Below are 48,363 nucleotides of genomic sequence, written 5' to 3'. Positions count from 1 at the left end.
CCTTTTGTACATGCATGGAAAATTAATGTCCCTACTCCTGCACAGAAAATAGCAACCGCTGGATTAAATCCTGTTAATATTGGTACTAAAACTGTAGCTCCAAACATAGCTAATAAATGTTGTAATGATAACATTGTTTTTTTCATAAAAAAACCTCCCTATTTTTAGTTTGGGAGAAATAATTCTCCCTTTTTCAGTATCTCCGTACTGAATTAAAAGGTGTTAACCTTATATAATTTTATGCTTTTACTCGTTTATAGTTACTGAATCTTGTTCATCAGTTTCATTTAACATAACTGAAATTACCTCATGTTTTGATGTTGGAACATTTTTACCTACATAATCTGCTCTTACAGGTAACTCTCTATGTCCTCTATCAACTAACACAGCTAATTGTATAGACTTAGGTCTTCCTATATCCATAATTGCATCTAAAGCTGCTCTTACTGTCCTTCCTGTGTATAAAACATCATCAACTAATATTACAACCTTATCATTTATATCAAAGTTTATATTAGATCCATTTATAACTGGATCTGTATCTACTTTTTTTAAATCATCTCTGTATAGAGTTATATCAATTTCACCAGTATTTACGCATACATCTTCTATACTCTGTATTTTCTTTGCTATTCTATTTGCTATAGGAACTCCTCTTGTTTTTATTCCTACTAAAACAACATCTTCTACACCTTTATTTTTCTCTATAATTTCATGGCTTACTCTAGTTATAGCTCTTCCCATAGCTTTTTCATCCATTAATTGCGCCTTTTCTTTCATTAAAATCCTCCTTTTTCATAAGGTTAAATTCAAAAAAGCTTCTTACCCTTAGGCAAGAAGCTATACTTATCAAATATAAAGAATCTTATATTTTCTATAAGTTCTCATTCTCTCGCCTTTTGATCTCTCTGGACCAATTAAAGGTAACATTCATTTTTTATAATTATATACTAATAAAGTACTTTTAACAACCATTTTTATTTCATTTTAGATATTAAGTCACTGAAATATTTTGGAAGTTCTGAATTGAACTCAACATATTCATTAGTTGTAGGATGTACAAAACCTAACTTTCTAGCATGTAAAGTTTGTCCTTTTAAGCCAAACTTATTATTTTTCGGACCATATAGATAATCTCCTAATAAGGGATGATTTAAAGATAATGCATGAACCCTTATTTGATGTGTTCTTCCAGTCTCTAAAGTTGCCTTAACATGAGTAAAGTTTTCATATCTATTTATGACTTCAAAGTGAGTAATTGCATTTTTCCCATCTTTAACTATGCCCATCTTCAATCTATCTTTAGGATTTCTTCCAATAGGTTTATCAACAGTTATTTTATCTTCTTTCATAACTCCATGGCATATAAATTCATATTCTCTAGTTATTGAATGATCTTTTAGCTGTTCTGCTAGCGAATTATGAGCTTTATTATTTTTTGCAATCATTAAAAGACCAGATGTATCTTTATCTATTCTGTGTACTATACCAGGTCTTATTACTCCGTTTATAGAAGATAACTTTTCTCTACAATGATATAAAATTGCATTTACTAATGTATTATCATAGTTTCCAGGAGCTGGGTGAACAACCATATCTTGAGGTTTATTAACTATTAATAAGTCACCATCTTCATAAACAATGTCAATTGGTATATCTTGCGGAGTCACTTCAAGAAGTTTTGGTGCTGGTATCTCAATAATTATATGGTCATCTTCTTTTACCAAGTATTTTGCTTTTTCAATTTTATTATTAACCTTAACTTTTTTATCCTTTATAATCTTTTGTATATAACTCCTAGACATTTCACCTAACTGTCCAGATAAATACACATCCAGCCTATCGCCTTCTTCTTCATCTATAACTAAAAATTGTCTTATTTCTTCCATAATTTCACCTACTTGTCATTTTCAAAAAATATTATGTATATGCATAATAATATAGTTCCTATAACTACAAATACATCTGCTACATTAAATACATAGTTCCAAACTATTCTAAAATCAAAATAATCTACTACAAACCCTAATCTTACTCTATCTATAAGGTTCCCTATAGCTCCTGCTATTATAAGAATTATAGCGCTTTTACCAAGTAAATTTAGTTGCTTTTTGTATAAATAATATAATCCAAATATGCATGCAGCCAAAGCAACCACTACAAAAATAATTTGGTTATTTTGAAACATTCCAAAAGCTGCCCCTCTATTTTCTACATATGTTAAATGAAATATATCTTTAATTATAGGTATACTCCCTATATTAACTAAATACTTTACAGCCAAAAATTTAGATATTTGATCTAATCCTATTAATCCTAATATAATAAGTATATATATCAAAAAAATATCCTCCTCAATTGTTTTAATCTATATATATTATATATATTAACATATATATGGGCAATACATGTTAATATCAAAAAAAGATAGCAATTGCTATCTCTCTTTGATTTATTCTTTAACAAGGTCTGATATAGTTACAAATTCATATCCTTGTTTTTGTAACTCTGGAATTATACATTCTAAAGCTTTTATAGTCTGTGATTTATCATTCCTTATACTGTTGTAGTCATGAAGTAAAACTATACTACCATTTTTTGCATTTTTTTCTATTGTGCTTATAATATTTCCAACTCCTGGGTTGCTCCAATCTCTTGCATCAAAATCAGACCACAGCACAACTTTCATATCTTTTGATTTCATTAAGTTAAATAAATTTTCATTTATTGCTCTATATGGAGGTCTAAACCAAGTGGGTTCTTTTCCTGTAACTTTTTTTATAATTTCTTGAGTTTTTATAATTTCACTATTAAGCTTTTCAGGTGAATTGTTGCATACATTTATATGCGTAAATGTATGATTCCCAATTTCATGCCCCTCATCAAATGCTCTTTTTACAATTTCAGGATTCCATCCAACTTTTTGACCTACTACAAAAAATGTGGCTTTTGCATTATTTTTTTTAAGTATGTCTAGTATTTGTGGTGTAAAATCTTCATCAGGACCATCATCAAAGGTTAAAGCTATAACTTTTTTCTGATCACTACCTCTTTTAATTATTATATCTTCATATTTTTTTGATATATTATTTTTATTATTAAAAACTTCACTTTCATTTAACTTTGGCATATTAAATATACCTAGTGCTAAAATCAAAAAAAATATAGGTATAATTAACTTTTTCATATTACCGCCTCTTTTCTAGTAGTCATCTCTCATATCTCTATTCATATCAACTAAGTCTTTAACTTCTCGTGTAAATAAATTAGGTCCACTAAAATTATCTTTTATACTAACACTCTCTATATTGTTTACTGGTCTTTCTTCTTTTTTAGCGCAATCTACACATAATCTAGTTTCTGGAATAAAATCTAAGCGATCTTCCTCTATACCTTTTTTGCAGCTTTCACAAATTCCATAAGATCCATTTTTTATTTTATATAAGGCATTATCAATTTCATTTAGCTTAAATTTTTCATGATTAGTTAAACTATTTTGCATCTCTTGCATATATACTTCACTCCCTATATCCGCAAGATGATTATCATAACTTGAAAGTTCTCCTGACGTATACTTTTCACTTGTATGTTCAGTAGTGTTTCCAAATACAGTGTTATCTTCCATTTCTGATACTAACGTTATTATATTATTTTTTTCTTCTAGTAACATCTTTTCATATTTTTTATTATTCATAATAATCCTCTACCTTCCTCTAAAATTATCTACCATATCTAAAAATCTAGCTATATATTCTCCTATAATAGGTAAGTTAACCCATTTAGATATAACATATAAAACTAAACCTGTAAGAAAACTGAATCCAATAGCTTGCCCAAATCCTTTCCCAATTCCTGCTATAAAATTAATTGCAAACATTCTTCTTCTACTATCTGTTAAAATCATATAATCCATAATTCTGCTTCTTTCAAACATGTATAACAGACTGTCTATTCTATTATTTGCAATTTCAAGTGCCTTTAATAATGCTCCAGATTCATCATTTCCATGAATCCTCTTATCAATCTCTTTCATTCTTATTGTTTCAACTTTTTCTATATATATATTTTTTTCATTTTTTCTATTTCCTAACCTATATCGCTTCAAAACTTAACACGTCCTCTTCACATAGAAAAACTTTTTACAATTTTATTATTCCAACTTTTATATTTTAAATACAAAAACTTGCTTTCCTAATTGCATCTAATAAATTTATTCATTACATAAAAAAAAGCCCTAATAAATAGGGCTTTTAATCTTAATTTTATAAAAATTTCTTTTCTATCAATCCAACTTTTTTATAAACTTTTCTTAGTGTTTTTCTAGCTTGATATTCTGCTTTTTGAGCACCTTTAGCATATATATCTTCTAAATAATCCTTGTTTGCTAGTAAATATTCATATTGATCTTTTATAGGTTTTAAAGTTTCTACTATGACTTCAGCAACGTCATTTTTAAAATCTCCATATCCTTTACCTTCGTACATAGCAAGCAAATCTTCTATAGATTTATTGTCAAGCTTTGAGTATATATCCAACAGATTTTTTATACCTGGTTGTTCGTCAGTATATCTAACTACTCCAACTGAATCTGTTACACTTCTTTTTATTTTTCTTCTTATTGCATCAGCATCATCAACTAATAATATATATCCATTTTCATTTTCATCTGATTTACTCATTTTTTTAGTTGGTTCTTGTAAGCTCATCACTCTGGCTCCAGCTTTTGGTATATATGGTTCTGGAACTTTAAATGTAGGGCTATATCTGTTGTTGAATCTATTTGCTAAATCTCTAGCTAACTCTAAATGTTGTTTTTGATCTTCTCCAACTGGCACTAAATCTGTTTGATATAGTAATATATCTGCCGCCATTAAAACTGGATAAGTAAACAATCCTGCATTTAAATTAGCTTCGCTTTTTTGAGATTTATCTTTAAACTGAGTCATTCTACTTAACTCGCCCATATATGTCATTGTGTTTAAAATCCACATTAGCTCTGTATGACAACTAACATGTGACTGTATGAATATAGTATTTTTTTCTGGGTCTAAACCACTTGCCATGTATTGAGCTAATAACTGCATTGTATTTGCTCTTAAATTTTTAGCTTCTTGTGGAACTGTTATTGCATGTAAATCTACTACACTATAATAGCAATTATAATCTTCTTGCAATTCTTTCCAGTTTTTTATAGCTCCAAGATAATTTCCTAATGTTAATTTACCTGATGGTTGAGCCCCACTAAATATTATTTTCTTTTCACTCATATTTAATGCCTCCTATAAATTTTTTAACATTCTAAGTACTATATCTTTTGAGTTGTGAGCTGCTTGACCTACAAACTCTTCATATGTTACATCTGCACTTCCGTCTGCTTTATCTGACATAGCTCTTATAACTACAAATGGAGTATGATTCACATAGCATACATGTGCTATAGCAGCTCCTTCCATTTCTCCACAGTATCCGTTAAATTCTTTTACTAGTTCATCTTTTAATTCCTTGCTACTTATAAATATATCTCCACTTAAAACTCTACCTTTTAAAACTTTATGAGTTTTAACTTCTGCCTTTGATGATTCATAAGCTGCATTTATTAATTTTTCATCTGCTTTGAATACTGAATTATCCATTCTAGGTATTATACCTTTTTTATCACCAAATACAGTAGTATCAAAGTCATGTTGTATCGCATCTGTAGATATAACTATATCATATACATCTAGCTCTTCATTTAATGCTCCTGCTACACCTGTATTAACAACTGCATTTACATTAAATTCACTTATTAATATTTGAGCACATAATGCAGCATTTACTTTACCTATTCCACATCTAACTAAAACAATATCTTTATTTTCTAATTTTCCTACATAAAATTTTAAACTAGCTTTTTCTATAGTTTCTTTTATGTCCATTATATCTCTTAATATATCTACTTCCTCATCCATTGCACCTATTATTCCTATTTTGTTCATTTCTAAATTCCTCCTATATGTTATTAATCTTTATTTTTTGTATAATAAAAAAATCCGTCCTAAATAAATAGGACGGATATATTTTCCGCGGTACCACCTAAATTATATACATTTTTATATGCATATCACTTAATAATTTCTGCTATAACGTGCAGTCACGATATCAGCTACTCTTTAAATTTCACCTAATTCCTCAAAGGTCCATTCATTAAATTTATTTATATTGAGTTCTCAGCTACCTCAATTCTCTGTATTAAATAAGAAATTTAATTACTAATCCTCTTCACTGGATTTTCATATTATATTTTTATATTTATTTTATATGATATGTTTTAATCTTAAAAAAGTCAACCATTTAAACTACATATTTTTTTCTACCACCTAATTCCCACAAAAAAGAAGCTGTCTCAAAATAGTTATCAAATGGTAAATATATAAGTTTTAGCGACCTTTAAAGCTTCTTTTCAGCTTTGGAAGCAAAACTTATATATTTATCCTATTCATACTACTATTCGAGTACAGCTTCTGCATTTTAAACTATTTTCTTGTAACTTTTATACCTGTCATGTGGTCATTTAAGTTATGTTTTTCTATACTTTCATCATCAACTCTATTTATGTTTAAAGCTAAAGTTTCTGATTTTATATATTCAGAGTATTCATTTATAGCATTTGCTATTTCATCATCTGAACAATAATCAATATCTATATTATCTAAAACATCAAAGTCATTAGATTTTCTTAATTGTTGAACTTTAGATATAAATTCTCTAGCATATCCTTCGTTTATTAAAGTCTCATTTAAAGTTGTATCTAATATTACAAATAGGTTGTTTTCCATAGTAACATTAAACCCTTCTTTAGCTGATATATTTATTAATACATGATCTTTATTAAACTTAAATTCTTCTCCATCTATATCTACGCTTATAGACTCACCAGCTTCTAATTTAGGTACAACTTCACTTGCATCAAGTTTATTTAATGCCCCAGCAAAGAATTTCATCTTAGCTCCAAGCACAGGTCCTAAAACTTTAAAGTTTGGTTTTAATGTAAAGTTCATATATTCTCCTAAATCTTTAGCAAATATAACTTCTTTAACATTAAGTTCTTCTTTTATTAAGTCAACAACATCACTTATAGTACCTTCATATTTTCCATCTACTAATACTTTTTGTATAGGTTGACGAACTTTTATTCTAGTAGCTTCTCTTGATGCTCTTCCTAATGTAACTAAGTTTTTAACTAAATCCATTTTTTCTTCTAGATTATTATCTATTAAATCTAAATTAGCTTTCGGATAAGTAGCTAAGTGAACTGAAGTTTCATTAGTTAAGTTTCTATATATTTCTTCTGCTATAAATGGTGTAAATGGAGCTATTAACTTGCAAAGCTCTGTTAATATCTCATAAGTTGTATTATAAACTGATTTTTTATCTTCTGTTAATTCAGTTGCCCAGAATCTTCTTCTTGAACGTCTTATATACCAGTTAGATAAATCTTCATTTATAAATTCTTGAACCATTCTAACAGTTTTATTTAATTCAAATATCTCTAAGTTTTCTTCTACTTCTTTCTTTAAGTTGTTAAATTTAGATAATATCCATCTGTCTAATTCTGGTCTATCTTTATATTCAACGAAGAACTCGGATGGATTTATATTATCTGTATTTGCATATAATGTGAAGAAGTTATATACATTTTTCATAGTTCCTAAGAATTTACTTTGAACTTCTTTTAATCCATCTACATCAAATCTTGTTGGAGTCCATGGTGGAGATACATATAATAAATACCATCTTAATGCATCTGCTCCATATTGATCAAATAATTCAAAAGGATTTACTGTGTTTCCTCTTGATTTACTCATTTTCTTACCTTCTTTATCAAGTACTAAATCATTAACTAAAACTCTCTTATATGGAGCTTTACCTGTAACAAAAGTAGATATAGCAAGTAATGAGTAGAACCATCCTCTAGTTTGATCTATACCTTCACATATAAAATCTGCTGGGAATAATTCATCAAAGTTTTCTTTATTTTCAAATGGGTAGTGATGTTGTGCAAATGGCATAGAACCACTATCAAACCAACAGTCTATAACATCTGTTACTCTAGTCATAGTTCCTCCACACTTATCACACTTAAAGTGTATATCATCTACATATGGTCTGTGTAATTCTATAGTTTTTGGATCTATATCTTCTATAGCTTTATTAGCAAGCTCTTCTCTTGATCCTACAGACTCTTTATGACCACATTCACACTTCCATACGTTTAATGGTGTTCCCCAATATCTACTTCTAGATATTGCCCAGTCATTTAAGTTTTCTAACCAGTTACCAAATCTTCCTTCTCCTACGAAACCTGGATACCATTCAACAGTTTTGTTATTTGCTATTAATTGGTCTTTTAGCTTAGTCATTTCTATATACCAACTTGGTTTTGCATAGTATAAAAGTGGAGTTTGGCATCTCCAGCAGTGAGGATAGTTATGAGCTACCTTTTCTTTGCTGAATAATTTATTTTCTCCGTGTAACCATTTTATAATTTCAACGTCTACACCATCTTCCATTACAAATTTGCCTTCCCATGGAGTAGTTGTAAACTTACCTGCTTCTGAAACTGGTTGTAATACTGGTAAATCGTATTTTCTTCCTAAGTTGTAGTCATCTTCACCAAATGCTGGTGCTGTATGAACTATTCCTGTACCATCTTCTGTTGTTACATAGTCACCTAAAGTAACAAAGAATGCTTTTTTATCTGCTTCAACAAATGGCATTAATTGTTCATATTCAACGTACTCTAAATCTTTACCTTTTAATTCTTCTATAACTTCATAATCTTCTCCTAAAACTTTATTAGCTAAAGCTTTAGCAACGTAATATATTTCATCATTTTGCTTAACTTTTATATAGTCTATTTCAGCACCTACTGTCAAAGCAACGTTTGATGGTAATGTCCAAGGAGTTGTTGTCCATGCTAAGAAATATTCATCAGCATCTCTTCTTTTAAATTTAGCTATTACTGTATTATTTTTTATTTCTTTATATCCTTGTGCAACCTCATGTGACGCAAGCCCTGTTCCACATCTTGGGCAGTATGGAAGTATCTTATGCCCTTCATATACGTATCCTTCTTTATTAAACTTATCTAATATCCACCATACAGACTCGATATAATTATTATCTAAAGTTATATATGGATTATCTAAGTCTATTTCATAAGCCATTCTTTCAGTCATATCTCTCCATTGTTTTTCAAATGTGAAAACAGACTCTCTACACTTTTTATTGAATTTATCTAATCCATAAGCTTCTATTTGTTGCTTATCAGATAAACCTAATTCTTTTTCTACTTGTATTTCTACAGGTAATCCATGTGTATCCCATCCAGCTTTTCTTTTTACTTGATATCCATTCATAGTTTTATATCTACAAACAGAGTCTTTTAAAGTTCTAGCTATAACATGGTGTATTCCTGGGTTTCCATTTGCAGTTGGAGGCCCTTCATAGAATACAAAACTAGGATCATCTTTTCCTTTTTCTAAAGTTTTTTCTAACATATTTATGTCATTCCAATAATCAGATACTTTAGCTTCAGCTTCTTTTACAGAAGAATCTACTAACGACTTAAATTTAGCCATTAAAATCCACCTTCCTTTGATTTTATTTTTCACATAAAAAAACCCGCCCCTGGAAAGGGACGAGTTATTACTCGCGTTACCACCCTAATTTTACAAATGTATATAATTATCCTACATTTGTAACACTCTTTCAATATAACGGTATTTAACCGGCTCAGCTTAATAGATTTAATCGTTCAGCCTGCAGCTTAGGAGTGATCTTCATTTTTATAAATTTATTGGTTCTCAGCTTCTCCAACTCTCTGTAAAATTATCTAAAAACTACTCTCTCCATCATAGCATTTATTATAATATTAGTTTATATGTATGAAATTTTATAATAAATTGTTCAAATAGTCAATATATTTTTACTCTAAAGCATCTGATAATTCTTTTTGAAGCTCAGCTATTCTTTGAACTCCATTTTCATCTATGTCTGAGAAAATATCATCAACACTTCTAATTTCGTCTTCTAATAATGATTTAAATTTATTTCTAAATATCTTGAACTCTTTAACTATAGAGTCATATTCTTTTCTTATTTCAATAACTCTATTATTAGACTGTCCTATTATTTGTCTTGATCTAAGTTCAGCCTCTTCAACTATTATCTTAGCTTTTTTATTTGCAGCACTACATGTATCCTCAGCTGCAGTTTGAGCAGTTATAAGTGTTGCCTTTAACGTTTCTTCTATGTTTTCAAACTTACTTACTTGTTCTTGGTACATTCTTATTTTGTCTTTTAATTCCAGGTTTTCTCTATATACGTTTTCGAAGTCTTCTTTTACTAAATCTAAAAATTCATCTACTTCATCTTCTCTATATCCACGTATACCTTTTTTAAATTCTTTATTTTCAATATCCACTGGAGTTAGCATGTATTCCCCTCCCTATATTATTAATTTTGCTTTTAATTTCATTTTTCCTTTTTTACTTATATCTCCTATATCGGCTATTATGACTCTACCTTTACCTCTTACTGATATAAGAGCATCCCGTTCTATTGTTTTTGATGTAGATATTATTTTTTCATAATCAACAAAAACTTTTTCTGTATTTATAAGCTTCAAACTTTCTTGTCTAGAAATATTGTATATCCCACTTATCAAGCAATCCAATCTTTGTGATGATACAGTTAATGATATTTCTTTGTATTTAGGTTTGGAATATGCTATATCATCTTCGAGAATTTCCTTTACCTTAACACTATTTCTAGCAACTTTTTCTAAATTCATAATAATAAAATCTGAGATATCTTTACTTACGATAACCTGACAAAAGTTATCATGTATATTTATATCCCCTATTTTTTCTCTTTTTATACCTAGACCCAGTAAAGAACCTAAATAATCTTTATGCTTTATCTCTTTAAATTTAAAATTGCCCTCTATTTGTAACACTTTTATAGGTGATTGTACATCTTCATATTCCATATAATAAGGAAATATTGTAATAACTCTTCTTTCAGCTTCTTCAAAGCCTCCATCAACCCTATATTTTATATCGTCGAAACTATTTAATATTGATATAGAATTTTTTATTTCATAAGGATTTAGAAAATCAGTATACTTAATATCGTAGCTTTTGATACAAGAATATGCTTTATCTATTACCTTAAACATCTTATTTTTTAAATCTATATCTTTAATATGATTTGTTAATGATACCTTGTCCATAATTTAACCTACTTCTAATATTTTAAAATATATTTATTATTAACATTCTTAAAAATTGAAGTACAAATAGCGCAATTATTGGAGAAAAATCTATTGGACCTTCAATATATCTAAACATAAAGTTTCTTATAGGCCCTTCTATAGGCTCTGTTAGCATACCTATAATATCATAGATTTTTGACTGTGTAGCTCCTGGAATCCATGACATTAATGCTCTTATTACAATTGCAAATTGAACTATGTCTGTTAAAACTAATAAAGAGTATTCTATCATTTCAATTCTTACTCCTTTTTATTTATTTATTTTGCCATGGGAAAAAAGCTTTACTTTCTAACTCTTTCTTCATGTTAGCATCTATATCTACATTATTAGGTGCTAATATAAATATTGCCTTAGATACTTTTTGTATACTTCCATCTAAAACATATACAGCTCCATTCATAAAATCAAATATAGATTTACGAGTAACTGCATCATCTAAATTTTCTAAATTAACTATTACAGCTCTTCTTTGTTTTAATTGATCAGCTATAGATGTAACCTCTTCATATTTCTTTGGTTCTACTATGACAACTTTCATTTGTCCTGCTGTATGTATATTTACTATTTTATTGCTTTTAGGTTGAGCTATAGATCCAACTCCATTACTTAAATCTTCTGATATCTCTACTTCTTCCTCAATCTCTTCTATCTCTTCATCCATGAACTCGTCTTCTACTTCATCTGTCATCCAATCTTTTATCTTACCTATGAAACCATTTCCCATTATTAACATCCTCCATTATATATATTCATTATTTTTTATTATAGTTTCTTTGTCCAAATATAGAAGTTCCAACTCTAACAAATGTTGCTCCTTCTTCAATAGCTATCTCAAAGTCATTGCTCATCCCCATAGATAGAGCTTCCATAGACACATTATTTATATTTTCATGTTCTATTTTGTTAGCTAAATCTTTTAATCCCCTAAATACGGATTTTATTAAATTTTTATCATCTGTATTTGGAGCCATTGTCATAAGCCCCTTAACTCTTATATTTGGATAATTATTTGATATATTTTTTATAAAATCAATAGCATCTTCTTCAAGTATGCCGTGTTTACTTTCTTCCTTAGATATATTGACTTGTATTAAACAATTTATTTGTCTATCTATGCTTTGAGCTCGTTTTTGAATCTCATCACATAATGATAATCTATCTATAGAATGTATCATATATACTTTATCAATTATATATTTTACTTTATTGGTTTGCAAACTTCCAATAAGGTGCCATTTTACTCTATCACCTATTACTTCATATTTTCTAGCTAATTCTTGTGGCTTATTTTCGCCTACGTCAGTTACTCCACATTCTATAGCTTCATTAACTGCATCTATATCTACAGTCTTTGTTACAGCTATTAATTTAACTTCATCATTACTTCTATCGGAAGTTTTACAAGAATCATTAATTCTTTTTTCTATATTAATTAAATTAGATTTTATAGAGTTCATTTTATCACCTGCTTTTACTAATTTTTTTACCTCTTGGGTTTAATATCACTTCATCATAAATACTAATACTTTTTACTCCATTTATATGATTTTTGTAATAGTCAATAACTATATATTCTTCACTCTCATAAAAAGTTCCTTGTAATTCTACAAATTTCTCTTCTCCTGTTTCAGAAATTACGTAGACACCTTTTTTACCATCTACTTCTACAAATGCATCTTTAGGAACCTTTAAGCCTTCTGTTGACTTATATATTATATCAAATTCTTTTACTCTTGTATCGCAAATTTCCATATTTTGTTCGCTTATAGCTAATATAGCAATGTAGTCATTTCCATCCTTATATATATCATATACATTTGCATTTATTTTTTCAACGTCACTAGATAGAATTATTTTTTGTCCTACATTTAATTTTTTTATTTCTTTTTCATTACAGCTTATAGCTACATATTGCTTTAGATTGTTTACTATCCTTGCAACAGGTTCACCTTTTTTTACTTCTCCATCTTTCTTTATGTCTACATATTCTTCTTTTGTACTTTCTATATCTTCTTTTTTCACTTCTCCAATATTTTCTAAGTTAAATTTTTTCTCATTGTTATCAAACTTATATGAGATAATACCTGAGTTTTTTGCCTTAAATAATTGTGAGTTATCTGCAATTAGATTTGAAACTTTTTCTGCTTCATTTTCTTTATCTTGTAATGTCTTACTATTTAAATCACTCCCTATTATTTCATTTTTATCTTTTAGAAGTTTAGATATTTTGTTTAAATCACTATCTATGTTTATATCTCCATCTAATAAATTGTTTTGTAAATTTAAACTCAGTTTTTTTATACCCTCATTTATGTTTTTTATATCCGATTTTACTATCTTTGTATTTCCTGATTCTATATCTGATATATCTTGTTTTAAATCTTTTAGCGTACTTACCGTTTTTTCATCTACATTACCATTGTAGATGTATGCTACTTCATCACCTTTTTTTATTTTATTACCTTCTTTAATACAGTATTTTACTTTTCCATCCATACTACTTTCCAATAAATATTCATCTCTAATTACTAGTCCCTTTTTCTTGAAACTTTCTCGAACAACTTGATTTTCTAAAACCAAAGTATCTGCATTTTTTTTAATTATACCACTAAGTATATTTGATAATACGTATATACATATAAATATCAAAATCAACTTTGTATAATTAAATTTTAATTTTCTCAATACATATCCCCCTAAAAATAAATATAATACTATATTTATTTCTTCAATATAAATACAACTCCTCTTACTTTTTAAAAAAACTTAAAAGGTACATACCTTGGTATGCACCTTTTTTTATTTATAAAATAATAGTTATTATATTTGAACAACCATCATTTATTATTTTTTGTAAAGTTTTTTGTATCTTAACTCTTACATCATCTGGCATCATATACAATTTACTTTGTAATTGATCTTTTACTAAGTCATGTAATGATTTTCCAAACATATTGTATTCCCATATTTCATTTGGATTTTCTTCGAAACCTTTTAGTAAACTTTCTAGCATCTCTTTACCTTGTTGCTCTGTTCCTACTCCAGGAGAAATTTCTGTAGATATGTCAGCTTTGATCATATGAATAGATCCAGCTTTTGCTCTTAATCTAACTCCATATTGTTTACCTTGCTTAACTATCTCAGGAACATCTAAAGTAAGTTCATCGATAGTAGGTGCTACTAACCCATAACCTTTCTCTCTTACATCAGTTAACGCTTGTTCTACCTTTTCATATTCTGTGTTAACTTTAGATAATCTAGTTACTAGGTTTAATAGTTCATATTCACCATCTATTTTAAATCCACTCTTCTCTTCTAAAACATTATAGAATAAGTCCTTTTTAGTTCCTAAATTTATGCTTACTACACCTTCTCCTAATTCTACATTGTCAACTTGAGTTTCATCTAAGAAATCTAAACTTTCAAATCCATCTATTATAGAATTCACATCTCTTATAACTCCAACCTCATTTATACTGTCTTTTATAGCACATATTATGTTATTTTTTATCCAATGATTTTTTTCTAATCCTTCTATCCATTTAGGGAAGTTTATATTTATTTCATTTATAGGGAAATCATATAATACATTTTCCATAACTTCTTCCACATCCTCTTCATCCATAGCCAAAACATTTAATGGTATTACAGGCTTATCATATTTTTCTTCTAATTCTCTTTTTAATTCTAGAGTTGACTCAGCATATGGATCTAATGTGTTTAACACTATTACAAATGGTTTTTTAAGTTCTTTTAACTCATTTATTACTCTTTCTTCAGGTATAGAATATGATTTTCTATCTATTTCAGTAATACTTCCATCTGTAGTCATAACTATTCCTATTGTAGAATGGTCTCTTATAACTTTTTTTGTTCCTATTTCTGCTGCTTTTTCAAAAGTCATAGCTTCATTAGACCATGGTGTAGATACTAGTCTTTGTTTACCATCCTCTTCATGACCTAAAACTCCATCAACTATGTACCCAACGCAATCAACCATTCTAACTTTCATTGAAACATTTTCTCTAATCTTTATTTCTACACCATCAGCTGGAACAAATTTTGGTTCAACAGTCATAATTGTTTTTCCTGAACCACTTTGAGGTATTTCATCTTGTGTTCTTTCTCTTTTAAATTCATTTTCTATATTAGGTAAAACTAATAATTCCATGAATTTTCTTATAAATGTAGATTTACCTGTTCTAACAGGTCCAACTACACCTACATATATATCCCCTTGAGTTCTTCTTGCTATGTCCTCATATATATTATTCATCTATAACCCTCCTGCATACAAATTCTTAATAAAGTATATTTTAATCTGCAGGTTAATATTACAAAAATTAAAAAAAAACTAGATTTAATAATCTAGTTTTCTTTTACTACCTCTTCAACTTCATGCGTTTTATTTCTCATCATTAGCTCATCTACAACTTCATCTGGGTTCGACCCATTGTGAAGAACTGAGTAAATAGCATTAGTTATAGGCATTTCTATATTTAATTTTTTTGATACATCATAAGCAACTTCTGTTGCTGTAATTCCTTCTACTACCATTTTAACTTCTTTCAAAGTTTCTTCTAAGGTTCTTCCTTGTCCTATAAGTATTCCAGCTCTTCTATTTCTACTATGCATACTCGTACATGTAACAATTAAATCTCCTATTCCTGACAACCCAGAAAAAGTAGGTGATTTAGCTCCCATAGCAATCCCTAATCTGCTTATTTCACGTATTCCACGTGTCATAAGAGCTGCCTTGGCATTGTCTCCATATCCTAATCCGTCACATATACCTGCTCCAAATGCGATGATATTTTTCAATGCTCCACCTAATTCAACTCCGACAACATCAGGGTTTGTATATACTCTAAATTTAGGGCTCATGAACGTATCTTGGACTTTTTCAGCAGTGCTTAAATTTTCAGATGCTACAACTACAGTTGTAGGTATATCTCTTGAAACTTCCTCTGCATGTGATGGTCCAGAAAGAACAACATATTCACATTCTGGTATTTCTTGTTCGCATACTTCAGAGAGTCTTAACCCAGTCCCTTTCTCTAAACCTTTTGCAACATCAATTAATATCTGATTACTTTTTACAAACGGCTTAATTTGCTTACAAATACTTCTTATAGCTTGAGAAGGTACAGCTAAAACTATCATTGAGCTACCTGTTACTGATTCTTCTATATTTGTTGTAACTTTAATATTTGTTGGTATGTTTACACCTGGAAGATAATCTCTATTTTCTCTATTTTCATTAATTAAATTGCATTGGTCTTCATTTAAAGTCCACATAGAGACATCATAGCCCTTTTTAGCTACTACTAATGCTAATGCTGTCCCCCAACTTCCAGCTCCTAATACACAAATTTTTTCCATACAAACACCACCTAAATATACTTAAAGTATTATTTTTTTTCTCCTATTTTTCTTTCTGTTCCATTTAATAATCGTTTAATATTTGCTCTATGTTTAAATATTACTGATGCTGATAAAAACAAAGTAACTGCTAATCCTTTATAATTTCCTATAAAAAACATTATTATAGGAGATGTACATATACCAAGTACTGATCCTAAAGAAACATATTTTGTCACGTATACAATTAGTATAAAAAATGCGAAACAACTTAAAGCTATCACAGGGTTTACAGCTATCATAGCGCCTAAAGAAGTAGCCACTCCTTTTCCACCCCTAAACCCTAGATATATAGGCCAGTTATGACCTATTACAACAAATACAACTGCTATGTAAGATGCTGTAGCTACATCTGTATGAGCTATAGTGGCTATTACCTTTGCTATCAATACAGCTATTACACCTTTTAACAAATCTCCTACAAATGTCAGTATTCCAGCTTTTTTCCCTAATGTCCTAAGAACATTTGTAGATCCTGCATTTCCTGAACCTTGGGTTCTTATATCCACACCCATCATTCTTTTTGCTATTATATATGATGTCGATATACTTCCTATAAAGTACGATACTAAAATAATAATTAGGTAATTAATCATTTCTTCCCCCCTAATACCTATTTTCTTTTTTCTCTATAGTCAAACCATACAGGTGTACCTTCAAATCCAAAGTTTTCTCTTATCTTATTTTCAAGATATCTTTGATATGAGAAGTGAGTAAGTTGCTTATCATTTATAAATAATGTAAATTTAGGTGGTTGTGTTCCAGTTTGAGCTCCATAATATATCTTAAGTCTCTTCCCTTTATCTGAAGGAGGTTGGTTAAGAAGTACAGCTTCACCTATTACATCATTTAATGTTGATGTTGGAACTCTCTTAGCATGTTCTTCAGCTATATAAGTTACTGTTTCTAATATTTTGTTCATTCTTTGGTTTGTTTTCGCAGATACGAATACTATAGGTGCATACGCCATGAACGGGAATTTTTCTCTTATAGTTTTTGTATATATACTCATAGTTTTATCATTTTTTTCTATTAAGTCCCATTTATTTATTACAAATAAACAAGCCTTACCTTCATCATGTGCAATACCTGCTACTTTTGTATCTTGCTCTGTTACACCTTGTTCTGCATCTATTACAATAAGAACTACATCCGCTCTATCTACTGCACTCATAGCTCTTATTACACTGTATTTTTCTACATTTTCATATATCTTACTTTTTCTTCTAAGTCCTGCTGTATCTATTAAAAGGAATTTATTATCTCCTTTTTCTAAATAAGTATCTATAGCATCTCTAGTTGTTCCAGCTATAGGGCTTACTATAACTCTTTCCTCACCTAACATATTATTTAATATAGAAGATTTTCCTGCATTAGGTTTACCTGTTATAGCAACTCTTATTATATCTTCGTCATACTCTGTATCTAATCCTTCTGGGAAGTTAGCTACAACTTCATCAAGTAGGTCTCCAAGTCCCATACTATTTGCACTAGATATTGCAAATGGAACCCCTAATCCTAACTCATAAAAATCATATACATTGTCAAATTGAGTTTGACTATCTATTTTGTTTACTACTAATATTACAGGTGTCTTAGTTTTTCTAAGTATTTGTGCTACTTCTTTATCTGCTGCTGTAAGACCTGCTTTCCCATCAACAACAAACATTATAACGTGAGCCATATCCATAGCAAGCATAGCTTGATTTCTCATTTGAGATAATATTATATCATCACTATTTGGCTCTATCCCTCCAGTATCTACAAGTGTAAAATATTTGTTTAACCATTCTACCTCTGTAAATATTCTATCTCTTGTTACTCCTGGAGTATCTTCAACTATTGATATTCTTTTTCCTGCTAACTTATTAAATAAAGTTGATTTACCAACATTAGGTCTTCCAACTACTGCAACTACCGGTCTATTATCGTTCATAATAACCTCCCTCTCTATTTCAAAATCTTATCAACAAAGTCTTTACCTTCATTTAAGCAAGGTACAACTTCAATATTCATAGTATTTTGTAATTCTTCTAGTGTAATATTATCTAAAAATATTTCTTCATCTGCTTTTAACATACTTCTTGGTATATATAAAGTTTGTCCTAAGTCCTTGTCCTTTAACTGATTTATTATATCTGTAGCTGTTATAAGCCCCGATACAGTTATAGTTTCTCCGAAGAAGTTATTTACTATCTTGTAAACCTCTATCTCTACTCCTGGGCATTTATTCATTATGCAACTTGCCATATTTTTTATAAATTCATATGCAGAGTGTCCCGTAGCTATAGAAATTTTCTTTTTAGAATTTATCTTTTCATCCGAAATAGTTTGTAGATAGTCATGAATTTCTCTTTCTAACTTGCTTATCATACCTACTCCATTTTCGAATTGTATAAAGCCTTCATAATCGTCATAATCTAATAATTTTTTATTTGCCATTATATAAAACTCATCTGATAGGAATATAAATCTTGTTCCTAGTTCACCTAGATATTTTTCTTGTAATTTATGAACTAACTCTATAGTTTCTCTAGCAGTTTGTTCATTAAATATTTCTAAGTTTGGTAGATGGTCTCTGTGTTTAGTTATTCCTACTGGCACTGCTGCTGCACTATTTACATACGGATATAGTTTCGTTAAATCAGATACAGTTCTTTCTAATTCTTCTTTGTCATTGTAACCTGGACATAAAACAATCTGGCAATTCATTTGTATCTGAGCATCAGCTAATCTTTGCATTATTTCGTAAAGCCTTCCAGCAAACTTATTTTTAATCATTTTTTGTCTAAGTTCTGGATTTGTAGTGTGAACAGATATATTAATAGGACTTATTCTATATCTAATTATATTATCTATATCTTCTTCACTCATATTTGTTAAAGTTACAAAATTTCCTTGTAAAAATGATAATCTTGAATCATCATCTTTAAAATAAAGTGTTTCTCTCATACCTTTTGGTAATTGATCTATAAAGCAAAATACACATTTATTTCTACAACTTTTAGCTTTATCTATTATAGGATTTGTAAATTCAATTCCTAAATCTTCATCATAATCTTTTTCTATTTCATACACATATATTTCATTGTTTTTCTTTTTTATTTCTACTTCTAAGTACTCATCACTTAGCAAGAATCTATATTCTATTATATCATGTATCAGTTGATCATTTATAGAAATTAACAAGTCTCCAACTTCTATTCCTAGTTCCCAAGCGATGCTATCTTTGTATACTTTACTGATTATATTATTTGTATTTTTTACATTGACTTCCATAAATTTCACCACTTTTCTTTTATAAGTACATCACATTATATTACCACGTTTTCTTTAAAATAGTCAATAAAAAGGTACCTTTAAAGGTACCTTTAATGCTTCACTACGATTAGAGTTCCATGATATACATCATGAACCATACCTCCCATAGTTTTAGATATTATTAAGCCTCTTTCTTGAAGCTCTTTTTCATCTTCTGCATAAAAAACAGGAATATTAGCCGATTTCATTTCTTTATTTGTAGTAATTATAGCTAGTGTTACGTCAGTTATCCCTACATTCATGTTCTACACTCCTTTTTGTTGTTTTATATTAAACCTTTTAAGTGCCCAATTATTTCCTCTAGAGCTCTCAATTATAGGTGTACTTTTAACTGCTGCTATAAGCTGGTTTATATCTTTCTCAATAGGTATATATGGCATTACTAAACTTTCATTTTTAGGATTCCTTCTCAAAAGTGGAACAAAGTCAGGTTCATCCGGAGTTCTCATTATTCCTAGTCTTGAGTATGCTATATTAGCTATTGTCTGTCTTTGACCTGGACTTAATATTATACCACTATTTATGTAATTTCCATCTTTAGGTATGATTTCTACTGCTAGTCCATAATCTAAATACCTTTGTCTTGAAGATTCTAATCCTATATTGGATATTACAACATCATTTACTTTTAATAGTGGTCCGTCAAATGATATTTTAGCCGGAATAACCTCAGCTATAGCTCCTATACTTTCTCTTACAAATAGTTTTTTAAATATCAGCGCTAATGCAAGCCCTGCTGCTGCCCCTAAGAAGATACTTCCTCCTTCTCCTACATAAAGCTCCGTCTTAGATAAATGATACACAGCTGACGTCGTTAAAGCTGTAAGAATGCAAGTATAACTTCTAACTTCATATGTTAAAGCAATTTCTTCAATAAACCCAGCTCCACGTTTTACTAATAGAGCATCTTCCATATCTGTCAAAGACTTTCTCTTACTATGTCTAACTTGTCTAAATTGGCTAGCTGCAAGTGATAAAAATGTAATTGATGTATATGATTTTTGTATTAAAGCAGGGACTAACATCGCTCCTAAAGCTGACCCTATAATAGCTAAAACAAGTTGTGATACTAACATATTTGGTTCTGTTGGATATTGTTTTCGGTCTGTTTTTAATGTTATGACCCTTGAAATAATCCCAATGACTATACCAATTATAAATATACTTTTCATTTACTCACCCCTTAATTTTGCTTGTTCTTATTTTTCTTTCTATATGCATTGTTATTTCCTTTTGAACTATCCAATATAGGTGCACTTTTTATAGCTTCTACTGTTAAATCAACATCTCTAACTAGTGGAATATATCCAAAGTTAACAGAATTATCTTTGGGGTTTGTTCTTGCTATAGGTATAAATTCTGGCTCATCAACATCTCTGTCTATTCCCATATGTAAATATACGTTATGTAGCATAGCTTGTTGTTGAGCTGGGTCTCCTATTATACCAGCAGATACCATATCTTTTGGCATAACTTTAAGTCCTATACCCTTTTCTAAATATCTTTGCTTTGATGTTTCTAGTCCTATATTGGTTAAAACTACCCCTCCTACTTTTAATAATGCTCCATCAAATTCTATCGGTACAACTTCTACATCTACAATATCCTCTAAACTTTTATTTGCTAGTATTTTTTTAAATATATATCCAACTATACCTGTTGACACAATTGACGCTATAGTACAAATAATAAAGTTAACTTTAAAGGTATTAAAAGTTATTATAAATGCTATAGATGCCGCTAATGATGAAAAAATACTAAGATAGTTTCTAACCTCATAATTTTTGGATACGTCATGAATATAAGTAATCCCTTTTCTAATCAACTCACTATCATCTATATTTGATAATGTTATTTCCTCTTCACTCGCTACTTCTTGAAATTGTTGTATACCTACTGCTAAAAAAGTAAGTGCTGCAAATTCTTTATCTAATAAAGCTGGGAATGCTACAGCTCCCAATGCAGATGCAATAAATGATAAAATAAGTTGTTCTATATAATCTTGAGGTTGAGTTGGTTGTTGTTTATTAACTATTCTTAAAACTATTAGTCTTGATAAAACACCTAAAACTAAAGCTACCCCAAATGCACGTCTAAATAATGTAGCATCATCCATATGTTATCCTCCTTTTATTTTCACTATATTTATTGTGTGCAAAAACAAAAAAAAATTTCCTTAATTAAGGAAATTTTTTTTTGGTATTGTAACTGTAAATTCAGTTCCTATATTTAATTCACTTTTTACACTTATAGTTCCATTTAAAGATTTAACTATATGTTTTACTATAGCAAGCCCTAACCCGGTACCACCTACATCTCTACTTCTAGCCTTATCAACTCTATAGAATCGCTCAAACACCCTGTCTTTATCTTCTTTAGATATTCCAATTCCATTGTCTGAAACTTTTATAAATACCTCTTCATTACTTTCATATACACTAGTCTCTACAAAACCTCCATCAGGAGTATATTTTATAGCATTGTCTATTAAATTTAAAAATATTTGTTTAATATAATCTCTGTTAGAGTTTATAAAAATCTTCTCATCATCAAATTTATATTTCAATTCAATATTTTTTATCTTGGCAGAGTTAATCGTTAACTCATAAACTTCTTTAAATACATTTAGTACCTCTACATTTTCAGATGTTATAGTATCTTTATTTTCTATAAATGAAAGTAATAATATATCGTCTATAAGTCTTTTTAGTCTATCCGATTCTGTTTCGATTATTCCTAAGAATCTATCTCTCATATTTTTATCTATATTTTCATTTATTCTTAATGTTTCTACAAATCCACTTATAGATGTAAGAGGTGTCTTTAACTCATGAGTTACATTAGCAACAAAGTCACTTCTCATATTTTCTAACTTAACTCTTTCAGTTATGTTTTCTATGTTTATTATAGAACCAATGATAACATTATTACTGCTTTGAAGGTATATAGGGTCTAGTTTTATATTATATACTATATCTTCATCATTGGTAATTTCTTTCATTTCAGTTTTCTTTGATCCTATAAATTTAGAAATTTCATTTAATATTTTATAGTCTTTTATAACGTGATGTATATTCTTACCTTCTATAGTTTCAATTCCATCACTTTTTATTATTTTTTTTGCTTCTTCATTTATCAATAAAACATTTCCATTTATATCAATAGCTAAAATACCATGCGATATACTTTTTACAATAGATTTTAATTGTAAATTTTTGTATTGAACTTCTTGAATCGTAATATCTATTGTATCTATCATATCATTAAAATTATCAACTAGTTGCCCTAATTCACCTTTTGCTGATATGTTTATTTTTGCATGGAATTCTTTGTTACTTATTTTTTTTGAAACAGCTATAAATTCTTGTAAGTAATTTCTTAGATTTATAGCATATCTTATTGAAATTATAGAAACTATAATTGATACTAAAACAATTAAAAAGTATATGCTTATATTATCCATGTTAAAACGCCCCTTAATCTATTTTATATCCTATTCCTCTAATAGTTTCTATATATTTTTCTTCTTCACTAGTTCCTTCTATTTTTTTTCTTAAATATCTTATATGAACATCTACAGTTCTAGTTTCTCCATAGTATTCATATCCCCATATTTTATCTAATAAGTAGTTTCTAGATAAAACCTTTCCTTTGTTTTCTAGTAAAAGTCTTAAAAGTTCAAATTCTTTAAGTGTTAAATCTATCTTTTCAGTGCCTTTAATTACCTCATGCTTTTGTAAATTTACTTTTAAATTTCCTATACTTAACACCGTTTTATCACTATTGTCATTATTAACATTATATCTTCTTAAAACAGAGTTACTTCTAGCTAATAACTCTTTTACACTAAATGGCTTTGTTATATAATCGTCAGCACCTGAATCTAAGCCTTCTACCTTGTCGTTTTCAATATTTTTAGCTGTTAGCATTATTACAGGTATATTTTTTAAATCTTTATCACTTCTAATCTTCTTTAAAAGGTCTATTCCACTTATATTTGGAAGCATCCAATCCAATAATATTAAGTCTGGCATTATTTCTTTTGCTTTTATAAATCCATCAAATCCATCGTAAGAGTAATGAACCTCATAATCCATAGTCTCTAAGTTAAATTTTAAAAGCTCTACAATATGCTTTTCATCATCTATAACTAACACTTTAGTTTTCATCTTAAGTTAGCCCCTCTCTACTTTACTTCAAGTATCATACCTAGCCTTTTTGTTGTTTGATTATGTTTTCTATATGAATGAAACTTATCACTATTACAACTAGTGCATATGTTTAAATTAACTATATTTTCTTTTTTCACACCATAACTTGTCAATATTAATTCATTTACTTTCCATAAATCTAGATAGTACTTGCTTTCTTTAATTATATAAAATTTTTCATCTCTATTTGTAATAATTGTGTTAAATTTTTCAATTAAATCTTTAGATACCTCATAACAACACGGTCCAATTGAAGGTCCTAATACACAAATTAAATCTTCAGGGTTTGTTCCATAAAGCTTTTCCATATTTTCAATAGATTTTTGAGTTATTTTTGAATATGTACCTCTCCATCCTGCATGGCAAAGTGCTACAGCTTCCTTCTTCGGATCTACAATAGCCACAGGAACACAGTCTGCAACAAAAACTAATAATGGAGTTTTCTTCAAATTTGTAACTAAAGCATCCCCTTCTTTTATTTTTCCTATATCTTCTTTTTTTATTATATTTACTATATCTGAGTGAATTTGTTTATTATTTGTTAAGTTCTCGAAATTCATATTTAGCTCTTTACAAAGATTTTCTTTATCAGACTTTGATGCCATATCAATATTTATATTAGAAAATGCTAAGTTAACAAAATCACACTTTTTATCAAATCCTTCAAATCTTATATAGTTTTTCATACTCAATCACCTTTTTTCTGTTAGTATATTTTTAAGCTCTTTAACAAATGTATTTATATCTTTAAATTGTCTATATACTGATGCAAATCTTACATACGCTACTTCATCTACATCTTTTAATTTATCCATTACCATCTCACCTATCTTTTTGCTTTCTATTTCTGATAGATAAGTCTTATTTATTTCATTTTCTATGTAATGTATTATTTCTTCAACTTGTTCTATTGAAACAGGCCTTTTTTCAGAAGACTTCAATATACCATTTTTTATTTTATTTCTATCAAAATATTCTCTACTATTATCTTTTTTTATAACCATAATAGGAGTTAATTCTATTTTTTCGTATGTAGTAAATCTCTTTTTACAAGATTCACACTCTCTTCGTCTTCTTATAGATTGACCATCTGTATGTCTTGAGTCTATTACCTTTGATTCTTTATAATTGCAGTAAGGACATAACAAAGCCTATCCCTCCTTTTTTCTTATGTCTTTTATATATTAAATTCATCTAAACTATGATCTTGACCTTGGTTTACTATAATTGTATCACATCCTATTTTTATTATATCATTCCAAAAAACAACTTGCCCATCATAATTTCTAGAAAAAAAGTTCATACCTCCATCACCTTCAATTGTGAATGATAAAATTTTTCCTTCATTAGTATCCATCTCTATATCTGTAATAAATCCCATTCTTTTACCATTTTTAACATTTATTACTTCTTTATCCATTATATCAGAAATTCTAATCATATTATAATCTACCTCCTCTTAAAAATAAATATGTACAAGAATAAAAAAAAATGACCATACTGGCCATTTTTAATTATTTTTTAATTCTATCATACTTATAAATTTTTCAACTAATTCTGGATCAAACTGACTTCCTGAACATTTTCTAAGCTCTTTTATAGCTTCTTCATGACCTTTTCTATTATTGTAAGGTCTATGAGATGTCATTGCATCAAAACTATCTGCTATAGATATTATTCTAGCCAAATATGGAATTTCATTTCCTTTTAAATTATCTGGATACCCTCTTCCATCATATCTTTCATGGTGATGTTTTATAGCTGGCAATAATTCTTCAAATGCTTTTACATGCTTTATTAAATCCACACCCAATTCTGGATGTTTCTTTAGCATATCATACTCTAAATCAGTTAGACTTCCTTTTTTATTTAATACTTCTTCTGGAATTTCAATTTTACCTATATCATGAAGATAAGCTGCTAGTTTTAAACGAAGCTTATCTTTTTCGTTAAGATTTAAATAGTTTGAAAACCAGCCTAGATATATAACTACTCTTTCTGTATGTCCATATGTATATCGGTCTTTTTTATTTATCATATTTATAAGTCTTTTTAATGAATTAGCTGTTTCTTCATCTATGTATATGTGATCTGAAATCTCTTCTAAAACACTATAATATACCTCTACCCTGTTTTTATTAAGTGATTTAGCCCTATAAAGAGCATCATCTGCAGTATTTATAAACTGATGCTTATTACTTGCCCTCAGCGGATATGATGAAACCCCTATAGATATCGTCATGTTTTTATTTGGTTGATTTTCTTGACCATAAAAATATGTATTTTCTATATTTGTTCTAATTCTCTCTCCAACTATTATAGCATCTTCTTCCACAGTATTTGGAAGAATTACAGCAAATTCTTCGCCTCCATATCTTGCTACAATATCATGTTCTCTTACACTTTCTTTTAAAATTTGACCTACATCTTTCAAAACAACATCCCCTGCCTGATGTCCATTTATATCGTTGTAATTTTTAAAATAATCAATATCCATAAACAGCATCGAGATTGATGTATTTTCACTATCAGCACACTCCATTAGCGTTTCTAATGATTCTTGAAAATATCTATGATTATATAAACCCGTAAGTTCATCTACATTAGCTAGATTTTGAAGTTCTTTACTATGCTCTTTTTCTATATTAACGTACATTCCTAGTATCCATGACGTTACAAAAAAAGCGCTTACTATAACTATATCAATTTGAAAATAATTTGTTATTAATTCTTTAGCTGGTTCTTGAAGATGAGCGCCAAATTGTATTGATAATACATCCACTCCGCAAACTAATATAGAACAAATTATAGAAACAATCATAGCATAGTTTCTTCCAAATTGTATTGCAGATATTATAATTATAAAAATATATAGAAATTTATAAGGACTTTCTTCTTTACCTGTTGACATTATTATAACTGTACATATTAACATTAATAAAATTGTTTCTATGTTATCTCTAGATTTTGCTGGATTATCTATAAATTTATATTGTCTCTTTGATAACCATATAAAGTAAACTATTAAAAGTATTATTATAGCAACTATGTATATGTAAAATAACATATAGTTATAACTTTCTATTCTTGTATAGGAACTTATCATAGCTACCATTCCTAAAAGCATGTATATAACTTTTATTATTGCTAATATTTCAAATACTTTTTTATTCCTTATATTTTCAAACTCATTCATTCTTTTCTCCTAAATTTCCTTTTTAATTAATAAACCATAAGGATATATCCTTATGGTTTATTTAAAATTACTCTTCTCTTAAAGATTTTGGCATTTCTGGTTCAAAGAATACCATAGTACACATTGTAGATGCAGAATTTCCTAAATTCATTGCAAAATCTGAGAATAAATTTGCTAAAAAGTTCATAGCTAATCCCCCTTAAATATTTTTTATTTAAGAAAACAATCTAATTTTAATATGATTGTTTCTCCTAGCTTAGTTATCGCTACTGTTTGTAATATAATCCCTAATTCTATACAATATACAAACATAGCTATGTCACAATTTGAAATTTTAGTTAATCTAACTATTAAAAGTAATATTATGATTACAATAAAAGCATTAAGTCTATTGAATAATTTTTTTCTAAGTTTGTTTCTAGTTTCTTCCTTCTTTAAAGGCTTATTTTTTGTTCCAACTGGAGCCTTTTTATAAAAAATATAATAACATGATACAACACTTAATACACTGAAAATATATATAAAATTGTACCCACAATATTTATTTAAAAAAACATAAATATATGTGAAAATTAATGTTGTTATAATACCTATTATCAAACATCTATTAGGAGAGGTTGCATGAACTCCACCTGAAAACTTTTTCAGGCTAGATGCAGCAATAGAAATTAATAAAACTTCTATCGTTTTTCCTATTATTATTCCTACTAAAATTGTAGCTATGTAAGCCAATATAGTGTGTACCCAAATAAATAATCCGTAATTCATAACTTGTATTTCTTCATTACTCTTATTTGCCTTTTCACCTATTTTGTTTGAAATATTATATGAAATTTTTTCTATAATAGCCATAAGTTTACCCCTATATGTTTTTGCTTATTTTTTTAGTTACTATATTTAATCCAATAATTAATAAAATAAATATTAGTAATGATGGAAGTGATAATATCGCGCTGTTAATACTCGTATTATTTGTCAATATTTGTGTAGGTATTTTTAATATTTTATCTGCAATCACCATATAAATACCTTCACTAATTGCTAAACATATGTATATCTTTGATACATTTATTATAGTTGGTATAATCTGTTGGTTTTCAAACCTATAAAAAATCATTCCTATCACAAACATACTTAAAACGGTATGTATTCCAAAGCTTATAGGTAACATTCTAATACATGTTAATATTACTAAGTAAAACAAAGAATTTCTAATAGTATTTTTTAAATTAATATTTAAGTTAAATAAAATGTATCCAGATAAAATTAAAAAAATACTTTCTGGAAAACTTCTAATTATTACATATGATAATGATGAATTTAACATTCAATTCTCCCTCTTCACTAATATTATCCACTACGAATTATACCATATTTTACATATTTTTACAATTAATATGGAATTCTGAGCACATCAAAAAAATATGCAAAAGTAATAGTACTTTTGCATATTTTTTATATATATTTTCTCATGTTTTTCAAAGCATTTTTCTCTATCCTAGAAACTTGAGCTTGAGAAATACCAATTTCATCAGCTACTTCAATCTGAGTTCTCCCTTTATAAAATCTTAAATCTAAAACCAATCTTTCTCTTCCATTTAATTTTTTTATAGCTTCTTTAAGAGCTATTTCTTGTAACCAATTTTCATCCGTATCTTTTTTATCTTGAACTTGGTCCATTACAAATATAGCATCTCCATTGTCCTGATATACCGGATCAAATAATGATATAGGATCTTGAATAGCATCTAAAGCCATTACTACATCTTCAACATCTAGTTCAAGCTCTTTAGCTATCTCCGAAACAGTTGGTTCCTTAGAATTAGACCTTACTAGTCTCTCTCTCACTTGAAGAGCCTTATATGCAATGTCTTTTAAGGACCTACTCACCCTTATAGGATTATTATCTCTTAGATACCTCCTTATCTCTCCTATAATCATAGGGACTGCATAAGTTGAAAATCTTACATTTTGACTTAAGTCAAAATTATCAATTGCCTTTATAAGTCCTATACAACCTATTTGAAATAAATCGTCAATATTTTCCCCTCTGTTATTAAACTTTTGAATTACACTCAATACCAATCTTAGATTTCCTCTTACAAATTCTTGTCTAGCTACTTCGTCTCCATTTTTAATTTTTATAAGGAGTTCTGTCATTTGATTATTTTTAAGAACTGGTAACTCAGAGGTATTTACTCCACAGATTTCAACTTTATTTATTTGCATTACAACTCAGTCCTCTCTTAAAAAGTATTTCTTATACAATTATTTACATCTAGTATATTTTTATACTGTTTAAGAGCAATTATTTATTCTCTAAACAAATTTTTTCATCTCTTTTTTTAGTCTAGATATTATCTTTTTCTCCAACCTAGATATGTACGATTGTGATATACCTAACATCGTAGCAACTTCCTTTTGAGTTCTTTCATTTCCTTTGCTAGCTAGACCAAATCTTAACTCCATAATTTGTTTTTCTCTATCTGAAAGTCTATCAAGAGCCATAACCAAAAGATCTTTATCTATCTCCTCTTCTATTAACTTATATATTTCATCATTTTCTGTTCCTAATATATCAGACAACAAAAGCTCATTCCCATCTAAATCCACATTAAGAGGTTCATCAAATGACACCTCGGTTTTCTTTTTATTATTTTTTCTTAAATACATAAGTATTTCATTTTCTATGCATCTAGATGCATAAGTAGCTAGTTTTATATTTTTATTTAACTTAAATGTATTCACAGCTTTTATTAAACCTATTGTCCCTATTGATATAAGATCTTCTACATCAATCCCTGTATTTTCAAATTTTCTAGATATATATACTACCAATCTTAAATTTCTTTCAATTAAGATAGATTTTATACTTTCATCATGTTCTAAGTTTTTTAAAAGTTCTTGCTCTTCCTCAGTAGAAAGCGGTGGTGGCAATATATTTACGCCCCCCAAGTAATATAGGCCCTTTGGATTTAAAAGACCTAATCTTTTTAAGATTTTATAAAAATAACCTATACACTTTGACTTCAATTTTATAAAATTTTTCATAAAACTATCCCCCTTAAATTTTATATACTCATTAATAGTTGTGGATTTAATATAGCGTTATAACCATCTTCATTAAAATTTGAAAGCCCTAATATTACATTAGGTATTTTTTGTCCATCAACTTTTATGTAATCTGATTTTATGCCTATTACCAAGTTGCTGTCATTTATCTGCTTTACAGGTATCATTCTAATTCTATAAGATATATTTTTATCAACTTTATCTATAACATTATCAATTGAACTTATATTTATATTTTTAAGATCTAGTTTTTGGAATTCTTCAGGTAAAATTTCATATAATTTATTAGCACTTATAATAACAACTTCACTTTTAGTTATTGGATCTTTCAATAAGTTCCCAGTATCTATTAAAGCCTTAAGTTCCACCTCTTTTTCATCTATACATACTGTCATATCTTTTTTCATACTTGCTATATGCTTCAATTCTTTTATGTCATTATAAATATATTTAAGAACTACTCCACTTACATATGTTATTAAGATTATAAAAGATATAGTTAAATGTGTGAGGCCTGTACAATATATAATAAAAAAAGAACTTCCAGCAATAAAAATATTAACAAAATAAAATATAATCAAAGTCCTTAAATATCCCTTTAACGATTCATTGTTAAATGCTATTTTCGTTACAATTAAAATTAATAATACTTTCATAGGAATCGAAAAAAACAAATTGAAATTATCAAATAAATATAAAATTGAATATATCATTCCAATTGTAGCACCTGTCCATTTTTTCTTCATAGAACTATTATTTTTTGAAATTATAGCAGTGCAACTTATTATTATATAATTTACTAATAAGTTTTCAATTGCATAATATTCTACGTACACCTCCATCCCCCCCTTGAAACATTTACCTATATTATAGTTTAGGTTTAATGAGTTTTATGTCATAATTGATAGTCGAACTAAATTAAATTTATTCTTAAATAAAACAAAAAAAGGCAAAAAAAAAGAAGATAGTACTATCTTCTTCTTCTTAAGAATGTTGGAATCTCCATATCATCACTTTCTATGTATGTTGAACTTGTATTTTGTTTAACGACAGTTTCTTCTTCTTGTTTTTGTTCTGGCACTACTTGTCTTTGAGGCTCTCGTGCCGGATTATGATTTAAACTGTTTTGTTGAAAGCTTTGATGTTGTCCTTGATTCATTGCGTTGTTTCTATTTATTAAATCTAAATCCATATCTTGTCCATCTTCAAATCCTGTAGCTATAACAGTTATAACAAGATCATCCTTTAAGTCTTCTTTTATTGTAGCTCCAAATATTATATTAGCTTCAGAATCACAAGATTCTTGAACTAATGTAGAAGCTTCATTTATTTCAAATAGCCCTAAGTTTGCTCCACCTGTTATATTAAGTAAAACACCCTTAGCTCCTTTTATAGACGTTTCTAGTAATGGTGATTGTATAGCTTGTCTTGCTGCTTCTATAGCTCTATTTTCGCCTTGAGCTCTTCCCATACCCATATGTGCTAGGCCTTTTTCCTTCATTATAGATTGAACGTCAGCGAAGTCTAGGTTTATTAAACCTGGTGCTGCAATTAAGTCTGATATAGATTCTATACCTTGTTTTAATACATCATCGGCTATTGAAAATGCTTCTAACATAGATGTATTTTTTTGAACTATTTGTAACAATCTATCATTAGGTATAGTTATTAAAGTGTCAACTTTTGTCTTTAACTCTTTTATACCTTGTTCTGCATTTTTCATTCTTACTTTACCTTCAAAAGCAAAAGGTTTTGTAACTACTCCTACTGTAAGTATACCCATCTCTTTTGCTAATTGAGCAACTACAGGCGCAGCTCCTGTTCCTGTTCCTCCGCCCATTCCCGCAGTTACAAATACCATATCCGCACCTTCAAGAACTTTGAGTATTTCATCCTTACTTTCTTCTGCAGACTTTTTCCCAACTTCTGGGTTTGCTCCTGCTCCTAAACCTCTAGTAAGTTTCTCTCCAACTTGAATTTTATGCTCAGCTTTAGATGTATATAAAGCTTGTTTATCAGTATTTACAGCTATAAATTCAACACCTTTTAGTTGTGCTTCAACCATTCTGTTGACAGCGTTGTTACCACCGCCACCTACGCCTATTACTTTGATTTTTGCAAAGTTATCCATTTCTACGTCAAAGTTTAGCATCTACAAACCTCCTTATTTAATATTCAAAGTAAATCTATGTATTAATTATATCATTTTATATTAGCATTTTGTTAATATTTAACTAACTTATTCCACAAAAAAGTTCATTTTCCTCTTTTTTTATTGCATAAATTAGATACAATCTGTCTTCTTATAATTGATAAATTATTAAATAACCTTGTCCCAAATACCAATATATCTACATAATACATAGGAACTCCTATTATATATCCTATGTAAGTAAATTTTTTAAATCATAGTTTAATTTAATTTTTAATTTACTTATATACAGAGTACTCTATTGTATAATGTCATTTAAATATAATACCCAGTTATTATAATAAGCGAACTACCATTAATTACCTATATTATAATATTCACCTTCTATATTTTACTTTGAAATACCTCCATTATTCAAGTTTTTTATTCATGTTTTTTACAAGAATTTATAAATATACATAATTTTCGTTATCCATTTGCAAAATTTAATAAACAAAAATTAATTTTAAAAACAATTTGTTGCTTATATTTTAGTTACTATAAAAATTTTGAAATTATAATAAAGTTTAACATCATGGAGAGTATATAGCTTGTTCTTTTGAAGTTAAATCTATATTACCACCTTTTTTATTGTTAGATTTTAAGTCAACTAGTATAGTCTTTAATCGATTGATGTTATACTCTATATCTTCATCTATTTTCAAAACAATATTTGTGTTATCATCTGTTTTCATGTACATTTTATTTTTATTTATTTTTATACTTTCAACTTTTCTTGACATATTGTTTTTTTTCAATGTATCTATAGCTAAAATTATGTCATTTGATTTATCTGAATTGATTTTAACCTTTGTGTTTAATTTTTTATTTTTTATTTCAATCCCACTTATTAAAGGTATATTCTTGTTCTTTATATCTTTTTGTTCTGATAAAATCAATCCATTTTCACCTATATAAATATAACTTGCTCCTTCTTTTATTATTGCATATTCACTATTTTCTTTAATTGTTATTACTAATTTATCGGGAAACTTCCTACTAACTTTAACATATTTTATGTATGGGTTCACCAATAATTTTTTTTCTACATCATTTAAATTATATTTAAAAATATTTTTGCCAGTTTCAATATCTCCTATTTTAATTATATCACTTTTAGTTATTTTACTATTTCCATCCACATTGATTTGTTTCAGTTCAAAAATACTACTACTTATACATATATAAATAAATAATATAACTAGCAAAATAAAAGCATATATAGCAAATTTACCTCTCTTATTTAACTTGCATTTATTTTTTTTCATAATAACCCACCTTTAGTATTTTATATATTATAAAATACTACATAACAACAGCTTATCCTTTGTTATTTGATTATTTAATATTTCAAAATCACAAAAAAGAAATCGTAATAGTACATAAAACTAATTCGATTTCTTTTTTTATACTAAATTTTTTTTATATTTGCACCTAGGCTTTTCAATGTTTTTTCAATATGTTCATAACCTCGTTCTACATGGCTAATATTAGTAACTTCAGTTGTTCCTTCTGCAGCTAGACCTGCCAATATCAAGGCCGCTCCTCCTCTTAAATCCGAAGCCTCCACTTTAGCTCCAACAAGTTTATTTACACCTTTTACCATGCAAATATTTTCAGTTATTTTTATTATATTTGCTCCCATTTTAGAAAGTTCTCCGCAATGCATAAATCGATTTTCAAATATTGCCTCATGGAAAATACTAGTACCTTGACTTAAGCATAATAAGGTCATAAGCTGAGATTGCATGTCAGTAGGAAATCCAGGATGAGGTGATGTTTTTATTATATCTATAGGTAAAATTTTATTTGGAGCTTTAAGTTCCAACCCAGATCCTTTATATTCTATATTGCATCCCAATTCTTCTAATCTGCTAACTATAGGGTCCATATGGCTCTTTATAACTCTATCAACTTCTAGGTATCCTCCAGTTATAGCACTAGCAATCATATAAGTCCCTATTGCAATTCTATCAGGAATTATTGTATGTTCAACAGAATGTAATTTATCTACTCCCTCAATTTGAATACAACTACTTCCTGCTCCACTTACTTTGCCTCCCATTAAATTTAAAAAATTTTGCAAGTCTTCTATCTCAGGTTCTCTTGCAGCATTATTTATTATAGTTATCCCTTTAGCCTTAACAGCTGCTAACATTGCATTTTCTGTAGCACCTACGCTTGGAAATGTTAAGTTTATAGTATTTCCTACCAAATACTCTCTATTACAATATATATATCCTCTGTCTTCAGTTATTTTTACACCTAGTTTATCCAAAGCATATAAATGAAGATCTATCGGTCTAGAACCTATAGAACATCCTCCTGGATAGCTTATGCTTATATTATTAAATCTTCCTATCATTGCACCCATTACTATAATGGATGATCTTAATTTTTTCATATACTCTTCTTTAACACTGTTAACATTAACATTTTTACTATCTATATATAAAGTATATTCATTGTATTCAACTTTACACCCTATGCTTTTCAATATATCAATCATTACATGGACATCTGATATATCCGGAATGTTTTTTATTATATTTTCAGATTCATTTAGTATAGACGCAGCCATTATAGGCAATACAGAGTTTTTTGCTCCTCTTATATCCAGCCTACCTTCTACTTTGTTGCCTCCACTAATTATATACTTTGACAAAAGTATCCCCCCTAGTAGCAAGTATTTTTAGCCTAAAATATAACTTCTTATATTTTTAATACTATGTACTAGAGGGGAAATATGTTACTTTTTATTTTTTATACCGATTGTCTTAACTTCTTTTACTTCATCTTTACTTATTTTTTCATCTTTACTTTCAACTTTAGCCTCTTTTTTCGGCTTTTTATTGTTTCTATTATAAACTTCCATAACTTCTTTATATATTATGTCTATAGCTTCCGGCTTTCCTATTTCTTTACTTGCATTTGACATGTCTATTAAAAGATCTCTGTCTCCTAATAATTTAAATACTGTATCATTTAAAGTTTCAGCTGTAAGATTTTTTTCTAAAATTGCTATTCCTGCACCTTTGCTTTCTATACTTTTAGCATTGTATTCCTGATGATTTTCTGCTGTATAAGCTTTAGGTATTATTATAGATGGTTTACCAAGCGCTGTTATCTCAGCTAAAGATATAGCACCTGCACTTCCTATAACTATATCACAAGCCGCTAATGCACTTGCCATATCTTCTAAATATGGTACTACCTTTTGATATGGTTTTAACTGTAAGTCACCTATGTCACTCATAAAACCATCATAGAAATTCTTACCTGTAGCATATATAAATGCTACATCTTCATTCACAAGATTTCTTATTACTACCTTCATAGAATCATTGATTTTTCTTGATCCTCCACTACCTCCGTAGCATAAAACCATCTTTTTATCTTCTTGTATTCCTAATTTTCTTCTTGAATTACTTTTTTTAGATATAAGGATTTCTTTTCTAACCGGATTTCCTGTAAGTATTAATTTATTTCTAGTTTCTTCAGGGAATCTTACATGAGAATCCTCAAAGCTAGTTAAAACTTTAGTTACCATTTTAGCTAAAATTTTATTAGTAACTCCAGGGAAAGAATTTTGCTCATGAATTATAGCAGGAACTTTACCCATAGATGCATTGAATAATACGGGTCCACTAACGTATCCTCCAGTCCCTATAACAACATCTGGCTTAAATTTCTTAACAATCCTTCTTGACTGTTCTAATCCTTTAAATAATTTAAATACTCTTTTAACATTATCAAAATCTATTTTTCTTTTAAATCCTTGTACTGTAACAGTTCTTAGTTCATAACCATATTTCGGAACTATTTCAGATTCTATTCCTTTTTCTGTTCCTACAAATACTATTTCAGCATCTGGATTTTCTTCTTTTATCTTATTTGCTATGGCGATGGCAGGGTATACATGCCCTCCTGTTCCTCCACCAGATAATAAAACTTTCATTAACTTTCATCTCCTGTCTAATTCATTTTTACATGCTTAGAGACATTAAGCACAATCCCTACTGCTGCCATAAATATTGTAAGGGAGGTTCCTCCATAACTTATAAATGGTAAGGCGACTCCTGTAACAGGCATTGATGATGTTGCAACAGCTATATTCAAAGCTGCCTGAATACCTATTTGCCCACCGATACCTACAACAAGCATACATGAAAATACATCCGGACATTTTATTGCAATTCTTATACATCTATAAACTAAAAATACAAATAGCATTATTACTATTGCACACCCTACAAGCCCAAGCTCTTCTCCTATTATTGCGAATATAAAATCATTTTGTGGTTCTGGTATGTAAAAGTATTTTTGTCTGCTTTTTCCTAGACCAAGGCCAAATAATCCTCCTGATCCAAGTGCATACAGTCCTTGTATGACTTGATATCCTGCTCCAAGAGGATCTTTAAACGGGTCTATAAATGAAGTAACACGAGCAAGTCTATACGGAGCTGCTAACACCATTACTGCAAATAATCCAACTCCTGCTCCAAACATAGCATAAACAATTTTCATATCCATTCCTGCTACGAATATCATTACAAAAGTAACTAATATTACTGTTCCAGCAGTTGATAAATTGGGTTGTAATATTATTAATGCAAAGAAAATACTAGGTATTATAAGAAGTGGTATAACTCCTTTTGTTAAAGATTTTATTTTATCGTACTTTAATTCTATTAATTTAGCAGTTATTATTATTGTTGCAAATTTAGCTAACTCTGCTGGTTGTATTGTTAATCCTCCAACCCCTAACCATCTTTGAGCTCCATTTAATGAGGTTCCAAGAGGTGAAAGTACTAATAGAAGTAATATGACAACTACTATTCCTAACATTTTTGCATTTTTGTACCAAAATCTATAGTCTATCCTAGATGTAAAAATCATAGCAATAAATCCTATGGTTGCATAAATTATGTTTCTTTTTAAAAAGAAATAGGAATCATCTAGTTTAAATGTAGATTGTATAAAACTAGCACTAAAAACCATTATGATCCCTATAAATACTAATAACATGGTTGTATAAAATACCACATTGTCAAAATCAGTTTTTATCCCCCTACTAACACGTTTCTTTACTATCTCTTTAGGCATTAATTAGACCTACCTCCATTCCCAGTTATATATCTATAATTTATATATATTCTCTTTGAAGTCTAATCCTCTTGCCTCGAAGTTTGGATACATATCCCAACTTGCACAAGCTGGTGATAATAAAACTACATCCCCTGATTCAGCTATTTCATAAGCTTTTTTAACTGCAGTTTCCATATCTTCAACTTTTGATATATTGTTTATTCCATGTTCTTTTGCAGTTGTTGCTATTTTATCTGCAGTCTGTCCTAATAGGACTAAAGCCTTAACATTTTTAGTTGCATATTTAATCATTTCAGTAAAATCACTTTGCTTTTCATATCCTCCAGCTATTAAAACTATAGGTTTTTCATATGAAGTTATAGCTTTTATAGTTGAATCTGGGTTTGTTCCTTTAGAGTCATTTACAAACATAATACCATCTTTATTTGTAACAAACTCTAATCTATGCTCTACACCTTTAAATGTTCTTAATGTTTCTATTATAACGTCAGTATCGATATTTAATACGTATGCCATTAAAATAGCCGACATAGCATTTTCTAAGTTGTGGTTTCCTGGTAAGCTCAATTGAGCTTTATTCATAAGAACTAATTCTTCACCATCTACCTTTATAACTATATTGTTATTTTTATCTAGATATGCACCTTGCTTTACTTCTTCTTTTATTGAGAAGTATAAAACATTTCCATTACTGTTTTTACCTAAATCTCTAACAATAGAATCATCATAGTTTAGTATAGTAAAATCCGTCTTGTCTTGATTCTTAAACACTCTAGCTTTAGCATTTATATAATTTTCCATAGTATGGTGTCTATTTAAATGGTCTTCTGTAATATTTATTATAGTACTTACTTTAGGTTTAAATTCTTCTATACTTTCTAATTGGAAACTACTTAACTCTGTTACAAGATATGAGTTTTCATTAGTTAAATCAACAGTGTCTATAACTGGATTACCTATATTTCCAACTATATATGTATCTTTATTTGCTTTTTTAAACATCTCTCCTACTAAGCTAGTAGTAGTAGTTTTTCCATTTGTTCCTGTTATTCCTATGAATGTAGGATTTTTAGATAGTTTATATGCTAATTCAACTTCTCCTATTATTTTAATGCCTTCAGATTTTATTTTTTCTATAAAAGGCAAGTCTAAAGGAACTCCAGGAGATACTATAGTTAAATCTATGTTTTCTATATTTTCAAGGTGTTTACCTAAAACATATTCTATATTATCTAAATTATCTATTTCTTCTATTATTCCTTCTAATTTTTCCTTAGGTTTTATATCATTTACTATGATATTTGCACCTAATTTATTTAATTTTTTTATAGTTGATACGCCAGTTTTTGCTAGTCCTACAAGTAAGACATTTTTATTTTTTAAATCCATTGCTCTAACCCCCGTAAATTAGAATACTGCTATTATACCTATCCAAGCTAATACTATAGATGTTATCCAGAATACAAATATAACTTTTGTTTCAGGCCATCCACATTGCTCAAAGTGATGATGTATAGGTGCCATTTTGAATATTCTTTTCTTTCTTAGTTTATAAGAACCTACTTGAAGTATAACAGATATAGCTTCTGCGAAATAAATACCTCCAACTATAGGTATTATAAGGACATTATTTGTAAGTACTGCAAATGAAATAACAGCCCCTCCTAATGCCATAGATCCTGTATCACCCATAAATACTCTTGCAGGATATGAGTTGAATCCTAAGAATCCTATACATGCACCTACTGTAGCTGCAGCTAATATAGCTACATCTGTATATCCATAATTAGCTGCAAGTAACATAAAGAATCCAGATACTATAACAGTTATTCCTGATGCTAATCCATCTAATCCATCTGTTAAGTTTACTGCATTTACAGTTCCAAGTATTACAAATACCATGACAGGTACATATAAAGGACCTAAATTAATCGTAAAGCTTGTAAATGGTATTAATAATTGAGCAGCACTTGGTGAATTAGTATATTGATAATATGCTAAAAGTGTTGCTAATGCAATTTGTAGTAAAATCTTTTGATATGCTTTTAATCCTAATGATCTTTTAAATTTAATTTTTAAAAAGTCATCTACAAATCCTACAAAACCAAATCCTGTTATACATAAAAGCCCCATTGTCATATCTGAGCTTACTTTTGTTCTTGTAAGAACTGTAACTAGTATTGCTACTATCATCATTATACCACCCATTGTAGGTGTTCCATTTTTTTGTAAATGTGTCTGTGGTCCATCATCTCTTACAGTTTGACCGAACTTAAACTTAGTTAACATAGGTATAAAAATCGGTCCTAGTATAATCACTATTAGAAATGAAATCATCGCTGTATACGTAAGTTGTGTTATTCCTAACATAATATAACTCCTCTCCCTTGCTGGCTATTTCTTAATTATTGTCTACCTGCTTAAATATTGTACTATATTTTCTAATTGCATACCTCTAGACGCCTTAACTAAAACTACGTCATCCTTATTTATTATATCACTTAATTTCTCGATTGCTATTTCTTTATTGTCAAAATGGTACACATTAGAGCCATTTAAACCTAGTTTAATTGATTCATCACTTATAAACTTTGAGCTTTCTCCTATAGTTATTAAAACATCAACATTCTCTATTGCATATCCTCCTACAAGTCTATGGCCATACTCTGAATGTTCTCCCATCTCAAACATATCTCCAAGTATTGCTACTCTTCTTTTTTCATACCTTCCTAATATTTCCAATGCAGCTTTCATAGAATCTGGGCTTGCATTATATGCATCATTTATTATTGTTAAATCATCTTTTTTAATAATATCCAATCTCATTTTACTTGCTTTGAAGTTTTTAAGACCTTCTTTTATATCTTTTAAATCCATTTCTAAGCTTAATCCTACAAGTATAGCTGCCATTGCATTATATATGTTGTGTTTTCCAACTGTAGGTATATATATTTCTTCTTTATTATTATTTATCATACATGTAAATCTTAATTCTTCTTCTCCTATAGAGTACTCTGTACAATATATATCATTATTGTGGTCAAATCCAAAAGTTTTTAAATCATAATTTAATTCATCTTTGCATATTTTTTTTAGATATTCATCGTCACCGTTTACTATAAGTGTGTTAGATTCGTCAAAGTTTGAAGTGATTTCTAACTTGGCTTTTAATATGCCTTCTTGAGATCCTAAATTTTCTATATGAGATAGCCCTATGTTTGATATTACTCCTATCTTAGGATTAACCATGTTTGCTAAATACTCTATTTCTTCAAAATGAGACATTCCCATTTCTATTATTGCACAATCATGACTGGAATTTAAGTTGAATAATGTAAGCGGAACTCCTATATGATTATTGAAATTACCTTCATTCTTCAAAGTATTAAATTTTGTTGATATAGCTGCATATATCATATCTTTTGTTGTAGTTTTTCCGACACTACCTGTAACACCGATATATGGTATTTCAAATTTGCACTTATAAAAATTTGCTATATCTCCAAGAGCCTTTGTTGTGTCTTCTACTTCTATTAAATTTATATCCGAACTTTCAAATTTTATGCTATTACTTCTATTTTTTATAAAAGTTTTACATCCATTTTCATATGCTGACTGCATAAACTTATGTCCGTCTAGGCTTTCACCTATTATAGCTATAAATGCATCTGTAGATTTTGCTTTTCTACTATCTATAGCTATATTTTGTATTTCGTCTGATTCATTACCTTTTACCAACGTACCTTTAGTTGCTATAACTAGTTCTTTTATAGATAAAGATTCCATACTAAACCTCCTTAATAAAGTAAATCTCTTTAAATATTATAAATCTTTTTATATTCATCATCTATACTTATAATATTTTAATATATAATTTTATAGAATACTAATTATTTTACACTTTTGTAAACCTTTAGAAATCCTAATAAAGAGCAATGTATATAAATTATATACATTGCTCTTTAAATTATTAACTCATTAATTATATACTATATATTAATATTTTTGAAGATGTTTATTCCTATATTGTCTTTTAATTATTTGTGTAAATTACTATTCCTGAATCTTGTGGTACTTCTGATCCTGCAGGAGGGAAGATTTCTTTAACCTTTGTACTTCCATCAACCTCTGTGTCTGTGTCTTGTATCGGTTTTAATTTATTTTCTTCTAATACCTTTAAAGCATCTTCTATGCTTAAGTCAACAATATTTGGCACCTTCACTTTAGGTTTTTCATATTCTTGCTTTTCTTTATCTGTATATTTAGGTTCAACTCCTAAATATTTTAATGAATCATTCATGATTTCTTTTACTATAGGTCCTGCTGTTGTACTACCAAATGCGTTAACTCCATTTGGTTCATCTACTATAGCTAATACTACTATTTGTGGATCATCACAAGGAGCTATCCCCACAAAGGAGCATATATATTTACCTTGTGCATACTTACCATCTATAACCTTTTGTGCTGTTCCTGTTTTACCACCTATTTTAAACCCAGGTATATATGCCTGCTTACCAGATCCTTCACTTACAACAGATTCAGCTATTTCTAACATTTTTTTAGATGTATCTTCTGATATTACTTGTCTAACTACCTTTGGTTTTATATTTTCTGTTACGTTTCCTTGATTATCAACTTTTGATTTAACTACTCTCGGTTCCATAAGTTTTCCATCATTTGCTATTGAACCTATTGCGCTTATTAATTGCATAGGAGTAACAGATATAGATTGACCAAATGATATAGTTGCTAACTCTACAGGCCCTACATTTTTTTCATTATATAAAATACCTTTAGCTTCTCCAGGTAAATCTATATTAGTTTTATCCATGAATCCAAATCCTTCTATATAATCATACATCTTAGACACCCCTAATCTTTGCCCTAACTCAACAAAAACTGGGTTACAAGAATTTTGGACTGCCTGTTTAAATTCTTGGGCTCCATGCGGTCTATAATGTCTCCAACATTTCAATTTTCTTCCACCTACAGTAACACTACCTGTACATACAAATTTTTCTCCATCTTTTATAACACCTTCTTCTACAGATGCGGATGATGTTATAAGTTTGAAAGTAGATCCCGGTTCATACGTATCACTAACTGCAGGATTTCTCCACATTGAGAAATATCCTTTTATTTTATCTTTATCACTATATTTTTCAAGCTCTTCTTCGTAGTATGGATATATCGGTGTTCTTGAATCATTTGGATCATAGTCAGGTTTTGATGCCATAGATAAAATGTCGCCAGTTTTTGGGTCTAAAGCTATTGCTGTAACTCTTTTAGCATTATTTATTTCATAAGCTTTTTGAACTGCTTTTTCAGTATAGTGTTGAATTACTTCATCTATACTAAGAACTAATCCATTTCCTTGCACTGGCTCATAATATTTTTCCATACCATGAGGAATTTCTCTTCCTGATGCATCAGTACTAACAATAAGTCTTCCTGGTTTTCCTTTTAAGTGTTTGTCATATTGCATTTCTATACCAGCAATTCCTGTTGCATCGTCTGATGTATGTCCGATTACGTATGGAGCAAAATTCCCATATGGATAATATCTTTGATTATCCTCAGCTACCCATATACCTGGTAATTTAGAGTCTCTTATTTTCTCTGCTGTTTTATCATCTATCCATCTTTTTACTTTTACCAAAGCCATATTTTTCTTTTTCAACAATTTTAAAACATCATCATAGTCTTCACCTATCATTTCAGATATTACCTTAGCTGATTTTTCTTTGTCTTTAACTTCAACCGGTTTAGCCCAAACAGTATACTTAGTAACACTTACAGCAAGCTCTTTCATATTTCTATCATATATAGTACCTCTTTTAGGTTCTATTGGTATATCTCTTGTTTGCTGATCTAAAGCTTTTTCTGTAAGCCAATCCCCTTTAATTATTTGTAAGTATCCAGTCCTAAATATAAGCATCGTAAAAACAAAGCATGCTAGTATTAAAACAATTACTAACCTTTTTTTACTCAATCTCTTTATTTTACTCAAGCAAATCCCCCCTAATTAGGTACTTCTATGTACTTCATCTGACTTTCTTTAGGATAGTCCATCCCTAATTTCTCATTAGCTTTCTTTTCTATATCTCTACTTCTAGTTAATAGATCTACATCTACTTGTAAATTTTCTTTTTCTATAGTTTTATTATGTAACTCAGACTCTAAATCCCCGATTTTATATTTTAATTTTGCAACTTCACTATATCCATACATACACGCAAAAATTATACAACAAACACTTGCTATAGATCCTAACTTTATAACCCACTTTGTAATTTTTTTTATCATTCTTCTTTTATAGATATTCTTTTTATTTGCTCTATATTCATTTATATCTTTTATTTTATTTTTTCTTTTCATACATATCCCCTTACTTTTTTATAAATAAATAGATATATATTATATTTAACTTTCTATATACTCCTTCCTTTTTAGTCTTAATACAAAATTAAAACAATAAAAAACAAAAAAGTCTAAGCTTTCGCTTAGACTTCTATATTCTTTCAGCAACCCTTAATTTTGCACTTCTAGATCTTGGGTTTTCTTCGATTTCTTTGTCTGTTGGTAATATTGGTTTTCTAGTTATAACTTTTACTAAAGACTCTTTATCACACTGACATATAGGAATATGTGGTGGACATATACAATCTGTTGCTAAATCTCTAAATGCATTTTTTACAATTCTATCTTCTAAAGAGTGGAAAGTTATTATACATATTCTTCCTTCCTCATTCATAATAGAAGCTGCATCATCTATCATCTCAGTTATAACACCTAATTCATTATTTACTTCTATTCTTATAGCCTGGAAAGTTCTTTTAGCTGGATGTGGCCCATCTATTCTAGCTTTCTTAGGTATAGCTTTTTTTATAATTTCAACTAGTTCACCTGTAGTTTCTATGTTCTTTTCTTTACGTTCTTCTACTATGAACTTAGCTATACGTTTAGCCCAATTATCTTCTCCATAATCTTTTATTATTTTTGATAATTCCGCTTCACTGTATGTGTTTACAACATCATAAGCTGAAAAACTGCATCTTATATCCATTCTCATATCTAAAGGTGCATCTTGCATATATGAAAATCCTCTATCAGCCTCATCTAATTGATGTGATGAAACACCTAAATCTGCTAGAACCCCATCCACTTTATATACACCTATTTTTTCTAATTCATTTTTTAAATTTTGAAAATTACTGTGTACAAACTTTACTCTATCGCTATATTCACTCAATCTTTCTTTTGCTGTATTTATAGCGTTTATATCTTGGTCAAATCCTATAAAAAGCCCATCTTTAGAAAGTCTTTTTACTATTTCTTTAGAGTGACCTGCACCACCCATTGTACAATCAACATATACTCCATCTGGTTTTATGTTTAAATTATCAATACACTCATCTAAAAGTACCGATACGTGATGAAATTCCATATTTTATCGCTCCTTAGTATCATCTATTTCTTTTTTATTTTTCTTTGATAAATATAGGTGGACTATTATTCCGCCTATTACTCCTGCTAAACTTATAACTTGAGCCATTCTAAGAGGTCCTATCATAAGGCTATCAGTTCTAAGCCCTTCTATAAAAAATCTTCCTAAAGAATATAGTATAGCATATAAAACTATAATTTGACCCTCATAAGATTTCTTTTTTCTAAATATACATAGGAATATAAATATACCAAAATCCCATATAGATTCATATAGAAAAGTTGGGTGTACTTTTACTCCATCTACCATTATTCCCCATGGTAAATTAGTTGGCCCTCCATGAGCTTCTTTATTTATAAAATTGCCCCATCTTCCTATAGCTTGAGCTAAAGGCATTCCAAGTATAACAGTATCTGCTAATTTTAGAAATTTAATTTTTTTATATCTAGAAAATATATATCCTGCTAATACTCCACCTATTAAAGCTCCATGTATTGCCATTCCACCACCTCTAAAATTAAATATTTGAGATGGGTTATTAGAATAATATTCCCAATTAAATATTACGTAATACAATCTGGCACTTATTAGTCCTACCGGAATTGCAATAATTGCTAAATCTAATATATCGTCTTCTTTGATTCCAACTCTTTTAGCTTCTTTCAATGCTATTAATGTACCTAAAATCATACCTGTTGCCATAAGTATTCCATACCACATTACATCTATTCCAAATATAGTAAATGCAATTCTATCCATAAGCTAATCCCTACCTTTTAAATAGTCTTTTAAATAAATTTTTCTTTTCTATGTATTTTGTTGGTTCTAAAATGCATATATCTTTATTTTCTAAAATACATTTTTGATTTTCTTCAAATATATTTTTTGCATTTTCTTCTCCATATTGCTTACTTATATAATCATAAACTTCTTTAATTAGTGGTCTTCTCTTTGTACTACTATGTGCATCTGTCGCTATAAAATGAACCATATTATTTTCTAGTAAAATTTTACTAGTCTTCTCTGCCTCTTTACCATTTTTCCCTATTACACTAGCTCCATTCAATTGAATTAAAGCTCCTTCATTTATACAATCATATATAATATTTGGACTTTCTTGTACTTTAGGATATCTTTCTACATGTGCTAGTATAGGAATGTATTTTTTTAGTTTTAATTCATACACTATATCTGCTAAATTATTAGGAAAATTATTAGGCGAAAACTCAACTAATATATATTTACTGTTATTTAGGCTATGAAACTCTAATTTTTCGAAATCACATAATAAATCATCTGTAAAATAAAGTTCATTTCCTAAAAAAATCTCTATATCTATATTTTCATCTTTTAATTTTTTGTTAAAACTTTTTAATATTAATTTTAACTCTTCTCCACTTTTATATTTAAAATCTGGATGATAGTGTGATGTATTAATTATCTTTTTAATTCCTTCACTTTGTGCTATTTTTGCCATTTCTATAGATTCTTCTAAGCTTTTTGACCCATCATCTACTTGCGGCAATATATGACAATGTATATCTATCATTTAGCTCTCCCTCCTTTTATAAACTAAATGATACCATATTACCTATAAACCATCAATTTTCTTTAACTATTATACTTTAAAATAAAAAATTTTTACGCTTAAAGCATGTAATATTGATATAACTAAGTATCATAGATTATCCATAACTTTTTCGTAAGTGTACGTAAAAAAAGTGCTATAATTAGCACTTTTAAAATTTACTTAGGTTCTACTATTGAGATTACACAATACTCTTCTTTTAAATGATTTTTTAATCTTTCTTCTACTTCTTTAAACTCTACTTCTTTAATAACATCTAAGTAGTCTAATAAGTTTATATCTTTAAACTTATACGCTATAAAATTATTAGCTATAAAATTTACTGAGTCAAAGTATTTTATAAACTGCCCCATTTTTTTCTTTTTCATTCTATTAAAATCCTCTTCACATAGTCCTTCTTTTTGATATTTAGTTATATACTTTAATATAACATCTTTTACCTTCATAGGACTTTCAGATTCTCCTCCTACTAAAGTAAATGCATAATCAACTTGAGATGTAAATCCACATCCAAAATTGTCATTTATTAGTCCACTCATATATAACTCATCAAATACTTCGCTACCTCTTTTAAAAATCATATCTAACAGAATTTCTGTAACAACCTCTTTACGAAGTAGTTCTTTCCCTTTAATTCCTACGTTATCATCTTTAAATCCTATGTTAAACATAGGCATTGATATAGGGAAGTTTGCAACTATTTCTTTTTTATTTATTTCTTTAGATTCTTGAGGGTAAAATCTTTTTATACTATGATCTAGTTTTTCTATATTACTATGATTACTTTTCTTGATACTTTCCATAACTTTATCAACTTCGACATCCCCTACTACAAATAAGGCCATATTTCCCGGGTTATAAAATGTATTATAACATTTATAAAGTTCATCTTTTGTAATTTTGTATATACTTTCCACACTTCCTGCTATATCAACATTTACAGGATAATCCTTGTACATTGCTCTTAAGCAATTGAAATATACATTCCAGTCAGGATCATCATTATACATTTTTATTTCCTGTTCAATTATTCCTTTTTCTTTCTCTACATTTTCATCTGTAAAATATGGAGTTTGTACATAATCTATAAGATGTTCTAAACTTTCATAAAAGTTATCTGTGCAAGAAAATAAATATGCAGTCATAGTGAAATTGGTATATGCATTTGCACTAGCTCCTAACTTAGAAAATTTATCAAATGCATTTCCACCATCTGGTTGCTCGAACATTTTATGTTCTAAAAAATGGGCTATACCTTCATTTACTCTAAATTTTTCATTTTCATTTATAGGAATGAATTCTAACTCATTAGATCCATAATTAGTAGCTAAGACTGCAAATTTTTTCATAAACCCTTTTTTAGGCATAAAATATACATCAAGTCCATTGTCTAATTTTTCATAATAAAGTTCTTCTTTTAATATATCGTTAACTATCTTTTCCATATACTCCTCCTAATTTCTTAAGAAATAAATAGTATCTA

The 48,363-nt window shown here is 28.7% G+C and carries 51 protein-coding genes and 2 other annotated features; all 51 genes read right to left on the bottom strand.

From position 1 onward, the window contains the following. The coding region (locus ACRDDE_RS01450; protein ID WP_438625037.1) for a solute carrier family 23 protein at positions 1–146 on the bottom strand (146 nt) is incomplete at its 3' end. A 100-nt stretch (positions 147–246) separates the two neighbouring features. Then, on the bottom strand, positions 247–780 hold the full coding sequence (pyrR, locus tag ACRDDE_RS01445; RefSeq protein WP_021430049.1) for a bifunctional pyr operon transcriptional regulator/uracil phosphoribosyltransferase PyrR: 534 nt from the start codon (positions 778–780) through the stop codon (positions 247–249). A gap of 197 nt (positions 781–977) precedes the next feature. After that, a complete protein-coding gene (locus tag ACRDDE_RS01440; RefSeq protein WP_438625036.1) occupies positions 978–1,889 on the bottom strand; it encodes an RluA family pseudouridine synthase in 912 nt (303 codons plus the stop codon). Between the two features lie 8 nt (positions 1,890–1,897). Continuing rightward, complete coding sequence (gene lspA, locus ACRDDE_RS01435) at positions 1,898–2,341, bottom strand: signal peptidase II (protein ID WP_438625034.1); 444 nt, start codon at positions 2,339–2,341, stop codon at positions 1,898–1,900. A 111-nt stretch (positions 2,342–2,452) separates the two neighbouring features. Beyond that, a complete protein-coding gene (locus ACRDDE_RS01430) occupies positions 2,453–3,187 on the bottom strand; it encodes a polysaccharide deacetylase family protein (protein ID WP_438625032.1) in 735 nt (244 codons plus the stop codon). 15 nt (positions 3,188–3,202) lie between these two features. Then, complete coding sequence (locus tag ACRDDE_RS01425; protein WP_150843303.1) at positions 3,203–3,694, bottom strand: TraR/DksA C4-type zinc finger protein; 492 nt, start codon at positions 3,692–3,694, stop codon at positions 3,203–3,205. Between the two features lie 9 nt (positions 3,695–3,703). Further along, positions 3,704–4,105 carry a DUF5665 domain-containing protein gene (locus ACRDDE_RS01420; RefSeq protein WP_438625031.1) on the bottom strand — a complete coding sequence of 134 codons (402 nt, stop codon included), beginning with the start codon at positions 4,103–4,105 and terminating at the stop codon, positions 3,704–3,706. 157 nt (positions 4,106–4,262) lie between these two features. After that, positions 4,263–5,267, bottom strand: a complete 1,005-nt coding sequence (gene trpS / locus ACRDDE_RS01415) for a tryptophan--tRNA ligase (protein WP_438625030.1) — start codon at positions 5,265–5,267, stop codon at positions 4,263–4,265. 12 nt (positions 5,268–5,279) lie between these two features. Next, complete coding sequence (locus ACRDDE_RS01410) at positions 5,280–5,978, bottom strand: 5'-methylthioadenosine/adenosylhomocysteine nucleosidase (protein WP_438625029.1); 699 nt, start codon at positions 5,976–5,978, stop codon at positions 5,280–5,282. Between the two features lie 65 nt (positions 5,979–6,043). Next, positions 6,044–6,274 (bottom strand) — a binding site (T-box leader). 241 nt (positions 6,275–6,515) lie between these two features. After that, positions 6,516–9,623: an isoleucine--tRNA ligase gene (gene ileS / locus ACRDDE_RS01405; protein ID WP_438625028.1), complete on the bottom strand. Its 3,108-nt coding sequence runs from the start codon at positions 9,621–9,623 to the stop codon at positions 6,516–6,518. A 52-nt stretch (positions 9,624–9,675) separates the two neighbouring features. Beyond that, positions 9,676–9,909: a binding site (T-box leader), on the bottom strand. Positions 9,910–9,970: 61 nt separating this feature from the next. Continuing rightward, positions 9,971–10,480, bottom strand: coding sequence for a DivIVA domain-containing protein (locus tag ACRDDE_RS01400; protein ID WP_438625027.1), 510 nt, complete (start codon positions 10,478–10,480; stop codon positions 9,971–9,973). A 12-nt stretch (positions 10,481–10,492) separates the two neighbouring features. Continuing rightward, the gene (locus ACRDDE_RS01395) at positions 10,493–11,278 is read right to left on the bottom strand and encodes an RNA-binding protein (RefSeq protein ID WP_438625026.1); all 786 of its coding nucleotides are present in this window, start codon (positions 11,276–11,278) and stop codon (positions 10,493–10,495) included. A 22-nt stretch (positions 11,279–11,300) separates the two neighbouring features. Then, complete coding sequence (locus ACRDDE_RS01390) at positions 11,301–11,552, bottom strand: YggT family protein (protein ID WP_021429989.1); 252 nt, start codon at positions 11,550–11,552, stop codon at positions 11,301–11,303. Between the two features lie 22 nt (positions 11,553–11,574). Further along, a complete protein-coding gene (locus ACRDDE_RS01385) occupies positions 11,575–12,045 on the bottom strand; it encodes a cell division protein SepF (protein WP_021430031.1) in 471 nt (156 codons plus the stop codon). Positions 12,046–12,073: 28 nt separating this feature from the next. Then, positions 12,074–12,778 carry a YggS family pyridoxal phosphate-dependent enzyme gene (locus tag ACRDDE_RS01380; protein WP_195947806.1) on the bottom strand — a complete coding sequence of 235 codons (705 nt, stop codon included), beginning with the start codon at positions 12,776–12,778 and terminating at the stop codon, positions 12,074–12,076. A 4-nt stretch (positions 12,779–12,782) separates the two neighbouring features. Continuing rightward, positions 12,783–14,006, bottom strand: a complete 1,224-nt coding sequence (locus tag ACRDDE_RS01375; RefSeq protein WP_438625025.1) for an HlyD family efflux transporter periplasmic adaptor subunit — start codon at positions 14,004–14,006, stop codon at positions 12,783–12,785. Positions 14,007–14,124: 118 nt separating this feature from the next. Beyond that, complete coding sequence (gene spoIVA, locus ACRDDE_RS01370; RefSeq protein WP_021433867.1) at positions 14,125–15,597, bottom strand: stage IV sporulation protein A; 1,473 nt, start codon at positions 15,595–15,597, stop codon at positions 14,125–14,127. Positions 15,598–15,689: 92 nt separating this feature from the next. Continuing rightward, on the bottom strand, positions 15,690–16,703 hold the full coding sequence (locus ACRDDE_RS01365) for an NAD(P)H-dependent glycerol-3-phosphate dehydrogenase (RefSeq protein ID WP_438625023.1): 1,014 nt from the start codon (positions 16,701–16,703) through the stop codon (positions 15,690–15,692). A gap of 29 nt (positions 16,704–16,732) precedes the next feature. Next, the gene (gene plsY, locus ACRDDE_RS01360) at positions 16,733–17,338 is read right to left on the bottom strand and encodes a glycerol-3-phosphate 1-O-acyltransferase PlsY (RefSeq protein WP_438625022.1); all 606 of its coding nucleotides are present in this window, start codon (positions 17,336–17,338) and stop codon (positions 16,733–16,735) included. A 17-nt stretch (positions 17,339–17,355) separates the two neighbouring features. Further along, on the bottom strand, positions 17,356–18,678 hold the full coding sequence (gene der / locus ACRDDE_RS01355; protein WP_220796398.1) for a ribosome biogenesis GTPase Der: 1,323 nt from the start codon (positions 18,676–18,678) through the stop codon (positions 17,356–17,358). A gap of 14 nt (positions 18,679–18,692) precedes the next feature. Beyond that, a complete protein-coding gene (locus ACRDDE_RS01350; protein WP_438625021.1) occupies positions 18,693–20,021 on the bottom strand; it encodes a DUF512 domain-containing protein in 1,329 nt (442 codons plus the stop codon). Positions 20,022–20,113: 92 nt separating this feature from the next. Further along, complete coding sequence (locus ACRDDE_RS01345; RefSeq protein ID WP_021429980.1) at positions 20,114–20,305, bottom strand: capping complex subunit for YIEGIA; 192 nt, start codon at positions 20,303–20,305, stop codon at positions 20,114–20,116. 3 nt (positions 20,306–20,308) lie between these two features. Then, on the bottom strand, positions 20,309–21,235 hold the full coding sequence (locus ACRDDE_RS01340) for a YIEGIA domain-containing protein (protein WP_438625020.1): 927 nt from the start codon (positions 21,233–21,235) through the stop codon (positions 20,309–20,311). An 11-nt stretch (positions 21,236–21,246) separates the two neighbouring features. Then, a complete protein-coding gene (locus tag ACRDDE_RS01335) occupies positions 21,247–22,179 on the bottom strand; it encodes a YIEGIA domain-containing protein (RefSeq protein ID WP_438625019.1) in 933 nt (310 codons plus the stop codon). 60 nt (positions 22,180–22,239) lie between these two features. After that, positions 22,240–23,526, bottom strand: coding sequence for a HAMP domain-containing sensor histidine kinase (locus ACRDDE_RS01330; RefSeq protein WP_438625018.1), 1,287 nt, complete (start codon positions 23,524–23,526; stop codon positions 22,240–22,242). Positions 23,527–23,539: 13 nt separating this feature from the next. Then, on the bottom strand, positions 23,540–24,232 hold the full coding sequence (locus tag ACRDDE_RS01325) for a winged helix-turn-helix domain-containing protein (RefSeq protein ID WP_438625016.1): 693 nt from the start codon (positions 24,230–24,232) through the stop codon (positions 23,540–23,542). Positions 24,233–24,249: 17 nt separating this feature from the next. After that, on the bottom strand, positions 24,250–24,960 hold the full coding sequence (gene pgeF / locus ACRDDE_RS01320; RefSeq protein ID WP_438625014.1) for a peptidoglycan editing factor PgeF: 711 nt from the start codon (positions 24,958–24,960) through the stop codon (positions 24,250–24,252). Between the two features lie 6 nt (positions 24,961–24,966). Beyond that, a complete protein-coding gene (nrdR, locus tag ACRDDE_RS01315) occupies positions 24,967–25,422 on the bottom strand; it encodes a transcriptional regulator NrdR (protein WP_247012049.1) in 456 nt (151 codons plus the stop codon). 29 nt (positions 25,423–25,451) lie between these two features. After that, positions 25,452–25,715: a YlmC/YmxH family sporulation protein gene (locus tag ACRDDE_RS01310; RefSeq protein WP_021430001.1), complete on the bottom strand. Its 264-nt coding sequence runs from the start codon at positions 25,713–25,715 to the stop codon at positions 25,452–25,454. A gap of 69 nt (positions 25,716–25,784) precedes the next feature. Further along, entirely contained in the window at positions 25,785–27,470 is a 1,686-nt protein-coding gene (locus ACRDDE_RS01305; RefSeq protein ID WP_438625013.1) for a bifunctional diguanylate cyclase/phosphohydrolase, read from the bottom strand. A 67-nt stretch (positions 27,471–27,537) separates the two neighbouring features. Further along, positions 27,538–27,657 (bottom strand): cyclic lactone autoinducer peptide, encoded by a 120-nt coding sequence (locus ACRDDE_RS01300; RefSeq protein WP_150886970.1) that lies wholly within the window; start codon positions 27,655–27,657, stop codon positions 27,538–27,540. Positions 27,658–27,680: 23 nt separating this feature from the next. Beyond that, positions 27,681–28,322: an accessory gene regulator ArgB-like protein gene (locus tag ACRDDE_RS01295; protein ID WP_438625012.1), complete on the bottom strand. Its 642-nt coding sequence runs from the start codon at positions 28,320–28,322 to the stop codon at positions 27,681–27,683. Positions 28,323–28,332: 10 nt separating this feature from the next. Next, complete coding sequence (locus ACRDDE_RS01290) at positions 28,333–28,797, bottom strand: hypothetical protein (protein ID WP_438625011.1); 465 nt, start codon at positions 28,795–28,797, stop codon at positions 28,333–28,335. A 128-nt stretch (positions 28,798–28,925) separates the two neighbouring features. Next, positions 28,926–29,699: an RNA polymerase sporulation sigma factor SigG gene (sigG, locus tag ACRDDE_RS01285; protein ID WP_021430119.1), complete on the bottom strand. Its 774-nt coding sequence runs from the start codon at positions 29,697–29,699 to the stop codon at positions 28,926–28,928. A 90-nt stretch (positions 29,700–29,789) separates the two neighbouring features. Continuing rightward, entirely contained in the window at positions 29,790–30,521 is a 732-nt protein-coding gene (gene sigE / locus ACRDDE_RS01280) for an RNA polymerase sporulation sigma factor SigE (protein ID WP_035115449.1), read from the bottom strand. A 20-nt stretch (positions 30,522–30,541) separates the two neighbouring features. Then, on the bottom strand, positions 30,542–31,378 hold the full coding sequence (locus tag ACRDDE_RS01275) for a sigma-E processing peptidase SpoIIGA (protein ID WP_438625010.1): 837 nt from the start codon (positions 31,376–31,378) through the stop codon (positions 30,542–30,544). A gap of 134 nt (positions 31,379–31,512) precedes the next feature. Further along, the gene (gene ftsZ / locus ACRDDE_RS01270) at positions 31,513–32,694 is read right to left on the bottom strand and encodes a cell division protein FtsZ (RefSeq protein ID WP_438625009.1); all 1,182 of its coding nucleotides are present in this window, start codon (positions 32,692–32,694) and stop codon (positions 31,513–31,515) included. A 104-nt stretch (positions 32,695–32,798) separates the two neighbouring features. Continuing rightward, a complete protein-coding gene (locus ACRDDE_RS01265) occupies positions 32,799–32,930 on the bottom strand; it encodes a DUF1290 domain-containing protein (RefSeq protein ID WP_224170857.1) in 132 nt (43 codons plus the stop codon). Positions 32,931–33,266: 336 nt separating this feature from the next. Continuing rightward, on the bottom strand, positions 33,267–34,001 hold the full coding sequence (locus ACRDDE_RS01260) for a cell division protein FtsQ/DivIB (protein WP_438625008.1): 735 nt from the start codon (positions 33,999–34,001) through the stop codon (positions 33,267–33,269). A gap of 143 nt (positions 34,002–34,144) precedes the next feature. Next, complete coding sequence (gene murA / locus ACRDDE_RS01255) at positions 34,145–35,398, bottom strand: UDP-N-acetylglucosamine 1-carboxyvinyltransferase (RefSeq protein ID WP_438625007.1); 1,254 nt, start codon at positions 35,396–35,398, stop codon at positions 34,145–34,147. 84 nt (positions 35,399–35,482) lie between these two features. Next, a complete protein-coding gene (murG, locus tag ACRDDE_RS01250) occupies positions 35,483–36,691 on the bottom strand; it encodes an undecaprenyldiphospho-muramoylpentapeptide beta-N-acetylglucosaminyltransferase (protein WP_438625006.1) in 1,209 nt (402 codons plus the stop codon). Between the two features lie 17 nt (positions 36,692–36,708). Then, entirely contained in the window at positions 36,709–37,839 is a 1,131-nt protein-coding gene (gene spoVE, locus ACRDDE_RS01245) for a stage V sporulation protein E (RefSeq protein WP_438625005.1), read from the bottom strand. 33 nt (positions 37,840–37,872) lie between these two features. Beyond that, entirely contained in the window at positions 37,873–39,231 is a 1,359-nt protein-coding gene (murD, locus tag ACRDDE_RS01240; RefSeq protein WP_438625004.1) for a UDP-N-acetylmuramoyl-L-alanine--D-glutamate ligase, read from the bottom strand. 18 nt (positions 39,232–39,249) lie between these two features. Next, complete coding sequence (gene mraY, locus ACRDDE_RS01235; RefSeq protein ID WP_025162704.1) at positions 39,250–40,215, bottom strand: phospho-N-acetylmuramoyl-pentapeptide-transferase; 966 nt, start codon at positions 40,213–40,215, stop codon at positions 39,250–39,252. A 39-nt stretch (positions 40,216–40,254) separates the two neighbouring features. Next, complete coding sequence (locus ACRDDE_RS01230) at positions 40,255–41,628, bottom strand: UDP-N-acetylmuramoyl-tripeptide--D-alanyl-D-alanine ligase (RefSeq protein ID WP_438625003.1); 1,374 nt, start codon at positions 41,626–41,628, stop codon at positions 40,255–40,257. 247 nt (positions 41,629–41,875) lie between these two features. Further along, positions 41,876–43,855, bottom strand: a complete 1,980-nt coding sequence (locus ACRDDE_RS01225; RefSeq protein WP_438625002.1) for a stage V sporulation protein D — start codon at positions 43,853–43,855, stop codon at positions 41,876–41,878. Positions 43,856–43,866: 11 nt separating this feature from the next. Continuing rightward, positions 43,867–44,223 (bottom strand): hypothetical protein, encoded by a 357-nt coding sequence (locus ACRDDE_RS01220; RefSeq protein WP_438625001.1) that lies wholly within the window; start codon positions 44,221–44,223, stop codon positions 43,867–43,869. Positions 44,224–44,356: 133 nt separating this feature from the next. Next, on the bottom strand, positions 44,357–45,292 hold the full coding sequence (gene rsmH / locus ACRDDE_RS01215; RefSeq protein ID WP_438625000.1) for a 16S rRNA (cytosine(1402)-N(4))-methyltransferase RsmH: 936 nt from the start codon (positions 45,290–45,292) through the stop codon (positions 44,357–44,359). Positions 45,293–45,295: 3 nt separating this feature from the next. Beyond that, positions 45,296–46,051, bottom strand: coding sequence for a prolipoprotein diacylglyceryl transferase (gene lgt, locus ACRDDE_RS01210; RefSeq protein ID WP_438624998.1), 756 nt, complete (start codon positions 46,049–46,051; stop codon positions 45,296–45,298). Positions 46,052–46,061: 10 nt separating this feature from the next. Then, a complete protein-coding gene (locus ACRDDE_RS01205) occupies positions 46,062–46,841 on the bottom strand; it encodes a tyrosine-protein phosphatase (protein WP_438624996.1) in 780 nt (259 codons plus the stop codon). Positions 46,842–47,038: 197 nt separating this feature from the next. Further along, positions 47,039–48,325, bottom strand: a complete 1,287-nt coding sequence (yfmH, locus tag ACRDDE_RS01200; RefSeq protein ID WP_438624994.1) for an EF-P 5-aminopentanol modification-associated protein YfmH — start codon at positions 48,323–48,325, stop codon at positions 47,039–47,041. Positions 48,326–48,363 lie beyond the last annotated feature (38 nt).

It is taken from the genome of Paraclostridium sp. (assembly GCF_051656405.1).
Classification (GTDB): Bacteria; Bacillota; Clostridia; order Peptostreptococcales; family Peptostreptococcaceae; genus Paraclostridium.
The sequence above is the reverse complement of the archived record's forward strand: the minus strand, read 5'-3'. Positions and strand labels throughout refer to the sequence as shown.

Coding starts and splice junctions, on each gene's coding strand:
- ACRDDE_RS01365 (WP_438625023.1), bottom strand. CDS start 16,703: ATGGAAAAAATTTGTGTATTAGGAGCTGGAAGTTGGGGGACAGCATTA.
- ACRDDE_RS01425 (WP_150843303.1), bottom strand. CDS start 3,694: ATGAATAATAAAAAATATGAAAAGATGTTACTAGAAGAAAAAAATAAT.
- trpS (WP_438625030.1), bottom strand. CDS start 5,267: ATGAGTGAAAAGAAAATAATATTTAGTGGGGCTCAACCATCAGGTAAA.
- sigE (WP_035115449.1), bottom strand. CDS start 30,521: ATGAAAAATTTTATAAAATTGAAGTCAAAGTGTATAGGTTATTTTTAT.
- ACRDDE_RS01400 (WP_438625027.1), bottom strand. CDS start 10,480: ATGCTAACTCCAGTGGATATTGAAAATAAAGAATTTAAAAAAGGTATA.
- ACRDDE_RS01380 (WP_195947806.1), bottom strand. CDS start 12,778: ATGAACTCTATAAAATCTAATTTAATTAATATAGAAAAAAGAATTAAT.
- ACRDDE_RS01340 (WP_438625020.1), bottom strand. CDS start 21,235: ATGAAAAGTATATTTATAATTGGTATAGTCATTGGGATTATTTCAAGG.
- ACRDDE_RS01430 (WP_438625032.1), bottom strand. CDS start 3,187: ATGAAAAAGTTAATTATACCTATATTTTTTTTGATTTTAGCACTAGGT.
- ACRDDE_RS01325 (WP_438625016.1), bottom strand. CDS start 24,232: ATGAAAACTAAAGTGTTAGTTATAGATGATGAAAAGCATATTGTAGAG.
- lgt (WP_438624998.1), bottom strand. CDS start 46,051: ATGGATAGAATTGCATTTACTATATTTGGAATAGATGTAATGTGGTAT.
- ACRDDE_RS01345 (WP_021429980.1), bottom strand. CDS start 20,305: ATGAATGTAGGGATAACTGACGTAACACTAGCTATAATTACTACAAAT.
- ACRDDE_RS01310 (WP_021430001.1), bottom strand. CDS start 25,715: ATGATTAGAATTTCTGATATAATGGATAAAGAAGTAATAAATGTTAAA.
- pgeF (WP_438625014.1), bottom strand. CDS start 24,960: ATGAAAAACTATATAAGATTTGAAGGATTTGATAAAAAGTGTGATTTT.
- ACRDDE_RS01440 (WP_438625036.1), bottom strand. CDS start 1,889: ATGGAAGAAATAAGACAATTTTTAGTTATAGATGAAGAAGAAGGCGAT.
- pyrR (WP_021430049.1), bottom strand. CDS start 780: ATGAAAGAAAAGGCGCAATTAATGGATGAAAAAGCTATGGGAAGAGCT.
- ftsZ (WP_438625009.1), bottom strand. CDS start 32,694: ATGCTAAACTTTGACGTAGAAATGGATAACTTTGCAAAAATCAAAGTA.
- spoIVA (WP_021433867.1), bottom strand. CDS start 15,597: ATGAATAATATATATGAGGACATAGCAAGAAGAACTCAAGGGGATATA.
- ACRDDE_RS01330 (WP_438625018.1), bottom strand. CDS start 23,526: ATGGATAATATAAGCATATACTTTTTAATTGTTTTAGTATCAATTATA.
- der (WP_220796398.1), bottom strand. CDS start 18,678: ATGAACGATAATAGACCGGTAGTTGCAGTAGTTGGAAGACCTAATGTT.
- murG (WP_438625006.1), bottom strand. CDS start 36,691: ATGAAAGTTTTATTATCTGGTGGAGGAACAGGAGGGCATGTATACCCT.
- ACRDDE_RS01390 (WP_021429989.1), bottom strand. CDS start 11,552: ATGATAGAATACTCTTTATTAGTTTTAACAGACATAGTTCAATTTGCA.
- sigG (WP_021430119.1), bottom strand. CDS start 29,699: ATGCAAATAAATAAAGTTGAAATCTGTGGAGTAAATACCTCTGAGTTA.
- plsY (WP_438625022.1), bottom strand. CDS start 17,338: ATGATTAATTACCTAATTATTATTTTAGTATCGTACTTTATAGGAAGT.
- ACRDDE_RS01395 (WP_438625026.1), bottom strand. CDS start 11,278: ATGGACAAGGTATCATTAACAAATCATATTAAAGATATAGATTTAAAA.
- ACRDDE_RS01335 (WP_438625019.1), bottom strand. CDS start 22,179: ATGGATGATGCTACATTATTTAGACGTGCATTTGGGGTAGCTTTAGTT.
- ACRDDE_RS01260 (WP_438625008.1), bottom strand. CDS start 34,001: ATGAAAAAAAATAAATGCAAGTTAAATAAGAGAGGTAAATTTGCTATA.
- yfmH (WP_438624994.1), bottom strand. CDS start 48,325: ATGGAAAAGATAGTTAACGATATATTAAAAGAAGAACTTTATTATGAA.
- ileS (WP_438625028.1), bottom strand. CDS start 9,623: ATGGCTAAATTTAAGTCGTTAGTAGATTCTTCTGTAAAAGAAGCTGAA.
- ACRDDE_RS01410 (WP_438625029.1), bottom strand. CDS start 5,978: ATGAACAAAATAGGAATAATAGGTGCAATGGATGAGGAAGTAGATATA.
- ACRDDE_RS01220 (WP_438625001.1), bottom strand. CDS start 44,223: ATGAAAAGAAAAAATAAAATAAAAGATATAAATGAATATAGAGCAAAT.
- ACRDDE_RS01305 (WP_438625013.1), bottom strand. CDS start 27,470: ATGAATGAGTTTGAAAATATAAGGAATAAAAAAGTATTTGAAATATTA.
- ACRDDE_RS01295 (WP_438625012.1), bottom strand. CDS start 28,322: ATGGCTATTATAGAAAAAATTTCATATAATATTTCAAACAAAATAGGT.
- rsmH (WP_438625000.1), bottom strand. CDS start 45,292: ATGGAATTTCATCACGTATCGGTACTTTTAGATGAGTGTATTGATAAT.
- ACRDDE_RS01230 (WP_438625003.1), bottom strand. CDS start 41,628: ATGGAATCTTTATCTATAAAAGAACTAGTTATAGCAACTAAAGGTACG.
- ACRDDE_RS01385 (WP_021430031.1), bottom strand. CDS start 12,045: ATGGGAAATGGTTTCATAGGTAAGATAAAAGATTGGATGACAGATGAA.
- ACRDDE_RS01290 (WP_438625011.1), bottom strand. CDS start 28,797: ATGTTAAATTCATCATTATCATATGTAATAATTAGAAGTTTTCCAGAA.
- spoVE (WP_438625005.1), bottom strand. CDS start 37,839: ATGCCTAAAGAGATAGTAAAGAAACGTGTTAGTAGGGGGATAAAAACT.
- ACRDDE_RS01350 (WP_438625021.1), bottom strand. CDS start 20,021: ATGGAAGTCAATGTAAAAAATACAAATAATATAATCAGTAAAGTATAC.
- ACRDDE_RS01300 (WP_150886970.1), bottom strand. CDS start 27,657: ATGAACTTTTTAGCAAATTTATTCTCAGATTTTGCAATGAATTTAGGA.
- murD (WP_438625004.1), bottom strand. CDS start 39,231: ATGGATTTAAAAAATAAAAATGTCTTACTTGTAGGACTAGCAAAAACT.
- ACRDDE_RS01205 (WP_438624996.1), bottom strand. CDS start 46,841: ATGATAGATATACATTGTCATATATTGCCGCAAGTAGATGATGGGTCA.